44 protein-coding genes (1 of these 44 running past the window's edge) are annotated in these 57,671 nt (G+C 50.3%); 7 read left to right on the forward strand and 37 right to left on the reverse strand.

Annotation, left to right across the window (positions count from 1 at the left end; genetic code table 11):
• Window positions 1-818 precede the first annotated feature (818 nt).
• The 6 genes from AC506A_RS28950 to AC506A_RS28975 all read right to left on the reverse strand — a co-directional run bounded on the left by AC506A_RS28950 (window position 819) and on the right by AC506A_RS28975 (window position 10,510).
• Entirely contained in the window at window positions 819-2,807 is a 1,989-nt protein-coding gene (locus AC506A_RS28950; protein WP_495464486.1) for a methyl-accepting chemotaxis protein, read from the reverse strand.
• Window positions 2,808-2,994: 187 nt separating this feature from the next.
• Window positions 2,995-4,581, reverse strand: coding sequence for a DUF3502 domain-containing protein (locus AC506A_RS28955; RefSeq protein WP_495464487.1), 1,587 nt, complete (start codon window positions 4,579-4,581; stop codon window positions 2,995-2,997).
• A gap of 93 nt (window positions 4,582-4,674) precedes the next feature.
• Window positions 4,675-5,565, reverse strand: coding sequence for a carbohydrate ABC transporter permease (locus tag AC506A_RS28960; RefSeq protein ID WP_495464488.1), 891 nt, complete (start codon window positions 5,563-5,565; stop codon window positions 4,675-4,677).
• A 15-nt stretch (window positions 5,566-5,580) separates the two neighbouring features.
• Complete coding sequence (locus AC506A_RS28965; protein ID WP_495464489.1) at window positions 5,581-6,516, reverse strand: ABC transporter permease; 936 nt, start codon at window positions 6,514-6,516, stop codon at window positions 5,581-5,583.
• Window positions 6,517-7,006: 490 nt separating this feature from the next.
• Window positions 7,007-9,358 carry an AraC family transcriptional regulator gene (locus AC506A_RS28970; protein ID WP_495464490.1) on the reverse strand — a complete coding sequence of 784 codons (2,352 nt, stop codon included), beginning with the start codon at window positions 9,356-9,358 and terminating at the stop codon, window positions 7,007-7,009.
• Window positions 9,359-9,376: 18 nt separating this feature from the next.
• Window positions 9,377-10,510: a GntR family transcriptional regulator gene (locus tag AC506A_RS28975; protein WP_495464491.1), complete on the reverse strand. Its 1,134-nt coding sequence runs from the start codon at window positions 10,508-10,510 to the stop codon at window positions 9,377-9,379.
• 67 nt (window positions 10,511-10,577) lie between these two features.
• Here AC506A_RS28975 and AC506A_RS28980 point away from each other — a divergent pair, with 67 nt between their 5' ends.
• Window positions 10,578-10,757, forward strand: a complete 180-nt coding sequence (locus AC506A_RS28980) for an EAL domain-containing protein (protein WP_495464492.1) — start codon at window positions 10,578-10,580, stop codon at window positions 10,755-10,757.
• A 129-nt stretch (window positions 10,758-10,886) separates the two neighbouring features.
• On the opposite strand, the gene AC506A_RS28985 is transcribed toward AC506A_RS28980, so the two are convergent.
• The 10 genes from AC506A_RS28985 to AC506A_RS29030 form a co-directional block, all read right to left on the reverse strand.
• Window positions 10,887-11,198, reverse strand: a complete 312-nt coding sequence (locus AC506A_RS28985; RefSeq protein ID WP_495464493.1) for a hypothetical protein — start codon at window positions 11,196-11,198, stop codon at window positions 10,887-10,889.
• Window positions 11,195-11,515: a hypothetical protein gene (locus tag AC506A_RS28990; RefSeq protein WP_495464494.1), complete on the reverse strand. Its 321-nt coding sequence runs from the start codon at window positions 11,513-11,515 to the stop codon at window positions 11,195-11,197. The genes AC506A_RS28985 and AC506A_RS28990 overlap by 4 nt, the downstream gene beginning before the upstream one ends.
• Window positions 11,515-11,874, reverse strand: coding sequence for an alpha-helical endospore appendage domain-containing protein (locus AC506A_RS28995; RefSeq protein WP_495464495.1), 360 nt, complete (start codon window positions 11,872-11,874; stop codon window positions 11,515-11,517). The genes AC506A_RS28990 and AC506A_RS28995 overlap by 1 nt, the downstream gene beginning before the upstream one ends.
• A 25-nt stretch (window positions 11,875-11,899) precedes the next feature.
• On the reverse strand, window positions 11,900-12,187 hold the full coding sequence (locus tag AC506A_RS29000) for a nucleoside-diphosphate sugar epimerase (RefSeq protein ID WP_495464496.1): 288 nt from the start codon (window positions 12,185-12,187) through the stop codon (window positions 11,900-11,902).
• A gap of 100 nt (window positions 12,188-12,287) precedes the next feature.
• Entirely contained in the window at window positions 12,288-13,646 is a 1,359-nt protein-coding gene (locus AC506A_RS29005; RefSeq protein ID WP_495464497.1) for a glycosyltransferase family 2 protein, read from the reverse strand.
• A gap of 21 nt (window positions 13,647-13,667) precedes the next feature.
• On the reverse strand, window positions 13,668-14,873 hold the full coding sequence (locus AC506A_RS29010; protein WP_495464498.1) for a GT-D fold domain-containing protein: 1,206 nt from the start codon (window positions 14,871-14,873) through the stop codon (window positions 13,668-13,670).
• Entirely contained in the window at window positions 14,870-15,595 is a 726-nt protein-coding gene (locus tag AC506A_RS29015) for a sugar phosphate nucleotidyltransferase (RefSeq protein WP_495464499.1), read from the reverse strand. The genes AC506A_RS29010 and AC506A_RS29015 overlap by 4 nt, the downstream gene beginning before the upstream one ends.
• Before the next feature lie 20 nt (window positions 15,596-15,615).
• Entirely contained in the window at window positions 15,616-16,368 is a 753-nt protein-coding gene (locus AC506A_RS29020) for a glycosyltransferase family 2 protein (protein ID WP_495464500.1), read from the reverse strand.
• Complete coding sequence (locus tag AC506A_RS29025) at window positions 16,365-17,462, reverse strand: hypothetical protein (RefSeq protein WP_495464501.1); 1,098 nt, start codon at window positions 17,460-17,462, stop codon at window positions 16,365-16,367. The genes AC506A_RS29020 and AC506A_RS29025 overlap by 4 nt, the downstream gene beginning before the upstream one ends.
• Before the next feature lie 4 nt (window positions 17,463-17,466).
• Window positions 17,467-18,714 carry a glycosyltransferase family 2 protein gene (locus AC506A_RS29030; protein WP_495464502.1) on the reverse strand — a complete coding sequence of 416 codons (1,248 nt, stop codon included), beginning with the start codon at window positions 18,712-18,714 and terminating at the stop codon, window positions 17,467-17,469.
• A gap of 170 nt (window positions 18,715-18,884) precedes the next feature.
• On the opposite strand from AC506A_RS29030, the gene AC506A_RS29035 reads away from it, so the two are divergent.
• Entirely contained in the window at window positions 18,885-19,352 is a 468-nt protein-coding gene (locus AC506A_RS29035) for a DL-endopeptidase inhibitor IseA family protein (protein ID WP_495464503.1), read from the forward strand.
• Window positions 19,353-19,962: 610 nt separating this feature from the next.
• On the opposite strand, the gene AC506A_RS29040 is transcribed toward AC506A_RS29035, so the two are convergent.
• The 11 genes from AC506A_RS29040 to AC506A_RS29090 form a co-directional block, all read right to left on the reverse strand.
• Entirely contained in the window at window positions 19,963-21,138 is a 1,176-nt protein-coding gene (locus AC506A_RS29040; protein ID WP_495464504.1) for a trans-sulfuration enzyme family protein, read from the reverse strand.
• A complete protein-coding gene (locus tag AC506A_RS29045) occupies window positions 21,135-21,962 on the reverse strand; it encodes a carbohydrate ABC transporter permease (RefSeq protein WP_495464505.1) in 828 nt (275 codons plus the stop codon). The genes AC506A_RS29040 and AC506A_RS29045 overlap by 4 nt, the downstream gene beginning before the upstream one ends.
• Window positions 21,962-22,843 carry a carbohydrate ABC transporter permease gene (locus tag AC506A_RS29050; RefSeq protein WP_495464506.1) on the reverse strand — a complete coding sequence of 294 codons (882 nt, stop codon included), beginning with the start codon at window positions 22,841-22,843 and terminating at the stop codon, window positions 21,962-21,964. Before AC506A_RS29050 ends, AC506A_RS29045 begins: the two co-directional genes overlap by 1 nt.
• A gap of 62 nt (window positions 22,844-22,905) precedes the next feature.
• Window positions 22,906-24,243: an ABC transporter substrate-binding protein gene (locus AC506A_RS29055; protein WP_495464507.1), complete on the reverse strand. Its 1,338-nt coding sequence runs from the start codon at window positions 24,241-24,243 to the stop codon at window positions 22,906-22,908.
• A gap of 110 nt (window positions 24,244-24,353) precedes the next feature.
• On the reverse strand, window positions 24,354-25,034 hold the full coding sequence (locus AC506A_RS29060; RefSeq protein ID WP_495464508.1) for a FadR/GntR family transcriptional regulator: 681 nt from the start codon (window positions 25,032-25,034) through the stop codon (window positions 24,354-24,356).
• A gap of 145 nt (window positions 25,035-25,179) precedes the next feature.
• Window positions 25,180-31,203, reverse strand: a complete 6,024-nt coding sequence (locus tag AC506A_RS29065; protein ID WP_495464509.1) for a WIAG-tail domain — start codon at window positions 31,201-31,203, stop codon at window positions 25,180-25,182.
• A 196-nt stretch (window positions 31,204-31,399) separates the two neighbouring features.
• The gene (locus AC506A_RS29070) at window positions 31,400-37,513 is read right to left on the reverse strand and encodes a hypothetical protein (RefSeq protein ID WP_495464510.1); all 6,114 of its coding nucleotides are present in this window, start codon (window positions 37,511-37,513) and stop codon (window positions 31,400-31,402) included.
• Between the two features lie 6 nt (window positions 37,514-37,519).
• Entirely contained in the window at window positions 37,520-38,443 is a 924-nt protein-coding gene (locus AC506A_RS29075; RefSeq protein WP_495464511.1) for a copper amine oxidase N-terminal domain-containing protein, read from the reverse strand.
• 56 nt (window positions 38,444-38,499) lie between these two features.
• Window positions 38,500-38,646 carry a hypothetical protein gene (locus AC506A_RS29080; protein ID WP_495464512.1) on the reverse strand — a complete coding sequence of 49 codons (147 nt, stop codon included), beginning with the start codon at window positions 38,644-38,646 and terminating at the stop codon, window positions 38,500-38,502.
• 346 nt (window positions 38,647-38,992) lie between these two features.
• Entirely contained in the window at window positions 38,993-40,189 is a 1,197-nt protein-coding gene (locus tag AC506A_RS29085; RefSeq protein WP_495464513.1) for a glycosyltransferase family 4 protein, read from the reverse strand.
• Window positions 40,190-40,297: 108 nt separating this feature from the next.
• Window positions 40,298-40,588 carry a transposase gene (locus AC506A_RS29090; protein WP_495464514.1) on the reverse strand — a complete coding sequence of 97 codons (291 nt, stop codon included), beginning with the start codon at window positions 40,586-40,588 and terminating at the stop codon, window positions 40,298-40,300.
• 155 nt (window positions 40,589-40,743) lie between these two features.
• On the opposite strand from AC506A_RS29090, the gene asd reads away from it, so the two are divergent.
• Entirely contained in the window at window positions 40,744-41,529 is a 786-nt protein-coding gene (gene asd, locus AC506A_RS29095) for an archaetidylserine decarboxylase (RefSeq protein ID WP_495464515.1), read from the forward strand.
• Between the two features lie 40 nt (window positions 41,530-41,569).
• Here asd and pdxR read toward each other — a convergent pair whose 3' ends face one another.
• On the reverse strand, window positions 41,570-43,060 hold the full coding sequence (gene pdxR / locus AC506A_RS29100; protein WP_495464516.1) for a MocR-like pyridoxine biosynthesis transcription factor PdxR: 1,491 nt from the start codon (window positions 43,058-43,060) through the stop codon (window positions 41,570-41,572).
• A gap of 158 nt (window positions 43,061-43,218) precedes the next feature.
• On the opposite strand from pdxR, the gene AC506A_RS29105 reads away from it, so the two are divergent.
• Window positions 43,219-43,854, forward strand: coding sequence for a pyridoxamine 5'-phosphate oxidase family protein (locus AC506A_RS29105; RefSeq protein ID WP_495464517.1), 636 nt, complete (start codon window positions 43,219-43,221; stop codon window positions 43,852-43,854).
• Window positions 43,855-43,887: 33 nt separating this feature from the next.
• On the opposite strand, the gene AC506A_RS29110 is transcribed toward AC506A_RS29105, so the two are convergent.
• Window positions 43,888-44,673 (reverse strand): helix-turn-helix domain-containing protein, encoded by a 786-nt coding sequence (locus AC506A_RS29110; protein ID WP_495464560.1) that lies wholly within the window; start codon window positions 44,671-44,673, stop codon window positions 43,888-43,890.
• A 225-nt stretch (window positions 44,674-44,898) separates the two neighbouring features.
• On the opposite strand from AC506A_RS29110, the gene AC506A_RS29115 reads away from it, so the two are divergent.
• Window positions 44,899-46,203, forward strand: a complete 1,305-nt coding sequence (locus AC506A_RS29115; protein ID WP_495464518.1) for an aminotransferase class I/II-fold pyridoxal phosphate-dependent enzyme — start codon at window positions 44,899-44,901, stop codon at window positions 46,201-46,203.
• Window positions 46,204-46,300: 97 nt separating this feature from the next.
• Here the strand turns inward: AC506A_RS29115 and glgD are convergent, their stop codons facing one another.
• The 7 genes from glgD to AC506A_RS29150 all read right to left on the reverse strand — a co-directional run bounded on the left by glgD (window position 46,301) and on the right by AC506A_RS29150 (window position 54,838).
• Entirely contained in the window at window positions 46,301-47,371 is a 1,071-nt protein-coding gene (gene glgD, locus AC506A_RS29120; protein WP_495464519.1) for a glucose-1-phosphate adenylyltransferase subunit GlgD, read from the reverse strand.
• Complete coding sequence (locus AC506A_RS29125; protein ID WP_495464520.1) at window positions 47,347-48,513, reverse strand: glucose-1-phosphate adenylyltransferase; 1,167 nt, start codon at window positions 48,511-48,513, stop codon at window positions 47,347-47,349. The genes glgD and AC506A_RS29125 overlap by 25 nt, the downstream gene beginning before the upstream one ends.
• A 592-nt stretch (window positions 48,514-49,105) precedes the next feature.
• A complete protein-coding gene (locus AC506A_RS29130; protein WP_495464521.1) occupies window positions 49,106-50,386 on the reverse strand; it encodes an ArsB/NhaD family transporter in 1,281 nt (426 codons plus the stop codon).
• 121 nt (window positions 50,387-50,507) lie between these two features.
• A complete protein-coding gene (locus AC506A_RS29135; RefSeq protein WP_495464522.1) occupies window positions 50,508-51,752 on the reverse strand; it encodes an ABC transporter permease in 1,245 nt (414 codons plus the stop codon).
• Complete coding sequence (locus AC506A_RS29140; protein WP_495464561.1) at window positions 51,736-52,512, reverse strand: ABC transporter ATP-binding protein; 777 nt, start codon at window positions 52,510-52,512, stop codon at window positions 51,736-51,738. Before AC506A_RS29140 ends, AC506A_RS29135 begins: the two co-directional genes overlap by 17 nt.
• A gap of 116 nt (window positions 52,513-52,628) precedes the next feature.
• Window positions 52,629-53,846: an S-layer homology domain-containing protein gene (locus AC506A_RS29145; protein ID WP_495464523.1), complete on the reverse strand. Its 1,218-nt coding sequence runs from the start codon at window positions 53,844-53,846 to the stop codon at window positions 52,629-52,631.
• A 152-nt stretch (window positions 53,847-53,998) separates the two neighbouring features.
• Window positions 53,999-54,838 (reverse strand): phytanoyl-CoA dioxygenase family protein, encoded by an 840-nt coding sequence (locus AC506A_RS29150; protein ID WP_495464524.1) that lies wholly within the window; start codon window positions 54,836-54,838, stop codon window positions 53,999-54,001.
• Window positions 54,839-54,966: 128 nt separating this feature from the next.
• On the opposite strand from AC506A_RS29150, the gene AC506A_RS29155 reads away from it, so the two are divergent.
• A complete protein-coding gene (locus tag AC506A_RS29155) occupies window positions 54,967-55,803 on the forward strand; it encodes a helix-turn-helix domain-containing protein (RefSeq protein ID WP_495464525.1) in 837 nt (278 codons plus the stop codon).
• Window positions 55,804-55,935: 132 nt separating this feature from the next.
• Complete coding sequence (gene desA / locus AC506A_RS29160) at window positions 55,936-56,934, forward strand: Delta(5) desaturase DesA (protein ID WP_495464526.1); 999 nt, start codon at window positions 55,936-55,938, stop codon at window positions 56,932-56,934.
• 108 nt (window positions 56,935-57,042) lie between these two features.
• On the opposite strand, the gene AC506A_RS29165 is transcribed toward desA, so the two are convergent.
• A protein-coding gene (locus AC506A_RS29165) for a DEAD/DEAH box helicase (protein ID WP_495464527.1) crosses the window boundary here: on the reverse strand, window positions 57,043-57,671 show its end. The gene runs 859 nt beyond the window's last position; the window shows 629 of its 1,488 coding nt (coding positions 860-1,488); its start codon lies off the right edge, out of view — the gene reads right to left on this strand; it ends in the stop codon at window positions 57,043-57,045.

The raw sequence follows: 57,671 nt of genomic DNA on the forward strand, positions 1-57,671 counted from the left end.
AGCGGATATATCGCTCTCGAAGTCACTCAATCGCCGAAATACAAGTAAACTCGCCCTTTCTGGGTGCTGTTAGCGGATATACCGCTATCAGCAGCAAATCGTGGTCGATTAACCGCACTTAAGCGGATATATCGCTCTCGAAGTCACTCAATCGCCGAAATACAAGTAAACTCGCCCTTTCTGGGTGCTGTTAGCGGATATACCGCTATCAGCAGCAAATCGTGGTCGATTAACCGCACTTAAGCGGATATATCGCTCTCGAAGTCACTCAATCGCCGAAATACAAGTAAACTCGCCCTTTCTGGGTGCTGTTAGCGGATATACCGCTATCAGCAGCAAATCGTGGTCGATTAGCCGCACTTTAGCGGATATATCGCTCTCGAAGTCGCTCAATCGCCGACGCGGGAGGAACGGGTCGTTTGATTGCTGAGAGTCGTTTTTCGGAACTCTCAGCTTCTTTTCGGCGTGGTTTTGGCGCTGAGAGTTCAGTTCTCGCACTCTCAGCATCCGACGCGAGGGGATTTGGGTTAGTTTGATTGCTGAGAGTCGTTATTTGGAACTCTCAGCTTCTTTTCGGCGTGGTTTTGGCGCTGAGAGTTCAGTTCTCGCACTCTCAGCATCCGACGCGGGGGGATTGGGGTTAGTTTGATTGCTGAGAGTTGTTTTTTGGAACTCTCAGCTTCTTTTCGGCGTGGTTTTGGCGCTGAGAGTTCAGTTTCCGCACTCTCTCAGCATCCGACGTGAGGGGAATATACTCGTCATCTCTAAAAACAAAAAAGCCAAGAAAGTCCTCCCGGGACTTTCTTGGCTTTTTCAACCTATACCGTAAACCGCGCCGCCGACTGGGACAATTGCTGCGACAGCCCGGAGAGGCTTTGCGAGCTGCTTGCCGTTTGCTCGGAGCTGGCCGAAGCTTCCTCGCTGACTGCCGCGATGTTCTCGATGGCCTCCAGCACTTCTCTTGTTTGCCGAGACTGCTCCTCGCTGGCAGCAGCTATATCGGTAACTTGCGCCGTAACCTCGCTCACCTTCTGCGTAATATGGACCAGTGACTCACCGGTTTGTTTGGCAAACAGGACCGAATCGAGCGCCGCTTGCGAGCTTTCCGCCGTGAAGGTTTGCATTTCCCCTATAATGCCGGTAATCTGTTTCGCCGCCTCGCTGCTTCGCTCGGCCAGCTTACGTACCTCTTCGGCTACAACGGAGAAGCCTTTACCGTTCTCCCCTGCTCTAGCTGCTTCAATTGCGGCATTCAAGGCGAGCAGGTTGGTTTGCTGCGCAATCTCATCGATCACACCGATAATCTCACCGATCTTCGACGACGCTGCCTGCAGCGTGTCCATCTTGTCGCTGAGCACATCCATGCTCTGGATCGAGCGCTGCACGATCCGATCGCTCTCCTCCGCTACATTTCGCGTATCGCCGCACAGCGTAGCTGCACCTTCCGCACTGATAGCAACCGTATCGATCGCTACGGAAAGCTCCTGCATCAACTCGTTAATCGATTGTGCTGATTTGGCCTGCTCATTGCTGCCTCGGGCGATCTCATCCGTGCTTTTCGTAATATCGACGGAAGCAATGGACACGGAATTCGCTGATTCCTTCATATGAGCAATGACACTGCGCAGGCTTGATACCATATCATTAAACGAGCGAGAGAACTGGCCAACCTCATCCCTCGACGTAAATTCGCTGTTCACGGTCAAATCGCCCCGTGCCACCTTCTCAGAAATATCCGCCAATTGCCGAAGCGAGCTTCTCGTGGAAATACAGAATCCGATGGTTAGATACGTCGCAAGCAGCAAGAGCAACGAAATAAAGAGTGTGCTTTGCAGACGTTCCGAGGTGAATCCATCCACCCGCTTATGCAGCAAGTCTTCCAGAACACTCGATGATGTCTCATACAAGGAGAATGCTGCCGATATCGCTGAAGCGCTGAGGTCGTCCTTACTGCCGGCACCTGCCGGTACCTGTTCCGCCTCCATAAACCGTTCATTCATCAGCTCCACGAATTTATTGAAAGAGGCTGCCGATTCCGTTGCAACGCGGCTCATTGCCTCCCTTAAGCTTGGATTGTATGCGTAAATCGTCTGCAGGTTTTTCTCGATCTCCGCCAGATTGCTCTCGATCTGAGTCAAATTGCGATCCAACCGCCGCTTCGTAGTTGGCGATATCTCACCGTCATGAATCGCTCGGTTCGCAATGACAGCGGATGAGCTGATCAAATCGGTCATATACGGAAGCTTTACTAAGCTAATGTCCATGATATAGTACGAATCCAAATCCGGATCCAAAACCAAATTCGAATTATCCCCTACGAGTGTAATTAAATCCAAATGATCCTGTACCAGCACATCATATTTCTTATACTTATCATCCACTACACCTGCTTTAGGCAAGGTGCTCTTGAAATCCTGCCAGTCCGACTGAAGCTTCTTCCAACCAGCCTCCGTACCAAGCTTAGTCCCATATTTGTCTTCGAGGGTTTGCTGTTGCTTCATGGCCATAGTCATCAAATTCTGACTCTCCGCAATCGCAGCCTCACTGCCGATTTCACCCAATTGAAGTGAAGTCGTCTGCTCTCGCAAATCGAGTGCAATCCGCAGCATATTCTTCATCCCTGCATTATACTGATTTCCGATTAATTCCTTCTTGCCGAATTCAATGCCGACTTTCTTCTCCGAAATGTAGAAGTACATCAATAACGCGACAGGGATGATGAGAACGACGCCAATAATGATAAACTTCTGGGCGTAGTTCAAACGATTCATCAGTTTAATAGCAGGATTAAAGATAGTAGTAATCATGGTGTTCCTCCTTATTAATCGTAGTCATCCAAGCAAGCACTTCAAGATTACGATACATTTTCGACAAAATCTAGCAATTCCCTCTTTAATTCGACGCTATATTACGTAAATTTTCCATAAAAAAAAAGAGCCGTCGATTGCTTTCCCAATTCGGAAAGAACCGCCGACCCCATCTTATGTCCACCTATTATTTCGTTGCTTTCCAGGCATCGATCTGTGATTGCATTTCCGCGATAATTTTATCGAGACCTGCCTTCTTCAACTTCTCATTCATCTTCGTAAGCGTCGTATCCGGATCAGCGATTCCTGTTACAAGTCCGGCATAGAACTCATCCACGACAGAAGCGGTCTGCGCAAGCTCACTCTTCACATTGCTCGGGTCGAAGGAGAAACCAAGCAGCTTGGAAGGAATCGCCGCCGCATTCTTGTCTGGACCTGCAGGGAACCACTTCGGCTGTGTCGGGCTTGTGCGGAAGGAGTTGAACATATTGCCATACTCCCAGCCGGAATCCATCCAGTAGCCGGTGTTGTCGATCTTCTGAATCAGATCGTCCCCGACCTTCGTGTAATGTGTGCCTTCGATACCGAAGCTCATCAGATTGAACAGCTGCGGATCGGAGTAGAGCAGGTTGTAGAACATCATCGCTCTGGCCGGATCTTTGGACGTACGGGAGATCGCTGTCATTGTCGCAATGATGGAACCGGTGCTCATATAAGGCTTGGAGAATTCTACTGCTGCCACGTTCGCTGCATCCCCGCCGCCGAATTTTGCAGCTTGGTTAGCTGCTGTATCCGGATTGATAACGGTAAAGGTCGAGGTCACATATTTGCCTGCCAATTCATCGGAGTTCGTATCTTTGAGTGTGGACGCATCCTTGCGGATAATGCCTTTCTCAAACCATTCATGCATGAGCTTCAAGAAGCTTGTGAATTCAGGTGTTTCATAGAGATTAACAACCTTTGTGCTGTCATCGTTGATATAGACGACACCTGGATTTTTCTGCGAGAAATATTCAATGCCAAGCGCACTGCCGTAGTTGCCCATGACATCGGTATCGCCTTTCAAACTGAATGGGAATTTGTCCGGCTCGCCGGCTTTGACCTTCTCGAAGAACGGTGTCAAATCCTGAAGCGTCTTGAATTGATCTGCTGCGAAGCCATACTTATCCAGGAACGTCTTGTTAATCAGAACGCCTGGTGTTCTTGCCAGTACTTGAGTATTAATAATGGCATAAAGCTTGCCCTTCACTTTTGCCGCATCCCACGCTGCTTCCGGCACCTGTTTCAGAATGTCCGGTCCGTACTGCGGGAGCAGATCCGTGATATCGAGGAACGCGCCTTTATTCACATTTTGCAAATAATCGTTTGTCCAGTTGGAGGTGAAGATCAGATCCGCTTTCTCACCGGAAGCGGCAATCGCCTGCATCTTCTGATCGTAGGTGCCCCAGTCGACGAGCTGAATGTTCAACGTCGCATTGATTTTCTCCTTCGTAATCTTGCTCATCTCATCCTGCACGAGCTTGGCATCCGGGAAAACGCTTTGAGGCAAATACCATGTAATTTCGTAGGGATCGAGCTTGGAAACATCCGTTGCAGCTGTGTTTGCTGCCGAATTGTTTGCCGCAGCCGTGTTATCTGCCTTGGTATTACCGGTATTCGACGACGAGTTGGCATTATTCTCTGTGTTACTTTTGCCGCAGCCGCTAAGCAGCATGCTAATGGAAAGAACCGCTGTCAGTGTAGCCGTAACGAACTTGAACCCTCTTCTTCTCATTGAAATAACCCTCCTGTGATTACTATTTATTATCATCCGAGAACGGACCGATAATCCAGTACAACTTTTCAAGCCGAGCCTCATTCATTAGCCTTAACCCTTGACCGCACCAACCGTTAATCCTTTGACCAAATATTTCTGGAAGAACGGGAAGGCGAACAGCATCGGCCCCGCAGCCAGAATTGCAATCGCCATACGGGATGACTCCGTCGGAATCGCGCTCAGATCAACGCTGATGCCGGCCTGCACATTCTTAGTCAGAAACTCGATATTGGTCATGATGCGGTTCAGGAAGAACTGCAGCGGTATCAGCTTCTCGTTCTGAATGTAGAGCATGGCCAGCCACCAATCATTCCAGAACGCCAGTGCATAGAACAACCCGATCGTGGCCAAAGCCGGCTTCGAAAGCGGCAGTATGATTCGCACGAAAATACCGAATTCCGTAGCGCCATCGATCTTCGCAGATTCGATAATTTCAAACGGCAGCCCCTGCATAAAGCCCTTCATCAGCATTGCGAACCATGCGCTGACGCCATACGGCAGGATCAAGGCCCAAATCGTATCCTGCAGATGAAGCACATTCGTCATAATCATGTAGGACGGCACAAGTCCCGCATTAAAGAGAAGCGTGAAAAATACGAAGAATGTGGTTGCCTTGCTGTATCTGTAATCCTTACGCGTCATGACATAAGCAATCGAAGACGTAAGGAGCAGAGCGATCGCGGTTCCAACCACCGTGACGACAATCGTAATGAAATACGATTGCAGCAGCAGCTTCGGATTCTGAAGCAAATAAGAGTAGGCGGTAAACGTGAACCGCTTCGGAATGAGCTGGTAACCGTACCTGGCGATGTCGGCGTCATAGGAGAGCGATACCGATACCACGTACAGCAATGGAAAAATAATCAGAATCGACAGCAGGGTCAGAACCAGAATGATCAGTACATTGTTGCCGCCCAGCCTGCCCGCTCTAGCTGCGTGCATTTGCGCTCACCTCCATTAGAACAACGCGTTGTCCTTGCTGTATTTTCGAACGAGCAGATTCGTTGTCAGCACTAAGATGAGTCCGACAACAGCTTGGTACAAGCTTGCTGCTGAGGCCATTCCGAGATCCCCGACGACGCGCAGCGACCGATACACGTACGTGTCCATCACGTCGGTAGTCGAGTAGAGCATTCCTGCATCTCTCGGTATGAAGTAGAACAAGCCGAAGTCAGAGTAGAAAATACGTCCGATGTTCAACATGGTCAGCATCGTGATAAGCGGCGTGATAAGTGGAATCGAGATGTTGCGAATCTGTTGAAAACGGGAAGCCCCGTCAATAGAAGCGGCTTCATAATAACTCGAATCAATCGCGATCAGGCCGGTGAAGAAAATAATGGCGGTGTAACCGACGTTCTTCCACAAATAAGTCAGCGTCAGAATGAGCGGCCAATAGGACGGATTGCCATACCAATCGACCGCAGATCCGTGAAATTGCTCCAGTACTTTATTGATGACGCCGTAGGTCGGATTCAGCAGAATATAGGTGACAAACCCGACGACAACCCACGAGAGAAAGTAAGGGAAGAACAGGATCGTTTGAAAAATCTTCACGAGCCTTCTGCTCATTTCCGCCATCAGCAGCCCTACAATAATAGAGCAGAACGTTCCGACGATGATGAATACCCCATTCAACAGGAGCGTGTTTCGCGTGATCCGCATCGCATCCTGGGAGTTGAAGAAGAACTTAAAGTTGTTCAAGCCCGACCAGGCGCTGCCCCAAATGCCGTCGGCATAATTGATGTCTTTAAACGCGATCACGATGCCAAAGAGCGGCAGGTAATAGAAAATAAAGACGACGATGATCGCAGGCAGGCTAATCAGTAATAAGCTTCTGCCTTTCGCGAAATGCTTCCATTCCTTCTTAATTGCCGAAGTGATTCCTCTGCTCATGTGCTCCTCCTTTGTGCGGTTTTGCGATTTCGTTGTTTACGATTCTGAGCATACGGCGCTTTGGGTCCTCGGCGAAACTGCTCATTTTTGCAGCGTTAGAAAAGCACTGTACGATACTAAAATGAACCGGAAATCCACTGTACAAAATCAAAAAAAGGCCGCCGATACAGGGATCGGCGGCACTTTTTGCATCTCAACATTCCACAACGGAGGTACATTGGTTGGGTTGATCGCTGAGAGTCGGATTTCCCTACTCTCGGCAGCATTTCAGCGTGGTGTGGGGACTGAGAGACGGATTTTCCGACTCTCAGCATCCCCAGACGGGGTAAAATGGTTGGGTTGGTTACTGAGAGTTGGATTTCCCTACTCTCAGCGACATTTCAATGTGGATTTGGAATTGAGAGACGGATTTTCCGACTCTCAGCATCCCACAAGGGGTATTGGTTGGATGATTCGCGGCCGGCTTTGTTATGGTGTGAGGATTCTCGAGCTATCCTTTCCCTCGCCCGGCGATATACTCCCGTGGCGTCATGCCGAACTTCGTTTTGAACAATTTATAGAAGTAGCTTTCATTCTCGATGCCGACTCTGCGCATAATTTCTTGAATGCTCAGCTTCGAGTTCTCCATCCACTCCACCGCTTTCGTCAGCCGAATCTGATTGATGTACTCCGGTATCGACATGCCGAAATGCTCCTTGGATATTTTACTTAGCTTATAAGCCGAGAGCCGCATCATGCCCGATATATCAGTCGCAGACAGCGAAGAGTCAAAATAATTCGAATCGATAAATGCCTTAATCGTATCTGCCGCCACCTGATTGCCCTCCTCGGCAGCCGATTTCCGCTCGCTCGTCATCGTCTGAACCGCTTCGAGCAGCTGCTCCTCGAATTGCTCCGCCGTCTCCTCCTCATACAGCTCCCTATTCAGCAGCTTCGCATGAATATGGATTGGTTCCTTGAGCGTCCTGTTCATCTCATATACAGCTTTCTTCAAGTGGTGCACCACCTGCATGCTGACCAGCATAATGTCGCTGTACTCCAGCTTGCGGATCTGACGGAACAGCTCGCGGAATTTCTCTTCCGTTCGCACAGGATCGCCCTTCTTGACGACCTCGATGAACTTGCCCGTAAGCTCCATCACCTGCTCCATGTCGATACTGCCCGACTGTTCATCAATTTCCGCCTGCGTAATGACCGCCATATGACCCTGCACATACCGATAGGAGCTGTTCGTCAAGGTGTGGCTGTATGCTGCCGCGATGGCCATATAGTCTTCGATCGGCTCACTGATGGCAACAGAGAAGGAGAGCTTGTAATGCTCTTTAATGTAATGCTGGGCTTCTTCGAGCAGCACCTTGACCTCTGCCGCCTGCGCAATGGAATCGATATTGAGAAGAATCGTGAACGAATCATCCTTCATATCCACCGTTTGATGAGCAAATGACCGGCTGATCACCTCCGTCGTAATATTCGCAATCGCAAATCGCAGAAGCTCCCGTTCGACCAAACTTTTCGTCATAAACAGCTTGTAGTTGTCAATGCGCAGCACGCAGATTAGAAACGGCTTCTCCTGTGACAGTGCAGGATGGAGCGAGTGCAGCGCCTCCCCGAATGCCGTGCCGCTCATACTGAAGCTGTCGACAAGCAATCGCTTGAGAAAATAGAGCTTCATAATGCCGGTGTTGTTGTTTTTCTCCAGATGATACTCGTATAACTGCTCCCTCGACTTCTGATACACCTCGGTTAAGTATGAGAATTCATCCTTAGCCCCCGGAGTGACGGATCCGCCCCGGGACGTCTGTTCCATCAATCTTCTGACCGGCTTGTAGATCCCTCTTGAAACAGACAGGGTCAGCAGCAGCGCACCGGCAAAGATCGCCAATGTAATAAGCAGAATGGTATCCAGCAGCTGCTTCAAGTTCGCGTATGCCTCTTTGTAAGGCTTCGCATCTAGCAGTGTCCAGCCGGTCTTCTCAAGTCGTATATAGGAAATGATATATTTCTCGCCGCCAATGCTCTGATTAAAGAAGCCTGACGGCTGCTCAGACTGTGCTTCCAAACTGCCCGCCTTATCCTTATATGCCTGTCTAATCGTATTGGCGAATCCCGAGCTCTGAACCGGAACCGGATTCGCCGGATCGGTCTCAATCAGCGCGTTGTCACTGTCTAAGATATACAGTTCGCTCCGCGCGCCGGCTTCTATCCGGTTAATAGCACGAATGTTATCGACGAGCCAGTCCAGCTTAATGTTTAAAATAATTGCGCCATCCATCCGGTTATCGCGATCCGTTGTCTCATACATCACATAGCTTAATACCGTATTCGCCGCTCCACCTATGCCGCGCTCAGCGACTTCCGCACTGCTGCGCACGATTGCCCGAAGCACCGGAATGTTCGTGTAGCTTTGCAGCACCTTATCGAGCTCTGCATCCTTATGATACAAGTCACCGTACGTCGAGTAATACAATTTCTTATGATTGTTATAGATGTAGATGGATTGAATGAACGGATTGTTTGCCACAATCGTCGCGTTTAGTTTATTGATCACATTCAAATGCTCATACGTTTCCTCATCGTTCAAATACATAAGCGCCTTCACGTCATTGCTGCCATACGTAGAGAGCGTAATATTGCGAATCATCGTATCGAGATAATCGATATTGTATTTCATCTGCGAGAGTACCTTCTGGCTGTTCTCGTATTCGCTCTTGAATACTTTCTTCTCTACATTCACATAGACAAGCGTGGAGAACGATACGACGATAAGCAGAATAATACTAGTAATCCATAAGAATATGCGCAGCAAATATTTCTTCTCTTGAAACAGACGAATGAGGCTCATAAGCAAGTACCACCCTTGTTATTCAATCTTCGCATCCGAAACCGAGCTGCCGTAATGAATGTCCGCTTTGCATAGATGTCCGGCAACCGCGATCGGCTGCTTGCCTTCTGCCGCATGCAATAACTGCAGGGCAGCATTTCGTCCCATATCATAGAACGGCTGATTCGCACCTGTGATATCCAGTCGGAGCCTCCCGTTTAGTCCCCGCGCATCATACGTAACAAGGGACATGTCGTCCGGGACGCGCCTTCCGAGCCGTTCCAGCGCGGTGAGCACAGCCTCGGCAATTTGGTCATTCGCTGCAAAAACAGCCGTATATCTCACCTTATCCAGCGCGTTCGCAAGCCGAGAAACAAAGGATTCGAACTCGCTCTCAAAGTTCTCGAACCGGGTCGGGATGCACAAATCATATTCAGGCTCGAAAGGAATGCCCGCTTCAATATACGCTTGTCTCATGCCTAGCAGTCGTTCATAGAACGTGCTGAGATCCGAATTGCGTACGAACGCAATCCGCCGATGTCCCTTGGCAAGCAGCAATTTCGTAAGCGAATAGGCGCCCGAAGCGTTATCGCTCGTCACAAAGGGGATGTCGATGTCCCATATGCGTCTGTCCAAGAATAGGACCGGAATGCCGCTTAAAGCTAACCTTTCATAAAGCTGGCGACTGTGCGGCTCATCCTGCCCGCCGTGAATCGGACTCAGTATTATCCCTTCAACTTGTCTTGCAATCGCGCTCTCAACGAACGACTTCAGCTTATCAAGGCTGCGGTTATCGCTGCTGCTCATCAGCTGATAACCCTTCAGCTGCAGCACATCCTCGATTCCGCGCAGGGCGGCTCCCCAGAGCGGGTTATCGATACCGATAACAGATGCAGCGATTAATCTGCTCCCGCTCCCGCTATTCATCGCCTGCGACACGGAACTCAGCCCGCCGTCCGCGAGATAAGTACCTCGGCGGTTGTCTCTTGTGAGGAGCCCTTCCAAGCACAGCTCCTTTACCGCCTTCTCAATCGTGTTCACGCTGGATTGATAGAATTCAGCCAAGTTGCGGCTGGATGGCAGACGTGAAGTGCCTTGCCACTCGCCTATATGAATGCGCTTACGAATATCTTCTTTAATGCGGTGATACGGGTAGGTAGACAGCCTATTCACCTTCATCTCTACTAGATTAGCTTGACTATATGATATGTGTATCATCTGTGTCAATTCAGAGATTCCAATGGATATAAACTATGTAAAGACGCATCCGAAGTTCGGCGCTGTTTCCCCGGCAGAATTTATTCCGCTTGCAGAAGAAACAGGGCTTATTGTTCCGATTGGCGAGCGGGTGATACGGCAGGTGTGCGATCAAATCCATACATGGAAGCAAGCAGGCTTGTCCCCGCGCAAGGCTATCTGATCAGCTTTCCCATTCCTGCACAAGAAGTGGAGCAGCTGCTTCCTCTAGCCTATGAGCTAAGCAATTCGTAGGGGAGTACAAGCCCGTTCCTATGTTGGCCCGAACTCCCTCCAAGCTGCTTAATCGGTATTAGGTTTGCTGCTCATATGCAAGCTGATGGCCATCCTCGAAGCCTTTGGCAAAGCCGAGATTATAGCCCTGATTATAGGCGTTATCGAAAGCTCGATTATAGCCGGGGCTGCTTAGTCCCCGCTTCCTTCCACGCTTTTGCTTACGTACGGAAGATTTGCCGGTGCCTGGCTTTGTACGCCTGCGCTTCGTTGTAGAGGCTGCCTGCTTCTTCTCGCTTCCTGCTGCCTTACTTGAAGACTTGTTCGGTGTGACTTTAGGTGAAATCGGTAACCTGCTGCTCTTCTTCCCGCTTATCCCCGCTGCAATCACTTTCCGGTTCCTCCTTTACCTTCCCGTATTGGACGCGAACCCACCTGTACGGCTGCACTCAACCATGGCTTGGCAGAGCGGCCGTCTCTGCATCGTCTTTGGCTTTGACTGCTCTCCATGGCGCTTACCATTGTCGTAAGCGTCAGCTGCATCGCCTCGAGCCGCTTCATATTGCGCTGTATGGCTACTGCCAGACCGGATGCCCGCTCGGCTTCATCTGCGACGCTGTTCAAAATCCGAGCGACGGCCTGCTGGCTGCGGGAGAGTGACGCAAGCAGCTCGATTCGTACCTCCCGCTCCTTCAAGCTCCATTTCATTAGCGCTTATCTCCCATATCGAACGGTCCGTTCAGCATATTATCCATGCCGTTCATCGGCCCCGCCCCCATCCCCATTCCCATATCATCCACCTGGCGCAGTGCTGCCTTCAGCACGTTCGTCATCCCATGATTAAGCTTCGCGAGTCCGTCTATAACGTCGACAAGCTGCTCGTGAACCATCATAGCCGACTTCCATTGGTCCTGATGCTCTGTAAATGCATCCGGTGTGATATGATTGCACAGCCAAGAGCGAACCTTCTCCGCTTCGACGGCCTTCGCCTCCAGAATCATCGCCACATTCCACTGCAGCTTAGCGGAGGCATCCAGCATTCTGATATAGGCGGTTTCACGACTCATAACCAGCACGCTTCCTTTCCCCCGCTTATTCTTCGTCCTCGATATCCATCTCTTTCATAACCGTCGAAATCGTCAATGCAAGCGACTCCTGCAGCTCAGCAATGCTGTGTAAATAGGCCACTACACTCTTAGTCATAACCTGAGAATTGTCCATCAGCTCACTGACTCCGCCGAAATTTGGGTGCGTATCCGGCAGTGCATGCACAATTTGTGCCATCCGGACTGCGACATGACGCTTCGCCTCCAAGACGCGCGCCAGCTGCTCATGGGAATGTGACATATGCTCAATCATTTCCGTTACGATATGCTGCAAGGCGCAGTCCCTCCTTTACCTGTCGCAATGTCAGGAATCGGTCTCTTTGTTAACATATGCGCCGCTCTCTCCGCTTGGCACAGCCAAGACCGCCAAGGAACTACAACTGGTCGGCAACCTGAACGGGAGCAATAATCGGCAGTCCTTCCGGCAGCATGCCGAGCTGCTCCTCCGTCACCAATCCTGCCGGCTTCCACTGCAAGCACCATGCCTCCACTGTTTTCGCGCTGGCCACTCTGCGCCGAACGCCATTCTCGACCAGATAGAAGCTGCCGTCCGCTCCTGCGGCAGTAACGCCTTGCATCGTTGGCGTGCCATCGATGCTTCTTCCGAGCCAGCCTGCTTCTACAGCTTCGGCTGCAATACTCTCCCCAATCGGCCAGCGCCGCAAATCCACTTGCGAGAGCCGAACAATGGGCAGGGCAACTTGGCCCACAATTGGACGACGCATCCCGCCTTCCACCCAGTAGAGCGCCCCTGATACGCCGCGAACGACGACATGCTGCGGAAAGAAGGTCGTCTCCCCCTGCGTTCTATCTACCGAAATATTCATCCCTTGAACTTGATGGACAAGATCATGGGGGTTGCCCCACTTCTCTACGTACACCTGCAAATTATGGTCGTTGACCTCAGCAATCTTTTCTCCGAGCGCCTTCATGCTTACGCTGCCGAAATGATGAATGAAGGAATCGCGCGCAATGACGAGCGCATACCCTTGTAAGCGAACGCGGATATTGTAATCATCATCCTCATAGTTTCCAATCCGATAGCCTTCGTCCAGGTACCCGGTTCGATCCCACAGCTCGCGGCGAAACAGCAGGCAAAAGCCCGTTAATCGGTCCGTTCGCTGCCACCTCGCAGGGTTTGAAATATTATATAATCTTGCGAATGGAGCAATGCCTTTCACCGTCTTGTATGGCACCTCAATGCGCTGCTCTCCGCTGATGTAATTCGTCACAGGGCCAACCATGCCGATTGCGGGATCACTGTTTAAGCAAGCCAACATATTGTCGAGCCACCGTTCCGTCACGATCGTGTCGTTGTTGAGCAGCATCAAATAGGAACCCTTCGCCATCATCATGCCGATATTGATTGCGCCGGCGAAGCCGCGATTCGTCTCCAGCACACGAAACCGCACTCGGTTGCCGAGCCCGCGTAAGTAAGCCGCCGTACCGTCCGTAGACGCATTGTCGACGATAATGATTTCATAGGCGCTGCCGGTGTACTGCTCAATGCTGGCAATACATTTCTTCAAGAAATCGACTTTATTGTAGCTTGGAATAATAATGCTGGTGCCTTCAAAATAAGTACCGAAGCCAAAATACCCCGTGCGGACGCCTTCCTGATAACCGGTTGCCATTCCGATTGGAAACCGGCTGGATTGCTTCGTCTTGCGGGCCGCAGGGATACTCGTCGCCGCCTTCTTCCGCTTGCGATGCGCATGCGCTTGCCTTCTCATCCGCTCTGCCCTCTCCTATCCTTAATGCGTAAGCGCAACCTGACCCTTCACAATAGCATCTGCCATATGGCCAAAATCAAGCGCTGTCTTGCCCCGCTCGTGCGCGATCCGGGTGCAAATCATAACGGCCGCAATACCCGCGGAAACGAGCGCCAAATCAAATTCAATATTTCTCATCTCATAGATAACGCGTTCCACATCACGTACTCCCCGTACCGGGCTGATGAGACCCGACACGATAAATCCCCGTTCCGTGAGCATATGAGCCAGTGCCGGAGCTGCATTGCCGATGACAAGCAGCTGCTTGCCGGCGAGCAGGTGAGCGAGCAGACCGGTTTGTGCGAGCCCGTAATTGACCGTCGAGTTGGTCATCCGAAGTGCCGCGGGATCAAGATGATGGGCGCGAAACACAGGATGCAGCAGCGGGTGAAAATGCTTCCTGCGCGCCAGCGGCACACCGACGATATGCGCGTTACGTATCGCGTGCACGAGTTGATCCCGCGCCAGCAGATCAGGCGGATTCACCCCGGCATAAGGAAGAAAGGTGCCTTCTCGCTGAATCGTATCGATGTCGTAGACGACTTCCTGCGCCAGCGTCAGCAGCTCCCCGTCACCAAGTCTGACGACCGCACAAGGCCTGCGCTCATGAATGGCCTGTTCCATCTCGGCAAACACCTCATGAACGTCCATTAGCGGCAGGCATCTCGAACGCAAATGCTCAGCGCCGATAGCAATGACGTCTTGGAGCCTTACCTCCGGGAGCAGCAAATTCATCGGCAGTGCTTGCTCCAGCAGCAGCTCTCCGCCTTCGTACTTGCCAAGCTCATAGCCGGCCGTAAATGCATTGTCGTGGTATGGACCATGTTCCATACCGGGCTGCACCGCCGTACTATCACGCTGTCCCCGGCGACGGCCCCGCTTCTTGACCAAGGACGACTTCCGCCCTCTTGTCCTTTTCTTGGATCCACTCGGCCTTGATTTCGTCGACCGTCCGGCATGTGCAGCTATGCCTCCGCCTCCCGTTGTCGCTCCAGCCACTCGCTTCTTCATGCTCTTCTGCGGCGCACTGCCTCCCGACGTCTTAACCGCAGCCGGAGTGTGAGCCGGCTGTTGCTGCGGCGCAGGTGCCGGCACACTCCGTTTGCCTGCAACCTGCCCCTGCTGGCTGCCGCTTGTCAGCATCACGTTACTGTGGACTCCCGCCACCTTACGTGTCGTCACCTTCATGGCCCATCATCCCCGCTAAACTTTATCGAAGCCTCAAGAAGCGATTGAAACGTACCGGCATCTGTCCACCAACCGGTAATATACCGGTGCGCGAGCTTCCCCATTTTGGCATAAACATTATTCACATCGGTAATTTCCAGTTCCCCTCGCAGCGATGGCGTCTGTGCCGCAATGAATGGAAAGACTGCGCCGTCAAACATATAGATTCCGGTTACGCAGCTGTCGGTTAAGGGCTTCTGCGGCTTCTCATCGATGTGAATGATTCGTCCACTCTCATCGAAGACCGGTACCCCGTAGCGCTGCGGATCAGGCACCTGCTTAAGCAGCACCATCGCACCGTCAGCCTGCTGCATGAACGCTTCCAGATGAGGTGCCAGCGATTCCTCGAACAAATTGTCACCCAGCAGTACGATAAATTTGGCATCCTCGCCAACGAAAGACCTCGCGAGCTCCAATGCCTGCGCAATCCCGCCGGCTTCTTCTTGGATGCGGTAAGTAAGTGACACCCCATACTCTGCTCCGCTTCCGAGGAAAGAAGTAAACATGCCAGCAGAGGCACGGCTTGTAATAAGCAAAATATCTGTAATTCCCGCTTCTTGCAGACTATTAATGCTGTAGCATATCATCGGGAGCTTCCCGACCGGCAGCAAATGTTTGTTCAAGAGCTTCGTCAGCGGCAAAAGGCGCGTTCCCGTACCACCGGCCAAGATAACAGCTTTCAAATAAATAACCTCCTTTGCGCTCAATACATGAACTTCGCAGGGTCTACCTTCCACTTGGAGATAAAATGCTGCCGATTGCGCTCGACGAGCTGCTGCAACTCCTGCGGATTGCTGCGTTTGAAGCTGGCGCTGCCGCGATGATGAACGAAGACATCCCTGCACATGAGCAGATTGTACCCGTGCATGCGAGCCCGGAAGCAATAATCGTCGTCCTCGTAGTGACCTGGTGTGAACCTCTCGTCAAGCTCACCGATCCGTTCATAGAGCGACCGTTTGAACAGCATGCAGAATCCGACCAGCCGCATAATCGGCTCACTGCGCTTCGCTTCCTTCACGAGCGTTTCCGCAGCTTGACCGTGGAACTCATCCATCGAGTTGAAGGGATACTCCACCTGCTGCCTGCCGCTGATGTAATTCGTTACGGGACCAACCATGCCGATATCTGCGCGGGCTGTCAGCGCCCTAATCAATGCAGGCAGCCAGCCGGCTGAGACGGTCACATCGTTGTTGAGCAGCATCAGATATTCGCCGCGCGATGCGCGCAATCCACGGTTGCAGGCAAAGGGGAACCCGGTATTTCGGGCCAGTGACAGACAGGTAATCCCTTCGCGAATACACCATTTGCATGTGCCGTCAACGGAGCCATTGTCGACGACAATTAATTCATAGGGCGTCTCTGTCGAATCGGTATAACGGCGTATGGCTTCGATGGCATCCTGAAGGAGCGATAGGCCGTTGTAGCTCGGAATAATAATGCTCGTCATGCCTTTCATGTTGCTGTTCCTCCCGCAGCGGCGCGCCGCCGAACCTGATCTGGAAATGCCAGTCTTGGACCTTTCGATTGCATGGCGTACTGAAGTGCTTCAATGTGGTCGCCGACGGAAAGCTCATTGGAGACCACCGTGGCCGGTCCGCTTATGGCGGCCGATTTGTTCTTGCGCCCCTTAGTCAGCGAACAGCTTCGGAATAGGAGCTTGTGCTGGATAGCAGCCATGTGAGCCATTGGCGGGACTGCCAGCGCCGGTACGCCGACGGTTTCCATTCCGTGCCGAGACCAGATATGGGGCAGCAGCTCAATCGAGTTTGCCAGCAGTTCAGAGCGGCCGAGCGACCAATTCATGAACGCTCTAACCCGTGCTGCTTCGTCCCAGCTCTTGAAAATCCCCAGCAGCGGCGTTTGATCCGCCATGACGATATCTGCGCCGGTCTCTGCAATCGAGAGCATAAGTGCCAGCTGCTCTGCTGCGATTATCGATTGTCCGTCGGCAAACAGGACAATATCGGACCTTGTCATTCTCGCTCCGATCGCACGCCCGACATCTGCGCCGAGCGACTCTCCGATTTGCATGATCGTAATCTCCGGGACCGCCCGAAGCTCAGCAAAATCGCCTTCGCTGCCACCCTCCAGCACGACGATTATTTCCTGCAGCGGCAGTCGGAGCAGTTGCTTAATCGCGGACGGATTCATGCCCGGGACGGAGAGTACGACAGCTGCTGCTGATTTACCCATTGCTACCGGCTGCCACATGCCCCGCGGCAAATCCAGGGCAGAGGCGAAACCGTCGGCATACGCTCTGCCTTCAGAGAGCAGCTTGACGCGCAGCGCATCCGTGTGGTTTCTGCCTGTGCAGCGCATCGTCCAGTGCTGATTCATTCGCAGCTTCGTTTCCGTGGTGCCGGCCGGCGTGATGTGCCCATTCTTGCGGAGGAGCGCAGCATCTGTATAGCCGGCATGATAAGCATTTCTCAGCTTGCCGGTATAGCTGCCGGCAGTGCGCCCTTGGCCTGCTCGCGCCGCACGCGAGCGATGCGTGCGGGTAGTAGTAGTCGCTCTTTTGCCTGAGCGGCCTGACTTCCTGGATTGCATACGTTCACCTCGCCAAATAACGTTTTCGCTCCATATCCGTATAACCTCCGCGTGCATCCGTCTGCTTCGCCAGCCAATCAATCGCTTCCAAGTGATCGCCTACGATGAGCAGCTCAAGCGGATTCGTCCGTTCTCTCTGCTTGCGGGGCAAGTTGAGCTTCCCCACATTAATGCGTTTTACTGCTTGCACCATTAGTCCCTGCTGCACCGCTTTGGCATGCGCCAGCGGCGGAATGGCGAGCGCTTCGGCACCGATTCGTGACAAAGCCTCTCGGCTTATGGCATGGGGGATCGCGGTCATCGAAGTACCTTTCAAATCAGGACGCCTGAGGATCGAATTCAGCGCATGTTTCGCGAGGACGACACTGTGAACCGATGATTTGTTCGTTGGGCCGGAATAATCGTTCAGCGCCACATCCACGCCGCCATGCAGTACCGACTGAACGAAGGCTTTCAGTGCCGAAGCCGGGATGATCATATCGCCGTCGAGAAACAACAGCACCTGTCCGCTGGCGGCAGCTGCCCCGACACTTCGTCCGACGTCATGGCCAAGCGGCTCCGCGAACGGGATGACCCTGGCTCCTTTTCGCTTCGCGATGGCTGCCGAACCGTCAGTCGATCCATTGATGACGACGATCACTTCCACGCTGGGATGTACTTTCTTCGCTTGTTGAATCACTTTGCCAATCGTCCGACGTTCATTCATGACCGGGATGATGACCGAAACGACCGGGTTCGCCGGTGCCGCAGATACCGTCAGGATAGGCTGCGGATACGACTGCTGCTGTGGCACTGACACATACACTGGCAGTGGCTGTGTCTGTGGCTGTGGCTCAGCTATCGGGAATGCCTGCTGCTTGACGCCTTCAACTCGCAGTTGCTGCTTCGGCTGGGCGGCTTTGGAGGATGTCTTTCTGGGCTTTGCCGACGCTACTTTAGCTGGCGCTTGGGACGCATGTTGAACGATCGACGGCGGTTTGATCACCGTTTTATTCGGTACGGCTTTCCTCACACTTGCCTTCTTGCTCGCTCGCGGAACAGGTCTTGCTTTGATGGCTGCTTTTCTTGTCCGGGAAGCCGCGGGTTGTCTGGAGGGAGATGTTGCTGCAATTGGAGGTGGGGCGGAGGTCTCGCTCCACACTGTGCGAGTCGCGCTGCCCCCGGCTGCCTTCGATAACCCGGCATAGACTCTATCATTTAGGAGCGGCTGCTTCCGAATCTGCTGGACGACTCTTCCGCTGCTAGGCTTCATGAACTCGTTCACCTCCATATCCGTCTTTTTACCAGTTAGTTTATGGACGATAGAGTGCAAGAGGAACGGCTGTTGTACGTTAAGGCAGGAGCCGCGCTGATTTTAAGCGTATTTCGCGTCACTGAATCTACCTAATTACATATGCTGTTCACATAGAGGAGGTGATGCCAATGGTAGAAAGCTTACAGCTTCGACAAGCACTCCGCGTCTTCCTAAACAAGGCCGAAGCGGCATGGTTTGACGTGTACGGTTCCAGCTTTGATAGAAAAGAGATTAAAGTTGGCGGCACAGAATATATCCAACTGCCCCTGCGCTACAGCACCAGGGCCAAAATTTACGCCTATTTTCGCAAGTATTGGGGGATAGCCTTCAGCCGCGTTCAGCTGCGCAGCTTAAAGTCCATCGTGTACAACGGGAGGGTTTATGTCATTTTGGGCGATCCCGGTCCGATCCCAGACTTCGTCGAATCCGTGCGCATTCTGAGCATTACGAACACCAGAATCCGCGTCCGCGCCGTGTTATCCGGCGACCCGGACGGCAATGTGCCCATTTACTACACCATCGCCCGTACTTCATCCGGGTACAAGATCATCAGCCGCTCCGGCAAAAAGTACGATTACCGGTTCACATTCGACTAGCAGTAATCTGGCGCTGGGTAGCCGCACAACAAAAGGGACTATCCAACAGTCATCGATTGATGACGGGATAGCCCTTTTTGCTGTGAATCATCCGATAGACAGACGTTCATCCGCCTGCTCATGGCGAACCATCTGCTCATGGCGAACCGGACTTCAGGTCCGAGACAGCTTTACTGTTTCCATTTTGTTCTAACGAATCGTGGAGGTCTTATTTATGCGAAAACAGCCGCTTTTCAAATCTAACGAATCGTAGGAGCCTTATTTAGGATAAAACGATCCGGAAATGGCAGTTTTACACGAAATAGGGTCTGTAGGATTCGTTAGATTTTTTTAACCCGTTATTGGGTTCAAATAAGACCTCTACGATTCGTTAGCGTTTGGTTGGCGAGACTCGAGGGCCGGGTTAGTTCGTTAGCGGTTGGCGAGGCGCGTGAGTCGTGATGGTTGGTTGGCGGTTGGCGGTTGGCGAGGTGCGTGAGCCGGATGGTTAGTTAGTGGTTGGCGAGGAACATGGGCTGGTGCGGTTGGTGGTTGTGGTGTCAAAGCGGCGAAAAAGGGCTGAGCATCGGAAACTCCGATTCTCAGCCCTTATTTGCAGCGTTGCCAACGCCTATAGGGAGTTCCAAGCGAGATCAATATCCGCCATCAGATCCTTCGGATCTTCCATCCCCACGTACAGCCTAACTAGCGTAGATGACTGTCCGTCACTTCCCGGCGGAAGCGAATTAACGGTTACGAGGCTTTCGAAACCACCCCAGCTGACCGCGATCTTGAAGTATTGCAGCTTCGTAGCCCAAGCTCTCATCTTCGCAAGCGGCTCGTCCGTCACGAAGGAGAATAAGCTGCTGTAGCCCTTCATCTGGCTTTTGCCCAGCTCATATTGCGGATGCGAAGACAAGCCTGGATGATTGACGCGGCTGACATACGTTTTGCGGCTCATAAACTCCGCCAGCAGCAATCCGCTCTCTTCGTGCCTTTTCATACGCAGCGGAAGTGTGCGCATCCCCTTGGAAACGAGCGCTGCCGTCTGCGGCGTCATGAGGCCGCCAAGCAGCATGTATTCTGCATATCCGACTTGATCAATCAGCTCATGCGAGCCGAGTATGACGCCGCCGACGCAGTCACTATGACCGCTAATATATTTCGTGATGGAATGGACAACCAGATCGACTCCGAGATCTAGCGGACTCTGGAAGCAAGGCGTTGCCCACGTATTATCAATGATTGTCCGTGCACCAATAAGCTTAGCGTAAGCAGCGCATTCCCTCAGGTTTTGCAGCTCGAACAGTCCTGAAGTTGGGCTTTCCAGATAGAGTAGTTTCGTATTCGGACGAACCGCTGCTCTGAAGCTGTCAATGGAGGTCCCATCCACAAACGTCGTTTCCACGCCGAATTTCACCATGTAACTGCCTAGGAACTCTCTAGTCGGGCCGTAAGCTTGATCCACACAAATGACGTGATCACCTTGCTGCACCGATGACAAGATTGCCGATGAAATGGCAGCCATGCCGGATGCGAAACATTTGGCTTTATCCGCGCCTTCGAGTTCCGCAAGCTTTTGCTCAAGATAGGTTACCGTCGGATTGTTGCCACGCGAGTAAATATGATTGTCGAGCAGCGCTTGAAAGGCCGTATCGAATTCTTCGTACGTTTGGAAAGCAAACAAGCTGTTCTGATAAATCGGCATATGGATCGCGCCATGGTGCCTCGAATCGAGCTCATCGTAAGAAACTTGTGTAAATTGTTTTTCCCTCTCAGTAACTACATCGTGCTCAGTTTTACTCATCCTTTTTCTGCTCCTTGTGTCAATCCTTCAACGATGAATCGCTGTGCAAAGGCGAAAATCAAAATCGTTGGAATGATTGACAATACTACTCCTGCTGACATTGAGCCCCAATCGACGTCAAATTTAAGTATAAATGAGTTCATGGCTACCGGAATCGTCTTGAGTGAATCGTTATCGATAAACAAAGCGGCCAGGAACAACTCGTTCCAATTCTGTACAAAGGCGAAAATAAATGTAGATGCAATACCTGGCAGCATAACGGGAATAATAATCCGTATCAATGCCGACCAACGCGAGCAGCCATCAATCATAGCCGCTTCTTCAAGACTTCCGGGAATACGTTGGAAGAAGCCGCGCAGCATAATGGTCGAGAACGGGATTAGCCCGACCGTATACATCAAGACAAGCGCAATCCGGTGGTTGAGCAGGTTCATTTGGCTCATCATGAGATATAGCGGCGCAAGCGCGATAAATCCGGGCAGCATTTGTGTAATGAAGAACGCTAGCATGATTTGACGATGACCTCTGAAGGTAAAACGAGCAAGTACATATGCACTCAAGACCGCAATAACCAATACAACCATTGCAGCCGAGATCGCGATCAGAAAGCTGTTGCCGATGTAGATGTGAAACTTGGATATTTTAAAAATATTAATGAAGTTATCAAGCGTAATTGTAGTCGGCCAATATTTAATCGGATAAGAGAAAATATCCTTCTGCGGTTTCAGTGACGTAATGACGATCCAATAAAGCGGGAAAACCATAGCGATTAAGTACAGAGATAAATAACCAATTCGAAACAGGCTCAGAAGGCGTTGCTTCATTAGAAATCACCTACTTTCTCAGCCTTTGTGACTGCCAGGAAGAAAATTGTGTAAAGCAGGAGAATGATAATCATAATAATACCGATTGCCGATGCGGCACCGTAGTCTCCGCCATACAGGATTTTGTCCAGCATAAGCGAGGACAGAATGTGAGTAGTTCCGGCAGGACCACCGTTAGTCAAGCCGTAAATGATCGTCGGATCATTGAATATCCAAATCGCACGCAGAAGCGTTGTCGCGATAATAGTCGGCATAATGTATGGCAATGTTACGTTCAGGAACTTCCGCATACCGGTCGCGCCGTCCATGTCTGCAGCCTCGTAGAGCTCGCCTGGAACGGATTGCAGGGCAGCTAGCAGCATGATTGCGAAGAAGGCTACTCCGTACCATACGTTGGCGACAATAACGGAAACCATCGCCCATTTTGGATCGGATAGAAAACCAATGCGTTCATGAATAAGGCCTAACTTAAGGAGCAAATCGTTGATAACACCGATTTGAGAATTGAACATCCATTTCCAAATCAACCCGATCAGAAAGCCGGATAATGCCCATGAGTAGAAGGCGAAGCCTTGATAAATTCCTCTACCTCTGAATTGCTTCTTCATCGCCAAAGCTAGAAGGAGTCCAAATGTAAATTGCAAAATCAGGGAACAGAACACCCAGTAGGCGCTGTTCTTCATGGCCATCAGAAATTTAGGATCTTTGAAAGCCGCTTTAAAGTTCGACAGACCGACAAAATGCACATTACGCAAATCAAACAGCTTATAATCCTGGAAAGCCATCAAGATTCCTTTAATAAACGGATAATACGTAAACACTAACACGAGACACAAAGCGGGAAGCAGCCCCGATAGGATAAACATGCGTTGATTTTTCATAAGACACCGCCTTGCTCTTTGAATTTAGTAAGGGCGGCTTGCCGCCGCCCTCCTGATAATCATTATTTTGTCAGTTTTGCCTTTTCGTCTACCCAGTACTTATCCCACTTCTTCAGCGTATCATCTAGATTCGCCTGACCAAGCAGAAGCGCTTGCGTAGTTTCCATTGCAACTTGTCCCCATTGTGCATTACCTGCGTACTGGAATGCTGGTTTGAAGTTTACGAAAGTATCTGGTTGGTTGGACATGTCGAGCAATGTTTTGTAAGGACCTGTTTTGAAGAACTCATCTTCAGAAGCGCTGGAATGAACCGGAATAAGTCCAAAGTCTTTCGAGAATTGCGTGTTCTCAGCCGGGCTCGACAAGAATTCGATCAGCTTCCAAGCTGCTTCTTTATGCTCGGAATTAGCTGCGATACCCCAGCCTGCTCCACCTGCTGCGAACAATGCTTTGCCTGTTGGGCCCGTTTGCAGTGGTGCTGTTGCCCATGTGCCTTCTTCCATTTTCTCAGCAAGCGATTGAATAACGTCCGGATCTTGAAGCAGCATGCCTGTTACGCCGGAAGTAAACGCTTGTACTTGTTCTTGGAAGCCCCAGTTAACGGAATCCGGTGGCGATATTTCCTTGTAAAGCTTCACGTAAAGTTCCATAGCTGCTTTCGCTTCAGGCGTCGAGTAGATCGTTGCGCCGTCCGTTGTAAACATGGAGTCTTCAACATTTACTTTCGCACCGTTAAAAGCTTGAATCATAGCATCCGTTGTACCTGTCGAACCTGAACCACCGCGGAACGAGAAACCGAAACGGTTCTTCGCTGGATCTGTCAGCTTCTTGCCTGTTTCGTAGAGCTCATCCCACGTTTTCGGCGGAGTTAAGCCCATTTCTTTGAACCAATCGGCACGATAGAACAATTGTCTTTCGTACAGACCGTTAGGTATGAAGTACAATTTATCGCCAACGGAACCAACGGATTTGGATACCGCTGTCAAGGTCCCGAAATCGGCCCATTTATCTGTGTATGTGTTTAGCGGCTCAACAAAGCCGTTGTTCACCATTTCAGCAACGTTAAGGTCACGAACCTCAAGGATGTCGATATCTTCTTTAGCACCCAGCATCGTTCTGATCTTGTTGTCTGCTTGGTCGAATGGCGGGGAAATGAATTCGACTTCAATGTTCGGATTCGCAGCTTCAAACTTGTCAATCGAAGCTTGAATCAGTTTCGTTCTGTTCGGACTTGTTAAACTTTCGATCATGCGTAGCTTTACCTTCTCGTCACCTGTGTTTGCACTTGAGTTTGAGTTACTAGCCGTGCCGTCATTCGAATTGTTACCGCATCCTGCCAAAAGGCCAACTGATACAACACCACAAAGCAGTGTAGTTAGAAGCTTGTTGCGACTTGTCATTGATGTCATCCCCCTATTTAATATCATGTATCACACAGGCATACTGTCATCCTGTCTGATAGGTTGATTATAGTGAAAGCGCTTAATCGTTGTCAAGGAAAAAATTGCGCTTACTTGGCGCTTTTTATTTTCTCCTCAATGCAGTCCATCAACTTACCGAACTCTTCCATTGCTGTCTTCGTATCATGCGCTGCAATGCCTCTGAACATTGTAATATGATAGGGATACGTCTCATCAAAGAGCTGTTTGTCTCCTAGCGGATCGTTGAAAAACTTCTCATATAAGCCGGAAATCGAATCTAGCACGGTCTCTAGCACTGGATTTTTGGCAGCTTTAATAATATGACGATGAAAGGCTAAATCGACCTGCGAAGTGTCTTTATTGCCCTCTTTCAAAATGCGGTATTCTTCCAAGCACTCTTCTACTTCGGCAATTTGCTTGCTAGTGATCCGTTTGGATGCCAGCGCAACAGACTGTCCTTCCAGCGCTCTACGCACTTCAAGAATGGAAAGAAGGAAATTCTTCTCCCGTTCAATCTTCACTTTTCCGGTAAAACGGTACGTGTTGACGTCTTTCACAAAAATGCCTTTGCCATTGTGAACCTGAATAAAATCCATCGCTTCCAAATAGCGAAGCGCTTCGCGCAGCGAGGAGCGACCGACACCGAACATTTGCGTCATTTCTTCTACAGAGGGTAGCTTGTCGCCTTCAGAGAGTTCCTTTTCTTCTATGAAGTTCTGAATTTCTTGCGATACTTGTTCATGTACTAGTATTTTTTGTATTTTCTTCATCGCTCGTTGTTCGCCCTTTCACCTAGCTACCTATCTGATAGGTACATCGTACGCGAGAAAAGAGAGCGCTGTCAACTGGAATATACTTTAATGCAAAATAGCCGGAGCTCCCCTAAGGGAAGCTCCGACTATCCGTTCTACTTGTTTATTGGCCGATTCCGATCCAGTTCACCAGACCGATTGGCTCTGGGCTGATTCGTGTACGCACGATCGTCAGTTGCACCGCTGCGGCTGTTTTTGTCTTGATGACAGCATAGCAGGAGGGCTGATCGGTCGTCGCAACAAACACATACGAATTGTTGCTGAAAGGCTGATCGAAACCGATGGTAATGTCGAGCTGCTCGCCTTGGCCTTGGAAGTTATACGGCGCAAGCCCGAACTGCTGGATGACTGCTGATTGCCGTTTGACCGTCGTAACCGGCGTGAAGTCCAGCTTATCGCTGCTTATGCTGCCATCTTGCAGCTGAGTGCCTTCCACCGCTGCAACCACGGATTCCTGTGGTGGAAATGCATCCTCAGCGAAGTGAGCGGCTGTAATGCTGCCGAGGGCGATTTTGACCCCTGTGACAGAGCCATCCTCTAGCTTGCTGGACTGAACGGAACCGTCCGCAAGTTTCTCGGTAGTTACCGATGCTTCCGCAAGTTTGTTGGATTGCACAGAACCATCCGCAAGTTTCTCGGTTGTTACCGATGCTTCCGCAAGTTTGCTGGATTGCACAGAACCATCTGCAAGTTTCTCGGTTGTTACCGATGCTTCCGCAAGTTTGCTGGATTGCACAGAACCATCTGCCAGCTTAGCCGTGTTTACAGCGCCAAGAGCAATGTGGCAATCCTCGATGCAGCCATCGGACAATGTTTGCTGCGTCGGCGCAAACAATCCCGGTGCCAGCTTATCGGCCGTAATTGCCCCGTCAGCGAGCGCTTCTGTGTTTACTGCGCCAACTGCCAGCTTCTCCGTGGTCACCGAACCGTTGCATAAAGCAACATTTTCGATGGAGCCAGGGATGAGATGCGAGGTGGTAATAGAGCGCGCTGCGATCTTGCTCAGCGTAACCGAACCGGCTTGCAGCTGGTTCTCGCCGACTGCGCCGTTTGCCAGCTTCGTGCCGCTGACAGCTCCGTCACTGAGTGCCTCGCTGCCAACCGAACCAGCTGCATAATGCGCAGAACCAATTGCTTTATGCGCAATAATGCTCGATGTCACTGCCCCGGTTTGCAGATGATTCTCACCTACTACGCCTAGCGCAAGCTTCGTGCTCGTTACTGAGCTGTCGCTGAGCACTTCTGTAACGACCGAACCAAGCGCCAGCTTCTCGCTTGTTACCGCATTGTCGCCGAGCGTTTCCGTTACAACTGCTCCGCTTGCCAATTTCTCGCTTGTCACTGCTGCATCAATGAGCGCTTCGGTGCCAACTGATCCGCTTGTTAGCTTTGCACTTGTTACCGAGCTATCGCTGAGCGCTTCCGTGCCGACCGCGCCGTTAGACAGCTTCACACTTGTTACCGCGTGGTCGCTGAGCGCTTCCGAACCGACGGCTCCGCTTGACAGCTTCTCACTCGTAACGGCGTGGTCGCTAAGCGCTTCCGAACCGACGGCTCCGCTCGACAGTTTCTCGCTTGTTACCGCACTGTTGCTGAGTGCTTCCGTGCCGACCGATCCGAGCGCCAGCTTCTCACTTGTTACCGCTTGGTTACCCAGCGCTTCCGAACCGACGGCTCCGCTCGACAGCTTCCCGCTTGTTACGGCACTGTCGCTGAGTGCTTCTGTGCCCACTGCTCCGCTTGCCAGCTTCGCATTTGTCACAGAGCCATCGATCAGCGCTTCCGTGCCGACTGCTCCGCTTGCCAGCTTTGCACGGGTCACCGAGCTATTGCTCAGCGCTTCCGTTCCAACTGCTCCGCCTGCCAGCTTCGCACTGGTCACCGAGCTGTCGATGAGCGCTTCCGTGCTCACAGATTCGCTTGCCAGCTTCACTTTGGTCACAGCACTATCGCCAAGCGCTTCCGTACCGACTGATCCGAGCGCCAGCTTCTCGCTAGTCACGGAGCTATCGATAAGCGCTTCTGTACCGACAGATTCGTTCGCCAGCTTCGCACTGGTTACCGCGTTATCGCCGAGCGCTGCTGTCCCGACTGACCCGTTAGACAGCTTCGCACTTGTTACTGCGCTGTTGCCGAGCGCTTCTGCGCCTACGGCTCCTTTTGCCAGCTTCGCGCCTGTTACCGCGTTATCGCTCAGTGCTTCCGTGCCGACCGCGCCGTTAGACAGCTTCGTGCTCGTTACTGCATTGTCGCCAAGCGCTTCTGCGCCGACCGCTCCGCTTGCCAGCTTCTCACCTGTCACCGAACTGTCACACAGCGCTTCTGTGCCGACTGATCCGTGCGCGAGTTTCGCACTTGTCACCGCTCCGTCACCCAGCGCTTGCGCACCTACCGCACCGTTCGCCAGCTTCTCACTCGTCACCGAGCTGTCAATAAGCGTTTCCGTGCCTACGGCTCCATGCGCCAGCTTCGCGCCTGTTACTGCTCCGTCGCCTAACACTTTCGTCACTACTGCACCATTCGCCAGCTTCGCGCTTGTGACCGAGCTATCGCCGAGTACTTCTGTGCCAACCGCACCGCTAGAGAGCTTCGCACTTGTCACCGCGTTATCGCCGAGTGCATCCGTGCCAACCGCTCCACTCGAAAGCTTCGCGCTTGTTACTACTCCATCGCCGAGCGCTTTCGCTCCTACGGCTCCGAGTGCCAGCTTCTCACTCGTCACAACGCTGTTGCCAAGTGCTCCTGTGCTGACCGCTCCAGACGCGAGCTTAACGCTTGTTACTGCGCCATCACTCAGTGCTTTCGGCCCTACCGCGCCTTTCGCCAGCTTCTCGCTCGTTACCGCGCTGTCGTTTAGCGCTTCCGTACCAACCGCGCCGCTCGCCAGATGCGAGCTTTCGACCGATCCTTTGCTTAGCGCTTCCGAACCTACTGCACCGGCTGCCAGCTTTGAGCTAACGACTGCACCTTCGCTCAGCGCTTCACTTCCTACTGCGCCTGCCGTCAGATGCACACTTGCGATTGATTTTGGCGCAATTTTACTAAGCGTTACCGCGCCTGACTGCAGGTGCCCTTCGCCAACTGCCGCTGTGCCGATCGCCTCGGCTCCAACCGCTCCGCTTGCGATCTTCGTGCCGCTTACGGCTCCGTCGCTAAGTGTATCGCTGCTGATTGTGCCTCGTTTAATTTTAATGCCATGGATGATGCCATCCGGCGCTTTATCAAACGTGTAAAACTCCGATGCCAGATGCGCTTGGGAGATCGACCCTTTGCGGATGTGATATCCCTGTATCGCCTCAGCCTTCAAGTGTTTGCCTGCGATGGTCTCGAGTTGAATGTGATCGCCATGCACCGACAAGGATGACAGCTTTGAGCTGGTTACCGCTTCGTCGCACAGTTGATCCGTGCCAACCGAATCCTCTGACAAATGAAGCTGCAGGACGCTGTCGATCTTCAGATGCGTGCTGCCCACTGAAGATTCCGCGAGATGGTTGGAATCAATCGCCGATGCAGCCACATGCTGGCCATGAATCGCAGAAGGCTCGATGGCGCGGGAGCTGACTGCTTCATTTTGCAAATGATAGCCTGCTACACTGCCTTCACTCAGCTTCGCTGCTGTTACGGAGTCGTTGCTCAGATGAACGTCGCGAACGCTGTCCGGTGCCAGATGCGCACCGTATACGGATTGCTCCGCCAAGTGCTTGCTGCTGACCGACTCGCTGCCCAGATGGCCGCTGGTTACCGCTCCGAGTGCAAGCTTATCGCCCGTTACCGAACCTTGACCGAGTGCATCGCTGCCGACTATCCCTGGCGACAAATGACGTTCGGTGATAATGCCTTTAGCCAGATGCTCCGCATCGATTGCACCCTTAGCCAAATGTTTGCGTGTAACGGAGCCAAAGGCGAGCTGCTCACCAGTAACCGAACCGTTCACAAGCTTAGCCGTCGTGACGCTGCTGTCAGCCAGCTTGCTTGATGTTACCGCGCAATCCGTCAGCTTATCGGTTGAGACGCTTTCCGGTGAGAGCTTGAGGGAATTCACGATATGGTCCGCCAAGTGATGGGAGTGAACCGAGCCCGCTGCCAAATGACGCTCCGAAACAGATCCGGTTGCCAGCTTGATGGATTTCACCGCACCATCTTGAAGCGCGTTTGTTTCAATTGCACCTTCGCTGATGTGATACGCTTCAATCAGACCTGGCTGCAGATGCAGCGAGGAGACCGCTTCCGGTGAAATCGCTTCTTCCGTAACCGTTCCCGGCGAGAGATGGAAGGCACGAACCGCTTCCGGTGCGATTTTGTCAAACGTAATGGACTCATCCGCCAGATGCTTCGTCAGAATAGACAGCTCTGCCAGCTTAGGACTGCTTACGCTGCCATCAATGAGCTTCTGCTCGCTGACCGATGCGTCTTGCAGCTGCACTTGACCAACGGCAGCAGCGGCAATGTGAACCTGCTTTACCGAATGCGCCGCAAGCTTCTTATCCGTTACTGCACCATTAGTCAGATGTGCTGTAGCTATACTGTCATCAATCAACTGTTTGGAGCCGACCGAGTTTTCAGTGAGATGCCGCTCTTCGACGGTGTCGGATAACACTTTGTCGCCGCTGATGCTGAGTCTGCTTAGATGCTTGCCGTGCACCGCATCATCCGTCAACTTGCTTGCCGTAATGCTTTGATCTGCGATCTTAGATGCTGTTACCGCATGATCGACGAGTTTAATTGTTGAAATGGATAGATCTGCTATCTTGGGTGATGTAATCGAATAGTCCTGCACATGCTCCGTGCCGATTTCGGTAGACGCGATATGCTGCGACTTGACCGCGCCATCTTGCAGCTCTTTGGAGCTGACTGCTCCTTGTGCAATGGATTCGGACGTGACGGAACCATTCTTAAGCTCTCTGGTGCCAACTGCGCCTTCGACCAAATGCGCTGCAGTAATTTCACCAAGCGCCAAATGTTTTCCTAGCAGAACGCCTGGGGCAACATGCTCCGCAAGCAGCAAGCCTGGCTGAAGATGGGTGGAATCTATCGCGCCAATGCTGATTTTCTCACCCGTGATCGAGCCGTCGCGCAGCTTCGAACGGGTAATGGAGCCTTCCGCAAGCTTGGAGGTTGAGATCGCTTCGTTTGCAATATTTTCGGTGCGGATCGCCGCACTTTTGATTTTGCTGGATGTGATAGTCTGATCTTCGAGCAGCTCCGATGTAATAATGAGCGGCTTCAAATGCTTTGCTTCTATGGACCCTTCCGCGAGCTTATCTGCGCTGATTGTCCGGTCAGCCAGCTTCTCCGACGTAATGCTGTTGTCACGCAGCTTATCGCCTGTTACGGAGCGGTCGCGAATTTTGGTGCCTGAGATGGCATTCTTCGTCAAATGGTCGCTCGTAATGGACTCCGAGGCGATTTTGGACGAGATGATGGCACCGTTGGCAATCTTGATACTTTCCACCGCGAAATCAGCAATCGTGTTCGTAATGACCGCACTCTGCTTAATCCGGTTAGAGTCAACAGCACCGAACGCCAACTTCTCCGCTGTCACGGCATTGTCAGCAATGTCATCGGTGTGTATGAAAGGAAGCGGGGAATCCGGCATACGCTTCTCGGCCACAAGCGCCTCTTTACGTATGAGCTCTTGCTTCAACAGCTCTTCCATCTGCTCGATATACAGTCTCTCTTCTTCTTCCGTTTCGCGGGCAAGCCTCTCTGCCTCTTCTGTCTCGCGGGCCAGCCGCTCAACCTCTTCTGACAATGCTTGCAGTTTTTCTTTCGTCTGTGTATGTGGAATCAGTGCGACCGGCTCTTCCGAGACAGCCACAATCAGCTCCTGCTGTGGCACTTGAAGTTGAAGCTCCACAGCTTCCGAAACTTCCTGCGCGGTGGTAATGGTAACTTCAACCTCTTGCTTTGGCTGCAGTTCCGGCTCCTGCTGCAGCGTATCCGCTTCTGGGGATTCCAGCACAGGTGCTGCTGCATTCACTTGAACCATTTTCTCTTCCGTTTTCACCGATGTCGGCTTTTTCTTCTTCAATTCCTCGAGCCATTTCAACTCCGACGCGTTCGGATTATCCACATAAAATAACGGCTTCCGCCCTTTGGGGCCTTTTCCTTTGCTGCTCTTCGCCATAGCCCTCTCCTTCTTCCACCTCAAATGTCATAGGTATCATATGCATTCACCCATGGGCTGGTCACATGGTCGAAGGTCAAATTATTTGTAAACCTTGAAGAATCCCTTGAAAACGTTCGGATAATTGTGTTGCTTTGCATGCGAAATAAAACGAAAAAAGCTGCTTCCAGGAAGGAGCAGCTTCGTCCAAAATCATTTATTGCACGCGATGAACACCTATGGTTTGCTGCACATCGCCAGCGATCGTTATCGTCACATTCGTCGTCTTGACTGTTCCATTATTGTAGAAGGCTTTGAATATGAACGTCAGCGGCCCATCATCCAGATCCTCGAAGCTCTCCTCCCACATGTCACCTGTCCACGATGTCTTTGCTGTGTTAGTCGAACTAAGGTCAACCGTGATTCCGTTCATCATAACCTTCACTTGATCGGCAAGCGTCGCGGTTCCGGTCTCGGTTGTTACGGCTGAGAGAATGAATTTCTCCCCTCCCCAATACACCGAATAGGCACGGGGACTATTCTCATCGCCACTGGCTTCGCGATTGCTCGCCTTGCGACGCTCCTCCCACAGCTCTGTATGTTTCACTTGCGCGCTAATCGACAGCGGCAGCACGGTGATGGTTTTACGGACGGCAGCCGAAGCCACTTTTCCATCTGATCCCGTAAGTTCAACAATATAGTTTCCAGCCAATGCGTCCTGAAGGCTCGGACCTACAGTAGAGTAAGGGTAATCGCTTGAGAAATTGTGCACCTGACTTCTTCCGGCAGGATCCGTTATGGAATACTGCAGATCTACATGATCATGATCCGGATCTGTGATCGCATGAGACAGGGAAATCGTGTCGCCTTCATAGACAGGTTTGGGCAACCAGTCAAAATCTGCTGAAGGCGGCTGGTTGGTCTCGATATAAAAATACTTAGGCGCACTATATACGCTCCAGTCATACCCGTCGAATACGCGGACAACCACATACATGTTCACCTTCTCCGGTAAATCTGTATCTGGAGTCCAGTATAGGAGCGCACCGCTCTGAACACCGGAATCTTTCTCTAATAGGCCGCCGTAACGATATATTTTGAGCTGATACTTGGTTTGCGGGTCGTCATCCGGATCGCCATAATTCCACTTCAAGGTTGGACGAAGAACGGTTAGCTTAGTAGGATTGGTTTGATCCGAACTGCTAGGAATGTACATATTCGCAACCGGCATCCGATTCATAACTTGAACTGTTTTACTTATTTGAGCCTCTTGTCCGAGAGAATCTGTGACCACCTGCCGGATATTAAATGTGCCCATGGTGTTAAATGTTTTGGCCCATGTCGTCCTAACCGTACTCTGGAAGCTTTCAACTCCCATGCTTTGACTTAGGATGTAATACTGATGAGGAAGATTCTCACGGGCGCCATCTTCTTTGTCGCTTGCTGTGGAGTTAATTGTGATAGGAACACCGCGATAGGTAGTTACTGGTGTAGTGGTGAAGCCAGGTATCGGCGGGTCATTTGCTCCTGCGAGTTTTGTAATCGTGATCGTGACCACGTAATAGGTACTCCACGCTTGATACTCGTCCCTCACGCTCATACCTACTTCATATTTCCCCAGCTCCTGTGGTGCAACGAGTTTCTGGTTGACCATCGTTCCACTTGGCGTTATGTAGTAAAAACTCTTTTCCAAGACACCTTTGGTCACTTTATAGTCAATACCTGTATCCTCTGTAGAGTAGGTTGTTGCGCTTAAATATCGATCTGGATCGCGGCTGGCATCCGTCCACTTTATTGTCCCATCTGAATTGATGGATAGTGCAAAGTTTGCTATTGGTCTGCGATGGACAACGACTTGGGTGCTGTACGTGTTTGATTCCTCACGATAATCGTCAAATGTCAGATTCGGAAATAAATAAGCAGTATTCGGATCATCAAGCGTTGTATAGCTCACATCATAAAGACCAACTTTATCGAACGGTGATTGAGGTGTAGTATACGTACTTCCTGACAAGTTCGAAAGGCCTGACTTACCGTCACCTGCATCTAAGAACTTCTCAGCTACTTTGTTATACGTCCACTTCGTTTTATCATCGATTAATGGGTCATTCTCCGTATCGAAATTGGTCAGGGAGTAGAATACGTTATCTCCTACCAAGGCCGTATTGAGCATCAATGACTTGTTAATGGTGATTTCCGTAAGCTCCATGTCCTTAAATTCTGTTAATTCAGTGTTACCATATGGACCAAACATACCCTCAGTAAAAGTGCTATCTTCTACATCGATTAGTGGAGTGCCGTTCACATAAACTTTTATGTTATCGGCTAATGCTTTAATTGTAAATGAACTGTATGTCCCCGATCGCATGATGAAGGCAGCTTGCGATAAAACGGTTCTTGTTCCATCTTCGATTTTCACCAAACGCACGGTATCATTAGAAGCTTCAACCCGATACATATTATCTTTATCTACCATCCTGAATGACATACCAGATGATAGATCGGTGTCTTGAAATTTGAAATTGTATTTCATCTTAAATCCTAATGAAAAATCATCCTGTTTTGGCAGCGTATCACTATAGAACTGGCCGTATGAGTCATAGTGTCTATCTAGTATTGTTGGGGATGAGAGTAGGTAATGACTTCTCAACCCTGCTTCAACGTCTAGTTGTCCATCCTTTAGTGTTGTTAAAGAATAGATATACGCTCCCATAGTGGCAAGCAACGTTAACTGACCAGATTCAAAATCAATTTGATACACCTGGTTATCGTAAGTACCATACAAATACCCATTGGGGGTAAATATTAAATGGTACAAACTTGCCGGTGTTGTTGCTGTCCATGCAAGTGAAAGGTCGCTGAATTTATAAGCGCGAATATTGCCTGAATTTTGCACGATTATATAGTCTTTGTATGATCCGATAACGTAGTCGGATGCAGTTAAAGCTTTAGAAAGAAGCAGGCTGCCATCGCTTGCCTTTCTAGTTACTAAATTATGCGTTCCGTTATAGCGGACGATATAGCCAATCTTGCTGCCATCTGAACTATTCGCTAGCTCCCCTCCAGTACTATAACCATATGAACGGGAATGCCCGCCGAACTGAGAATCAGTCATAGAACGATCCTTAATGGTATAGATGACATTACCTGTCTTTCCATCAAGTTTCGTTAGTCCAAGCTCATAGTAGGTTACACTACTCGTGGTATCTGAAGAAGGATATTTCGACCACTTTTCGAAAGACTCGTAGTAAACATTTCCATTTGCGTCATATCCCAATTCAATTATTGGAACGTAATCATGCGATTTTCCCGAAGGGACAGAAAACACCCCAGTTGGAATATCTTGCGTAAAGTTCGTTGTAGATGTTGATTGATAGGAAGACGAAAAAGGGAAATTTTCAGAAGCATCTTGATTGTTATATCCCGCATCAGGGAAATTTCTAGTCGTATATATTTTTTTGTAATCAAGGTTAAATTTAACAGGTTTACGAGCTAACAAATAATGGGTTCCAACAATGAAATAATCTTTCCCCACAGCAGCCCAGCCAACACCAGGAGGGTTACTCTTCTTGATTTCTGACTCCTGTCCTAGAGCTAATTGTGTAAATGTATAAAGGTAATCATACTCATCATCCATAATATAGACTAATTCTGAACTTTGATCGATAGCAGCTACATATAGTCGTTCATAGGTCCTTAGAAGAGTTGAACCCTTATATATCTGAACATCTTGACCCCAATTCCAGCTGTTTTTAACTACAACCATCTTGTAATCATCAAATAAGACTGTGCTATCACTTTGATCGGTCATTAGACTAACCGTTATGCCAGATTTTGCTGGCCCTTTCCAAAGGTTAACCCCATATGAAACAACACTAGACAGTGAGTTCTCTTCACTATCCCAGATCCAGCGCTTCACTGGATTTGTGTTCTTCCACGTTGAAGATACTAGATCGCTTGGCCTCATTTTGTACGTCAACCCGTACATAGGCGGGGAAGAATTTTCTCCCTTCATCTCGAAAGATACAAAAGGTGCATCATTAATAACATCAATGATGATGGATTCACATGCGCTTTTTCCCCAGTCCTCTGTTCCGCAAGCTTCAATTTGACGTTTTCCAACTGTTAAATACTTAAGATCTATCTTCCCAGTTCCCAAGTTTATTGCTAGAGGGGTTTCTTCAACAAAATTACCATCATTGTCTTTATCGTAGCGCTCTTTAATTTGTTTGGACACGATCGTATCGCCGTCGATACTGAAGATATCAATAGCATAATTGCCAGTGACGTTTCGAAGCAGCTTCACAGGGCCGGTGATCGTCACATCTGGAGGCAAGTCAGGCTTTACTGTCAACGTATGTTGAGCAGCCGTAAGGGATTTTAGTCCAATCGCATCGTACACGTTAAGGGTAATGACTTCAGTGCCGGGCGTATTATAGAGTATCTTTTTATTCGTCCATTCATCTCTTGAGTGGTCGATCGAACGGCCAGCGACGGGACTATAACTATGTGAGGAACCAAATGCACTCGGCAGCGGCCGTCCCTCGACAACCTCGAAAGGTCCGTCGATGATCGGTACTGGATTTGGCGGCACGACTTGTATTGTTGTACACGCTGTCACCGCGGCGCCTTGCGCATCTCGCATCTGAGCGCATACACGGTGCGAGCCACGCGCGTCCATCGTCAAACTGTGCTGACCGTCATTATACTCAATGCTCTTCGAAGGAATCGACTGCACGAATGCATCTCCTGCCGCATAATCAAAGCCCAAGAACGTCATAAGGTCACCATCTGGATCAAATGGGGTAGGTATGGATGGATCATCAATATAAATGAGATCGAGCACCGTTCCCTCTAAAACTTGAGTCAGTGGTTTGGTCGGGGCGTACGGATAAACAAATCCGATTTGAAAAGTTGGCGGATCATTAGGGCCGCTATCCTTCGGTTTTTCATAGAAGAAAGTTACATACGCTTCTGGCAATGCAGTGGTTAAATTCACACTGGCACTTGATCCAGGCGTTACAGTACTCGAATATGCGACATAGGAGAGATTCTTACCTTGAAGGATTCCGTATTGAGCAGAATTGGCTGAGACCACTTGAGAGTGCGGTAAAGCCGGAATAGGAATCAGTTCGTCGCTCTGCTGCACGTAGGGTTCAGACGAACTGTTACGAACCATGTGTCGAACGTGGATCTTACCGGCACTTACAACATCGTAGAAGTAATTGAGATAAATGGTATCACCATCACCAAGGTACGGTTTAATTGAATAGTCTCCACTTGTAAAGGGAGGAGCTGTACCGGGTGTTGATCCGGTCTTTTTCTTATAGCCCACATAATTAAATCCAGTTTCTGTTGGATGCTCGGGTTCGTAATTCTTATTCTTGGTAAGAGTATCTGTATGATCATTGAAAACGGCGCCTAGGTTTTGGCCGTCAGTAGAATAGTGTTTGATGATAACTTCTCCATCGGACTTCGCTTTCTGATCGTAGTAATAGTTCACTCTGTAAGTATCAAATAATCCATTATATGTAATAGATGGCGTACCACTATAAAATATGCCGTCAGCGGGATCAGAAAAATCGGTTGATTTTTTATACTTCCCTGCGTAGACATAATCAGGATGAGTAGAAGGAGCTGGAGGATAGGAAGAGCCGATAACCATTTTCCCACTTTTCTTCGGGATGATGGAATCTAGTGGATGCCCATCAGTGGTCCAACTACGTACTTCATATTGTCCATCGAGTTCAAATTCAAGTAGAACCGGAAAGTAATAACGTCTACCTTCAACGAGGGGGGCGCAACTTCCGCAAGCGCCAGTTTCATTTCTGATGAGGTATAATTCATCTGAATCAAGTATTCCTTTAATAGATAGTTTAAATGAAACAGTGCTTGTTCCTGTTCCTGATGGAGTGGATCTATTAACGGTTGATATGTTTTTGCTAATATATATCTCCTTGTCATTGTATGATTCGAGAGGATCTACCCTTGATTTATCATAATATTGCATATCCGTAGCTGGATTGAATTTATATACCTTCACATCTCGTATAGATCGGTCTTTAAATGTAAATGAATAATCCCAATCCATGTTCGGGCTAGCTCCGGGTGATTCCGTTGTCCAATTCCCAGCGTTGTCTGTCCATATATCATAATACATCATTGCAACTCCGTACCATTTCTTCTTAGCTGCATCATATGTCGGCTGTATACTGGCACTACCGTCCGCAACAGCGGCATTAGCATCTCTAGGTATTAAAGGGAATATAAGGCCGACTAGTAGTGAACATAATAAGGCGTATGAAATAGTTCGAATTATTCTGCTATTCATGCTGAATTATTTCCTCCAAGGGTTTTGTATAAGGATAGTCATATAGTCTTCTGGAATACATATATATTCTACAGAACTAAGATCGTTTTCTATTCTTGGTTCGCTATAAAGGAAGTTTAGGCCGTTAATTTTGTTGGCGGATTTTTCTCTCAGGAATTTGGACTCCGAAATAGTTACTGGCTTGACACCTTTCTTTAAGAAGAGGAACCTCTTTCCAAATGATACAGAGTAAGTACTAGAAAATCTGAAATACTTTTTGGATTGGATATTCGTTTTAGAGAGGTCTGCTCGATAGTATATTGCTCCTTCGATATTTAATGGAAAATCATCTACAGTGATGATTCTTAGCGGGACGTATTTTTCTGTGTAGTCTTTGATTTTATACTCCGCTCCAATAAAGTAGTCCTTGTAATCCTCTGATTTTTCCGCTTCGATAACATCCTCGATCTTCGGAATCTTCTTGTTCCCGATCCACACCATCTGATCAAACCCATCCCAATCAACCAATTCTCCAAAACCCTCGGAAACAACTCTGATAGGTACATAGGTTCTTCCATTTGCCACGTACGATGGTTTAACATTAGTCATTTGTTTGCCATTCACCGTTACGCTAGCAGATCCAATTCGCAGCTTAATAACGGCTCCTTTTCGTGCGATCGTGACATCCTTCCCGGATAGATTAATCGTTGCAGACAATCCATCTGATACAACGCGCAGCGGAACAAATACCGTATTATCCTTGATTTCTGGTTTCGTATTAGCGAGATCGAGTTTGCGAGCATTGTAAAGGATCTGAATGGGAAGAGCCGACTCGACAACATATTCATAAGCGGTACCCGAGGCACTAGCCGTTGTAAGAGAAAGTTGGGATGAGAAGAGAAGACCGACAGATAGACAAGCAAGGCTAATTTTCTTTAATAGGTTCTTCATTTCGTAAACCTCCAAAGTTGTAGTTTATTGGTACATTTCAGCTAATCCAAACTCCACTACTCTTCCCCAACTTTAACTCCCAGTCTTGAACCTCCCGGTACATTCGCGCCAGCACTTTCATTACTAGCCTGGACAATCCCCATCACACCTAAAGAGATCACCATCAACATAATTAGAACCACCAGTGAATAAAACATCTTCATTCCAAACACTCCTCTAAGTTGTATTTGACTACTAGGCTGCTATTTATAGGAACTAACATATTCTACCACTTTTCACTGTATTTCTACGAGCGAAATTTATCATTTTCTTCCATATTAACCAACTAATCCGCACAAAAAAAGCACCTACTCGCAAGCTGAATAATCAGCCGCAAGCAGGTGCTTCCTGCAAGTCGTCCCATAATCTCATACATTATTCTATCGATTAAGTCGTAACTTCGTGAATCATTTCGTACTACCTATAATACTGGGGAGTCCGACAATTTTCAACCTTAATTTTACATTTATTATCTTGTGCACGAATCTTTCAACGTTCTTATCTTCCACTCTAATCTCTCTCCGCACTTACCTCTGCATCAGTTTCCATCTGAGCATCTCGAAACAGCTCCAACCATCGCTCCGCCGAGTGCTGCCATGTAAAATACTGCTCCACCCGCTCCCGGCTCTTCCGCCCCATCCGCATACGCAGCTGATCATCCCGCAGAAGCTCCAGCAAACGTTCCCGCATCTCAACCACCACATCGTCCGGATTGACCAAATAACCGGTTTCGCCGTCCTCGATGATTTCCTTCATTCCGCCGGCCCGTGTCGCGACGACAGGTAATCCGCAGGACATCGCCTCCACATTCACAAGACCGAACGCCTCCCGCTTCCCGGATGGCACCACAGCGACATCGGCTGCTAGGAACCAGTTCGGCACCTCGGAATAAGGTGCATAAGGCACGAATTGCACATGGCCTTTCAGCTTCCGGCCAAGCTGCCGAAGCTGCCGCACATAAGCAGTCGTTCGCTTGGATCCGTAGAACGCGCCGCCTACAATAACCAGAAGTGCATTGGGATGCTGCTGAACAAGCTTCGGCATGAGCATCAGCAGATGGTGAACCCCTTTGATGGCAAGAAGCCTGCCCATAAACAAGATCACACTTCTGCCCGTCCAGCCGCGTTCATTCCGCAGCTGAGCCCTTCGATAAGCACCGGACATCGAATACTGCGACTGAAACCGCTCCGTGTCGACGCCGGGATATACGACATGCAGCTTATCTGCGCACTCCGGCACACGGGCAGCAACGTCCTCTTTCAAGTACTCACTGTTCACGATGATCCGATCAGCAGCTCGAAAACTCCGAGTCAGGAGCGCACTGCTAATGGCCTGTTTGCGGATAAAAGTCGAGGAATGCAGATTCAGCCAAATTTTGCTCTTAGGCCGTAGTTTCCTTAGTTTCAAGGCATAATGAGGCCTATTCTCGATTTGCAGCAAATCCGGCTGGTGGGTCAAGATGGATTGCCCGACTCTTTTTAAATACAGACGTTTATTGTGAGCCGGGTATCGAACCACAGACGCACCGCCAAGCATCGTCCTATTCTCAAGCGACCGGCTTGATCTGCCATAGATATAAGCTTCCACACGAGGAACAAGCAGCGGCACAAGCTTCTCTACTACACGCTCCACGGAGCTGCTGCTCTGAGAAGGCAGCACATACGTACCCGGTGTCACAAATGCGATTTTGGCTCTAGCTCTGGACATGAACGAAGCCCGCCTCTCTTTCAACAGCTTGCTTCTCCTATCATACGTACAAGGTTCGCTCGCTGACTCCGACAGAGGCCCCATTACATCGATTCCGCTGCATCCAACTTAATGGCGCCTGCTCCATACCTGCTGTAGAAGCATACATAAGCCATATGGTCCCAAATAAGCACCGCTAACGAGAAAAACAGGACTCAGCAGCACCTCGTGCACCTGTGTCATAAATACGGTATCGTCAAGCAGCGTTCTCGCCACGCTGTTCGCCGCAATACTGAAGAATCCGAGATAGGCGAGAACCGCCAGCCCATCAATGATTTTGCGAATACCATCGTACTTGATCCGAAGCACAGCTAGCATAAATCCGCCTACAATCGCCCCAATGAGTACTAACCCTGTCAATTGAACCACCTCATATGACAGTATTTGCATACATTATCCGTCCCTAAACGTGCTTCCAGTGAACTCTATTGATAAATGAGTCGCGATATGTCAAACTAGTCGGAGACCACCACGATAAACCCCCGTTTAATCCAGAGAGGACGTGAACTACCGGCATGACCAAATGGCTGCTCCGATCCATGACTGAGCTTAGCTCGCGCAAATGGATTTCGCGAATAACCGGTCGATTTGCCCAGTCGCCTGCTAGCCGGCGCTTTATTCCAAGATTCGCCCGTATGTATGGGATCGCTATAGAGGAAGCCGAGAAACAGCTGCATGACTATACGACGTTGAATGAGTTTTTCACTAGGCGCTTGAAGCCCGGCGCACGCTTGATTGATACAGACCCTTCCGCGCTCGTCAGCCCGGTTGATGCTCTTGTTACAGGCTGCGGTCCGATAGAGCAAGGCACGATTCTGAATGTCAAAGGCCAGGATTACACCATCGAAGAGCTTCTCAACCGCTCTCCTCGTATGGAGAATTACAAGAATGGCTACTATATGGTGCTGTACCTCAGCCCAACCGATTATCACCGCATACATACGCCAATTGCTGGCACCATTGTGGAACGCGAGCATGTGCTCGGCAAAGTATATCCCGTCAATGATTTCGGCCTCCGGCATATGCGCCGCGTGCTGAGCCGCAATGAAAGGCTTATCACCTATATGCGTCATGCCAGCGCAGAGACCGCGATCGTCAAGGTTGGCGCAATGAACGTCAGCAGCATCAAATATGTGCTGCCCCTGCAGGATAGAATGGACAAAGGCGCCGATCTCGCCTACTTCGAGTTCGGTTCCACCGTCGTACTCTTAACCGAGGATGACAGCTTCTCTCCGCGTTCGGATCTGAAGACAGGACTTAAAGTACGCATGGGCGAGAAGCTCGGCACACTTGCCACTTAACAAACAAAGCGCCAGGACCAGGTCCTGGCGCTTTTTATATTCACTGCTCCCCGAACAAGGACATAGCCATCGCTTCAATCCGCTCTGCTCCTGCCGCAATCTGTTCCTCCGGCAAATGCGAGAAGCCGAACAGCGCCGTATTGCATGGCATTTCGCCCTCCCATAACGAATCACCTACAGACCAATGAACGCCAGCCGCTTCACATGCATCCCGCAGACGGACATAGTTGGCCTCATCGCCCTTCCACTCGGCATACACATGAAGTCCCGCATCCGCAGGCACGAACCTGAACCACCTCGTCAGACGCCGCTCGAATTGTTCCCGGAACGCAAGCAGCCGTCGACCGATGACCCGCTTCATCCGCCGTAAGTGACGGGAATAACAGCCGCTCATGATAAAATGGGCAAGCGCGCGCTGCTCCACAAGCGCGGAAGGATGCGGCTCCAGCAGCGCTTTCGCAAGGCGAAACGGCTCTGCCAAGGACGCAGGCAGCACCACATAACCAAGGCGCAAATCCACGAACATCGTCTTCGAGAAGGTCCCCATATAGACGACTCGATCATCACGATCAAGTGCCTTCAGCGGCTCTACCGGCCTGCCTCCCCAGCGCAGCTCACTATCGTAATCATCCTCAATAATAACTGCGCCTTGCCTCCCCGCCCATTTGAGCAGCTCTGCCCTTCGTTTCGCTGACAATACCGCGCCTGTAGGATATTGACGTGTCGGCGTCACGAGAAGCAGCTTGGATGGCCAGTCTTGCGGCACAATGCCATCATCGTCAACAGAAGCTGCAAGAATCGAGCCCCCAGCGGCAGCAACAGCTCTGCGAAAGCCGGTAAAGCTCGGATTTTCCACCACCACGGGCAACTCCGGTCGTACGAGCAGCATGGACAATAGCGCAATCGCATGCATGGAGCCGTTCGTAATCCATATATGCGAAGCATCTGCGCGTATCCCTCGCTCGCGGCGCAGGTCCTTCGCAATGGCTTCCCGCAGCGGAAGGTAACCTTCTACCTCACTGCTGATAGCGGGGAAAGCCCCCATCATCTCGCGAACCTCGGCGTGCAGCGCTGCTTTCCAGTCTTCCACCGGAAATTGCGACGAATCTACCTGCCCCAGCCGAAAGCTGATTTCCCTAGCGCCACCTGCCATTACGGGGTGATTCTCAACGGTCGCAAACAGCTTCCTAGATGTAGTAAGCTGCTCAGCCCAAGCAGACAAAGTAATACGCGCACTTGCCCCTTTCCCCGCCTCTTTATCCTGCTCCACACCAGAAGAAGTCGAGACGAAAGTGCCACTCCCGCCTTCAGCCCACGCATACCCTTCCGCAATCAGCATGTCATAGGCTTGGTTCACGGAGCCTCGCGACACGCCGTACAGTTCGGCAAGCTTCCGACTTGAAGGAAGCCGCGTCCCTCCCGCCAGCGTTCCGCCCACGATCCCTTCCCGCAGTGCATGAAACAACGCCTCTGTCTTGCGTCCAAGTTCCTCGTAGTACCGTTCAAAAGGAATGCGAAAATCCATATCCATAAAGAGTACTTGCCCCCATCTATATCCGCTTCCGTTAATTGGTCTATTAAATTTAGACTAAATTGGATCTTTTTAATTGTCAATAATCGCAGTATGCTCTTACCTATTAAGTCCGACGCGCGGGCAATTTCAAGAACGAATAGGGAGGCCGATTAACGATGCGCAGGAAAGAATTTGCGATGAACGAAGAAGAGAACCACGAGGAAATCGAAAGCTTTCTCCAGGAGATGAGCTTCGGGTTTCTGGGAACCGTCTCCGCTAGCGGGGAGCCAAACATGACTCCGCTGAATTTTGTCTATGTCAACGGGAGCATTTATTTTCACGGAAGCAGAATCGGAGAGAAGATGACGGACTTAAAGGCCAACGAACGTGTCAGCTTCATGGTTGCAAAGGAGTATGCGATTATACCTTCGTATTTCTCCGATCCGCTGATGGCTTGTCCGGCAACGGCCTACTTCAAATCAGTCCGCGTGGATGGCTGCGCAACCGTTGTCGATGATCCGAATGAGAAAGCAGCAGCGCTCGAAGCGTTAATGCGCAAACTCCAGCCGGAGGGCGGCTACAAAACAATCGATGCAAGCGACCCCGACTACATCCCGCGTCTGAAAGGCGTTGCTGTTGTAAGGATCAATGCTGACCGCGTGACAGGGAAGTTCAAATTCGGTCAGAACCTGAAGACAACTGAGAGAACAACGATTACCGACCAGCTGGCTAAGCGCGATCTTCCGATGGATGCGGAGACGATTGCCCTGATGCAACGCTACTGCCCGCATGCGAAAGCCATTGGCGACTGAAATCGCTTTTGCATCTTAATAGAAAAAAAGAGCCTATCGGATTTCCGATGGGCTCTTCCCTGTATACTGCTTGAACTGCCTGCTGAAGAAAAAGATATCGCGGTACCCGAGCGCATCGGCGACTTCCGTCACATTCATGCCCGCATGCATAAGCAAATGCTGCGCACGGTCGATTCGCGTACGGATCATGTAATTCTGTACCGATGAACCGATTAGTTCCTTGAATTTAATTGAAAAATATCTAGGCGACAGCTGCGCCCGCTGCGCCAAATCTTCCACCCGATGCGCAATCCCGGGGTTTTGCCGAATATAGTTGGCCACCTCATGAATGGCTTCAGTCAATTGGTTGCTGACCTTCCGTTCAACAGGACCTTCCAGATCCTCGCGCAGCAAGTAAATCATAAGCTGCTTTAAGATTAGCTGCGCCTCTTCCTCCGCAGCGAATGTTTTCACGAGAAACAGCCGAACGTAACGGGACAGCAGATGCTCGAAATCTACCGTCTCCTGGAGGACCCGATAAGATTGCGGCACGATGCTGACAGTCTCTGAGACGTCAAAATGGATATAAGTCAGCACGAGCGGCTTTTGCGGGTTATGCGTCGCACTCGTAAAGTCCCCTGGCTTAAATAGAAAGCAGCTCCCTTTACTGACGGGGAATGGGACGCCATTTAATTTGACTTCTCCGCTCCCGCTCCATACGTAGAACAAATCGTAATTCGCCAGCGGTTTCTCGCGCTTTTGCCACTTCCACCCCGGCTCGCAGACGATTTTGGCTAATGCGGGTTTTAATTGAAAAGATGTCGGCGCACAGTGCAGCATCTCAGCTTCCTCCGTTTGCAAAAACAATGTCGTTGTCATCATACAATACTGCGATTCCTTTGCCAATATGGACACCTCGCAAGACGGACAGTCCGCTCTAAATATTTGTTACAAAAATGTGGTTGTAACATGGCCTTCCACTCCCAAACAGTGATATAATATCTCCTAAACGGTTTCCAATGGAAACCAAATGAGAATGAAACGCCGGAAGGATGAATGAAGTCGATGAACTCACTTGCGCAAGCATTGAACGCGACGATTGAGCGAGAGAATGGTCATGTATTCGCCATGTTGTCAACACTCGGTAAAGCTATTTATTTCCCGAAGGAAGGCATTTTGAGCCAGTCTGCCGAAGCGAAAGCGAAGGCGAAGAAATACAATGCAACGATTGGTATCGCCATTGAGAACGGCCAGCCCATGCATTTAAAGGTTATTCAAGACACGCTATCCGCCTATAATCCGAAGGATCTCTATGAATATGCACCACCGGCCGGTAAGCCGGAGCTGCGCGCTGCATGGCGCAGCAAGATGCTGAAGGAGAACCCTTCGCTAGCCAATAAAAACTACGGCAATCCTGTCGTTACGAACGCTTTGACGCATGGCCTCAGCATTGTAGCCGATCTCTTCGCAGATGCAGGGGATGCCGTCATTATACCGAACAAGAACTGGGAAAATTACGAGCTGACCTTCGGCATACGCCGCGGTGCCGAGATCGTCCAATATCCGCTTTACAACAACGAGAACCGCTTCAACAGTGACGGACTTCGCGAAGCTATGCTTGCTCAGAAAAGTAAAGGCAAAGCGATCGTCGTTCTCAACTTCCCGAACAATCCGACTGGTTACACGCCAGGCGCGCAAGAAGGCGCTGAAATCGTTGCTGCGATCCACGATGCGGCAGAAGCCGGCATCAACGTTGTAGTCGTTACCGACGATGCGTACTTCGGTCTGTTCTTCGAAGGCTCCATGCACGAATCGCTGTTCGGTCAATTATCTGATCTTCACCCTCGCGTGCTGCCAATCAAGGTCGACGGGGCTACGAAAGAAGAATATGTATGGGGCTTCCGTGTAGGCTTCATCACTTATGCAGGTGCTTCCGACGCCGTATTGGCTGCGCTTGAGCAGAAAACGCTCGGCATCATCCGCGCGACAATCTCGAGCGGTCCGCATCCATCCCAAACCTTCGTGCTTCATGCCTTGCAATCGAAGGACTTCGAACCACAGAAGGAAGAGAAGTACGCCATTATGAAAGGTCGCGCCAACCGCGTGAAGGAGCTGCTCGACAGCGGCCGCTATAGCGATGTATGGTCCTACTATCCGTTCAATTCCGGCTACTTCATGTGTCTGAAGCTGAATAACGTAGAAGCCGAAACTGTCCGCAAGCGTCTGCTCGACGCTTACGAAATCGGTACGATCGCTCTTGGTGAAACTGACCTTCGTGTAGCGTTCTCCTGTATTGAAGAAGAGAATCTAGAAGAACTGTTCGATACGATCTATAAAGCCGTTCAAGATGTCGCGGTTGCCAGCAAATAACTAGAAGCTCCTGCTTAGCTTTCAAGAAAAGGGCAGTGAGAGAAGGTCATGATAACGACCTTTCCTCACTGCCCTTTTTATATATTGCCCCAGCCCTTTAAGCATACCGCTGTGCTGACTTCATACGTACGTCTTTATCCAGAATCACATGATCCACGAATTCTCCCTCGTCAACGATGCTGTTAGACATCACTATGCTGCCCTGGACGACCGCGCCTTTACGCACATGAACCCCTTCAAACAAGATACTGTTCACCACGGTTCCTTCAATAATGCAGCCGTTAGCGATAATGGAATTGCTTGCCCTTGAGCCTTCGATATACCGTGCAGGCGGCTCGTCATTAAGCTTCGTTAAGATGTTCCCCTGCTGGGCAAACAATCCTACACGAATACTGTAACGCAGCAGCTGCATACTGTTCTCATAATAACTGGCTAGCGTATTGACCACACCTACACAACCTTCATGCACGTAGCTCTGAATATGCAGGTGATCGACCCCGCCCATGATGGCATCCTCCACGAGATGATCCTGCCCTTGCGCCAAAGAGGTATCGACCAAATCAAGCAGCAGCTCCTTGCGCATGATATACATTTCCATGGAGATCAGACCATTGTCCGCCTCATCGGCCATCTTCTCGATAGAGGTGACGCGGCCGACTGTATCCGTCATAACCTTACGTGCCTTACCGCCGAGCAGGTCACTCGATTGCTTACATATAATCGTAATATCTGCCCCGCTTGCCTGATGTGCAGCGAATGTGGGCTTAAAGTCCACGTTACAAATCATATAACCGCGTGTAATCACCACATACTCGCAGGAATTATGCATGAAGTAATCTCGATTTTGATAAAAGTGATACAGGTCGCCTCGTTTCGCTTCATGAGCATGATCCATAATGAATGGCGGAATAATGGATAACCCGTTCTCCCGCTGCTGCAGATCCCAGTGTTTACCCGAGTCAAGATGATCCATCAAGGAGCGATATTTCGTATGTGCGAATATGCCAACCTTCGTAATGCCGGAGTTTGCCATACTCGATAATGCAAAATCGATCAGCCGATATTGGCCGCCGAAAGGAACAGACGCTAAGCAACGACTCGCCGTAAGAGACCCCATTTCATCAGGGGCATCGATGAGATTAATTATGCCGAGAATATTTGCTTGCACAGCTGCTCTACCTCCGTTATGGAATGATGATTCACTACCGTAACCTCACTGAATTCCGGGCTGCCAATCGTTGCACCATCCGGGATAATAGTTCCCTCTGCGATGATTGCCTTGTAGATGCTTACTCCCTTGCCAATTCTCACACCAGGCATGATGACCGAATCCTGTATTCGACTGTCAGGTCCAACTTGAACGTCACAGAAGAGTACGGAACCAACTACGGTCCCTTCCACAATGCAGCCTTCCGTAACCAGCGAATTCGATATCCTTGCCCCAGCACCGGCAAAATGTGCCGGTCGATTCGGTTGAACCGAATAAATCGGCCAATGATAATCGTTCAGATTAAGTGAAGGCGTCTTCGCTAGCAAATCCATATTCGCTTCCCATAAGCTCTCGAGTGTGCCGACATCCTTCCAATACCCGTCGAATGTATAGGCATCCAGCTTCATCCCATCATCGAGCATGGCCGGAATAACGTCTTTACCAAAATCATTACCCGAAAGTTCGTTAGCTTCATCACGAATCAAATACTGCTTCAGTGCCGACCACGAGAATATATAAACGCCCATCGATGCAAGGTTACTCGTCGGTACTTTGGGCTTCTCAACGAAGGAAGTAATTTCCCCTGAATCATTGACATGCATAATGCCAAAACGACTTGCTTCTTTCAAGTCTACTTGGAGACAAGCGATGGTCACGTCTGCACCGCGCGCCTCATGCTGCTCAAGCATCCGATTGTAATCCATTTTATAGATATGATCGCCGGAGATGACAAGCACATATTCGGGCTCGAACTGCTCGATAAAACCGATGTTTTGATAGATCGCATTCGCGGTGCCTTTATACCATTTACCGCCTTTTTGTTTCATATAAGGAGGAAGAATAGACATGCCGCCATCACGTCTATCAAGCCCCCAAGGGCTCCCGTTGCCCAAATAACTATTCAGTACCAGAGGCTGATATTGCGTCAGCACACCAACCGTATCAATGCCCGAATGTACACAGTTGCTTAACGTGAAGTCAATGATTCTATACTTCCCTCCGAAATGAACTGCAGGCTTTGCCAACTCCTGTGTAAGTACACCTAATCGTTTTCCTTCGCCTCCAGCAAGAAGCATAGCCACCATTCTTTTTTTGCTCATCAACAACATCTTCTCCTTAATATATCCTTATTTACATATACAATTTCCCAAATATTTCAAAATAGAAAATTGCATTAATATCCGGCTTTAAATAATTAAACTAGGACTAATTGGTTAGTTGCTAGGTTTGAGAATTGCCCTCAATTCGTTATTCAGTATACCTTCACGGCATAAACTTTGAATCCTACTTCCAGCATATTCGTGCCCTACGATTCGACAGTGCCGCTTCGCATGGATGTCGAACAGCTCTCATTGCCATTCTTGTTATGGATAAAATAATCTATGTACGATTGAATTATTTATTCTTTTCTCTCCATTTTTTCACAGAACGTCCATAAAAATTGTTGTTTCTATTTTACCCTGAAAAAAATGGTCATTTTCTATGAAAACCCTCCAGGCATGTACGGTGTCGAAAAGAATTTGCATTCTCTCCCTCCGAATTTGCTTGAACGTCTGGATGAAGCGCTGCCACAAATGCTAGTCTCCTTTTAACGACGCTTTCTCGGCGATTTGTCGTAAATTTTCATAGAAAAAGAAGCAACCTTAGTCCTATTGATAACGGAATAAGATTGCTTCCTCGTTGTAAGCTCGGCTAAAGCAAATATCTAACGTAGATGTACGCACTGGATAAGACGATTGATAAGAGCATTAGGGGGAACGCAACTTTGAAATAGGCGAGAAATCGAATAGGATGGCCTTCCTTGGCAGACAGGCCTGCTGCGATTAGATTGGCACTCGCGCCAATTAAGGTTCCATTTCCCCCCAGGCATGCGCCCAGCGCGAGACTCCACCATAGGGGCTCCAAATTGTCTACCCCCATTGCCCCCATTTCTTGAATCATCGGAATCATCGTAGCCACGAACGGAATGTTGTCCAAGAAAGCAGAGGCAATCGCGCTTAGCCACAAAATAAGCATAGCGCTAGCTGCGACATTGCCGTCCGTTAACGCAATCGCCTTCGCTGCAAGCTCAGCAATGACTCCGGTCTCGACCAAACCTGATACGAGCACGAAGAGACCGACAAAGAAGAAAATCGTGGTCCATTCCACTTTGCGGATCGCCTCCTCCATGCGATGCTCGCCTGTTAGAAGCAGCAGTACAAACGCTCCGGCGAGGGCAACAGTCGCCGACTCCAGATGCAGCACCTGATGCAGGAAGAAGAAAACAATCGTAGCAGCAAGGACGCTTAAGCTTTGCAGCAACAGCTTGCGATTCGCGATGAAGCTCGCTGCTTCAAGCGTCATCAATCGCTGTTTGCGTTCGTCCGTCGTCTGCAGCTGCTTGCGGTACAAGACAATAAATAGCGGCACATAAAGGGCCATAACAAGTGCAGCAATCGGAGCCAGGTTCTCGATAAAGGCGATAAACGTCAGCTCTTTCACAGCGCTCCCGATCATAATGTTCGGCGGGTCGCCAATTAACGTCGCTGTCCCGCCTACATTCGAGGAAATGATCTGCGTCACTATAAACGGCATAGGCGCAACTCGCAGCTGCTTTGTGATGCTAAATGTGACCGGCACCATCAATAGAATGGTGGTCACATTATCCAGAAACGCCGATCCGACCGCCGTAATAAGGGATAGGTAGATCAGAATGCGCACCGGTTCCCCTTTCGCAAATTGAGCTGCCCTCACCGCTAAGAACGTAAATACCCCGGTTTCAGCCGTTACCGACACAATGATCATCATGCCGACCAGCAGCCCCAGTGTGTTGAAGTCAATATGATGCAGCGCGGTAGATTGATTGACAATACCAAACAGGACTACCGCGATCCCACCTAACATGGCTGTAATCGTGCGATGAATTTTCTCTGAAATAATAAGTGCGTACGCCATTAAGAAGATTATAATTGCCCAAATCGCTTGTTGTTCCATATCTTCCTCCTCTGTCCCTTGATGAACTGTAAAATTTTACTAGAAGAAAACAGCAAAAAGGAGCCTGTCAGTGACAGGCTCCTCCGGTAAATCGACGTCTTCAGTTATTGGTTATTATACACTAATCCTCATCCGGATCAAACACCAACTTGCGCTTCACTCTTCCCGGCCGTAACGCCAGGACATAGAGCAGCGATAATACAAGTGAGGCAACCGCCTGAAGCGCGTACCCCTGGGATGGCAGCAGCAGCACTTGCGGCAGCCAGATAATTAAGGCGCATAGAAGAGCAGCTAAACGATCGACGCGCACTACAGCATCATGGCGAGTCTGATCAGGCAGCGGATAGACATGCCGCCAGACCGAATGTCGATGCGCCTGTGTGAGCGCGCTGAGCTGAACCCCGCTCAGCCACACGAACAGGATGCAGACACCTGCTGAACCCCAGCCTGACCACAAGCCCGAATAAGCTGACAAACAGCCTGTTAACACGCCAAGTCCTGTTAAACGCAGCAATATGCCGCCAAGCTCCGTACGAATCAATGTAAATGAATACAGATAAACAAATGCATGTTCCCTGCGGTACTTAATCCGTCTTGCCATCCAAGCCGCATAGGGTCGCGACTTGACGGATGCCGATTCTGTCGGTACATCCGTGAACGCCCCGAAGAAAACATCATATCTGCGCCGAGTGCGCTTCTCTTCCTCAATAAGCAGCAGCCAAGGAATTGGATAACGCGGCATACGCAAGTAAAGAAGTCCGAAGAGACAACCTACGACAGCGATATAAATCGCCATCTTCCATAGCTCGGTATGAAGCAGCGCCGCAATTCCTACCGCAGTTGCGGACCAGCGCAGCAGCCGAATACTGCGCCGGGTTCCTGCGTGGACAAGCTGGCGCTCGCGCCAGGCTGCACCCATATGCAGCAGTTTCAGCAGCAGCGCTGCAACTACGATTACGATAGCGCTTGTCCGGCCGTGTGCCGCAATGTAAAGCGGAATAAAGATGCCGCACATCAACAGAACTGCCGCCATGAGGCCCATCCCATTATAGCGAAAAGATCGTCGCAGATAGGACGGCAGCTGCGCTTCACGCGGCACCAGAAACACAACATCCGCCTCGCGCAGCCATGTCCGCAAGGGACTCCAGCAAATGAACGGGGTCAACGCTGCTACGCCTACAAGCGTAATCGGGAAGGATGCGGGCATATTCCGCAGCAGCATCCCATAGCCGGCTAACCCAGCCAGCACCAGCATGATCGTTACACCCGGCAGTCCACTCTGCACAATATAGCGGAAATAAGGCAGCGCTGATCGCCAGAATGTGCCTGAGCGCGTGCGCCATAACGAATCAACCGATCGCTCCATTAGACCCTCCACCTGCCACGAGCCGGTAGAAGGCTTCTTCCAGCGAACCGGATCTGCTCTCACGCGGCATCCCGGCTGCCTCGCATACATCCTGCAGCGTGCCTTGCGCAACAACAGCGCCTTGATGAAGCACAATAAACCGGCTGCAATACGATTCTACCGTCGATAAAATATGGGAGCTCATAAACACCGATGAGCCCTCCTTCGTTACCTCGACCAGTTTATCAAGCAAGGAACGGATGCCGAGCGGATCAAGGCCAAGGAACGGCTCATCAATGACATACAGCGCAGGTCTTGCAAGAAGCGCATTCATAATCATGACCTTTTGCCGCATGCCTTTGGACAAGTGGGCCGCGAAGGCACTTTTCTTCGGCGTCATATAGAACTCATCCAACAAGCTCTCCGTTCGCTGCTTATACAAAGTTTCATCCACATTGTAGGCCATGCCCGTCAATGCCAAATGCTCCTCAACCGTCAGCTCATCGAAGAGCAGCGGCGATTCCGGCACATAAGCCAGCGAGCTGCGATACGCCTCCGAATTCTCTGCCAGCGTATGACCGCTAATGCGTATCTCCCCGCTGTGCGGCTGCATCAGCCCGAGAATATGCTTGATCGCCGTACTTTTGCCTGCGCCGTTCAGCCCAATGAGTCCAACCATTTCACCTGCTCCGACTTCGAATGACAAATTGTGGAGCACCGGCCGCCGGGGGCTGTATCCGCCTGTTAACCCTTTTACTTCTAAGACTGGCTTCATCGCGATCACCTCTACATTCTCACCCTGATACTACCAAATTTTCGGCTAAATGAAAAATCGTAAGCAAAAAGGCCCCATGCCTGCAGCAATGCAGGACATGAGGCCTTCTAAGTGCTCGTATATTATACGACTTTGATGGAATAAACGAGGTTATTAAGGACAGTTAGTTCAACCGCATGACCGGCTACTAGCAATGCTGCGTTGCCAACAATGGCTACGTCAGGAGCCGTGTTAAACACATACGCTTGTGTAGTACCGTTCTCTGTACGTGTGATCGAAATCGTTGCGATTTTACCTTGTGCATTCAAGGAATAGGAGTTGAACAGGCCAACTTGAGTTGTAACAGCAGGCTGCTCAGCAGCAAGCTTCGTTACTTCGATGAATACAACTTTGTTTTGGTACGTACGAACAAGAACTTCGTCGCCTGCTTTCAATGCCGATACAGCAACCTTCACGTTATTACGGAAGATGAAGACGTTCGGGTCAAGCGCAAGTGCCACTTCGGTGTTGTTCGGTTTCACAACTACGATCGCGTTACCCGATGCATCTGCTTTCAGCTTGCCTGTAATAGCTTGTGCGTCTTGATCCGGAAGCTGCTCATCCGTACGGTCAAGCAGAGCCGCAAGCTCAGCGCGTGTTACTTGTTGGTTCGGACGGAACGAGTTGTCCTCGTAGCCTGTGATTAAGCCTTTCTCAATCGCTACTTGAACATATCCAACCGATCCTGCAGGGATTTTATCCGCATCGCGGAACGTCAGCTCCGAGTTCACTTTCGCTTTTGCTTCCGCTTCCAGGCCCAGTGCTTTCACAAGCAAAGTTGCCGCGAACAACCGAGTTGCCGGCTTGTCCGGTTGAATCGCATCGTCATTCTCGCTGAACAAGTCTTTCTCAAGCGCTACAGCCACGTAACCGACTGCCCATGGGTATTTTTTCGCAAGCACGTCTGCGTCTTTGAAGTTCAGCTTCGTGCTCATTTCAGCTTGAGATTCCGCTTGCTCTTTCAGACCCATCAAACGAACAGCCGCTACGATGGATTCGATGCGCGTAATCTTCTGCTGAGGCTTGAACGTGCCGTCATCATAGCCGTTGAACACGCCTTTAGATGCCAAACGGATAATGTACTCAAGCGCCCATTTCAGCTCTTTCTCATCCTTGAACTGAAGGTTAATGCCGTGTTTATCATTATCTTTCTTATTATCGTTCTTGCCGTTGCTTTGGTGATTGCCTTTATCGTCATGTCCTTTGTCGTTACCGTGAGCAAAAGCGCTGCCTGCGCCACCTGCCAGGGTTAGTAACGCCACTGATGTAATTGCCGCCTTTTTCAAAATGGCTTTTTTCATGATGCTGCCACTCTCCTCGCGAATGCGGTCCGTGCCGCTTTTTTACTTTCGCTCATATCGTTCGGGGAGTGGCAGGACATTTAAGGGGGTCATGGTCAAAATAAAGTTCGTCCGTTCGTCAAAAACTGAGGTTTGACGCGGAAAAAACGATCTTATTTTTCCTCGGAAGCCGAGTACGCAAGCGGGAAATATTGATTGTCGTACAGGTCGCCTTCCTTCGGACGAGGGCCTAGCAGACGAATGTTATCAACGTTTTGGTTCTTCTTATAAGCCGTTCCTTGCGGGATATAATGCGCAACGATGCTAAGGCGCGGGTCATTGGAATAATTTTGGCGCGAACCGTGGATCGTATACGAATGGTGAAAGCTGACTTGGCCTGCTTTCAGAATAAGCGGCTCTTCACGCCATGGCTTCTCATCGACTTCCATTTGTTTCTTCACTGCCTCTAGCTCCGTGTTGAAGAAGCCGTCGGAGTTCAGCAGTCCCCATTTGTGCGAGCCTGGGATGACTTGCATGCAGCCGTTGGAGAGATCCGTATCCTGCAGCGCAATCCACGCCGTTACCAAATTGGTTGTATTCGTACATTGCCAGTACACATAATCCTGATGCCAGCCAACATTGCCTACAGAAGTTTCTTGGCCTTTTCCAGTACCCGGCTTGTAGATCGCTTGGTCATACCAGACGCGAACTTCGTTAGTATTCATCAGGTTTGCTGCCAATTTGCCGAGTTTACGAGCGGTTACCGTTTTGTACACCTCATCGTTGATCCACCAAGCATTGTCGACTTTGCGCAAACGAGTTGGATTGTCGCTTGGGAACCATTCCGTAAGCGGGAAAGCATCTCCGTCGAAATCTTGATTCCAGATACGGTCATGCGCTTTGCGCAGCGCTTCTACCTCTTCGGCATCAAAGACAATCGGACTAATCCAATAGCCGTTTTCTTCATAAAATAGTTGATCTTTCTTAGCTTGCTCTGCCGTGATTGGATTCATAGTTTTCGCCGTCCCCTTAATCGATCAATTTGTATATCCATACCTAGAATATACAGTCAGCAACACGTTATGTATTGTATGTCTACTTCTCCATTTGTATAATTGTAAGATGAATTGGAGGGGGTAGCATGAATGCTGACAACCAGCCTCGCATCGGTGTAGAGGCGCTGATCAAGTTGGTTGATCAGAACTGGAACCGTATTCGTATCCATTCCTGCGGGTTCTGGGAGAACTTAGGCTGGGATGGTCCGGGCAGATGGTTCGAGCTCAATTACTTAGCCGGCGGAAGCCAGCTTGTCATTCAAGACGGTCAGCCCGTCCAGTTGAATCAAAGTGACCTACTTGCTGTACAAGACACACTTCGCAACAGCTCCTGCGCAGGCGGGCAATTTCGGCTTTATTATATCGGCTTCTACTCAGATAAAGCGGAGATCAATACGGCGTTCCGCGAGCTGTTTGCCAGACTCAAGCTGGATACGCGGCCTATGGCGCTTCAAGGCTTACAGCAGGATTATCAGGCGATTATGGCTGATCTGAATGTAGGACGGCAGGATTCGGTCCTTGTGAAGCAGCATTTTCTCCATCTGCTCGTGCGCATTTATCACGGTGTGGTGCAGACGTCGCAGAGCGCACATCACAAGCTCATTCATGCGGTCATGAACGATTTGCATGAACAGTGGCACGCAGGTGAACGGATGCCGCTTAGCGAAATTGCAGCGCGTTATTCGCTGAATGAGCGCTATCTCAATCAGCTGTTCAAGCAAGAGACCGGCGTCACGATCGGCATCTACATGAATGCGATCCGCCTCGAGCAAGCCAAACGGCTCCTCGAAACGACGTCGATGCCGATCACGGCCATCGCTCACGCTGCCGGATTCTACGACGGCGCGCATTTCAGCCGTACGTTCAAGGGCAAGGAAGGCGTTTCGCCGCAAGAATATCGGGCGATGCAGCGGCATGTTTGAATGGGCCGTCCCCGCCCCGAGTCGTGGTGAATAATGGACCTGCGGCGGATTCCCCGCGTCACGTTACGTAATAAGATTAGTGCCAGGAACGCTATTTACCACCGTTCACCGCAACCTAGGAGGCAGCAATTCATGAACCACGTCAAAATTTCTCAATTGAAACAATCGATCACACCTTATGAGAAACCTCATGCTAAATCGAGCCTTATTCAGCTTGCCAATACAATTGGCCCGCTTCTCCTCCTCTGGTACGCCGCCTATGCGAGCCTATCTTTATCCTACTGGGTCGCTCTTCCGCTGACATTCGTCGCTGCCGGATTTTTAGTCCGGACATTTATTATTTTTCACGACTGCTGCCATCAATCTTTCTTTAAAAACCGTAAAGCCAACGATATTCTCGGCACCATCTTAGGCGTAATGACTCTGTTTCCTTATCAGCAATGGAAGCAAAGCCACTCCATTCATCATGCCACGAGCGGAAACTTGGATAAGCGCGGAACCGGCGATATGTGGGTACTTACCGTAAATGAATACAAATCTGCTCCACTACGAAAAAAAATAGCCTACCGCGCTTACAGGCATCCATTCGTAACGTTTGTAATCGGACCGATCTTCATTTTCCTCTTTACATACAGGCTCAACCGCAAAGGCGCCAAACGCAAAGAACGCCTGAACACGTATTTAACTAATGCTGCCGTAATTGCTTTATATGCGCTATTGATGTGGGCGGTTGGTTGGCAAGCATTCGTCATGATTCAAGGTCCCGTATTTTTCGTATCAGGCTTGCTCGGCGTATGGCTGTTCTATGTTCAGCATCAATTCGAGCATTCCTATTACGAGAACGACGAGGAGTGGGACTTCGTCCAGGCTGCCGTCGAAGGAAGCTCCTATTACAAGCTGCCGAAGCTGTTACAATGGATGACGGGCAACATCGGATTCCATCACGTCCACCATCTAAGTCCGAAAGTGCCGAACTATCACCTGGAGAAAGCCCATCAAGCCTCTCCTTCCCTGCAAAAGGCAACAACGATTACGATCGGAACGAGTTTGAAGTCGCTTCGTTTCCACTTGTGGGACGAAAACAGTAAATCGTTTGTTAGCTTCCGCGATCTGCAGCGCATGACCGGCTAAGGGGGTTCCATTACTATAAATTCGTTCTTTAGCTGATATTGCGCACACAACAAAGGCCGCCTCAAAAGCAGCATCATGCTGCTTTCGAGGCGGCCTTTCCTTTAGTGATTACTGCTCGCCGTCTCGCTTCGCTTTCAGCCACTTCGGCGCGCCTTTGTTCTTACGTTCGCGCTCTTGATCGCGCTTCGACTTCGTCGGCTTCACCGGCTGCTTCGCTGCTGTTTTCGCTGCTGCCTGCGGTCGGCCTGCCGGTGCGCCGGAGCCGCTTGGCTCCGAGCTGCCTCGAACGCTCGCCGCAGCCGGCCGCGAATCCGCAGCCGTCGACGGGCGCGCCGGACGGGCGCCGAAGGCTTTGCCCACACCTGCAGCTGCACCAGCGCCTCTTTCTCCACGCTCACCCGCTCCGCCTTGCCCGCCACGAGAAGCATCGCGACCATAAGAATCGCGACTGCCCTGCTCCTCACCGGGATTCCACAGCTTCCCGTGAGACATCGTTTTCTCCTGCAGCTCAATACCAAGCTGCTTACGGAATTTATCCATGATGAACAGCTGATTACGCGTCACGATGGAGATGACCGTGCCCGGCTTGCCCATCCGACCTGTACGGCCGGAGCGATGGACATAATGATCCGCATCCAGAGCAGGATCAAGGTGTACGACCAGCGGCAAATCCACAATATCGAGTCCGCGAGCCGCAACATCCGTCGCTACCAGCAGTTGGAGTCGGCCTTCGCGGA

Source organism: Paenibacillus sp. N22P23 (genome assembly GCF_059383735.1).

Excerpts from the sequence above, each read along its gene's own strand:
- AC506A_RS29155 (WP_495464525.1), top strand. The coding sequence starts at position 54,967 with ATGAATGCTGACAACCAGCCTCGCATCGGTGTAGAGGCGCTGATCAAG.
- AC506A_RS28995 (WP_495464495.1), bottom strand. The coding sequence starts at position 11,874 with ATGAGTCGTGAAACCGCCTATATCAGAATGCTGGATGCCTCCGCTAAG.
- AC506A_RS28950 (WP_495464486.1), bottom strand. The coding sequence starts at position 2,807 with ATGATTACTACTATCTTTAATCCTGCTATTAAACTGATGAATCGTTTG.
- AC506A_RS29020 (WP_495464500.1), bottom strand. The coding sequence starts at position 16,368 with ATGAAAGGCATGACGAGCATTATTATTCCGAGCTACAACGGCCTATCG.
- AC506A_RS29035 (WP_495464503.1), top strand. The coding sequence starts at position 18,885 with ATGGTAGAAAGCTTACAGCTTCGACAAGCACTCCGCGTCTTCCTAAAC.
- AC506A_RS29080 (WP_495464512.1), bottom strand. The coding sequence starts at position 38,646 with ATGAAGATGTTTTATTCACTGGTGGTTCTAATTATGTTGATGGTGATC.
- AC506A_RS29005 (WP_495464497.1), bottom strand. The coding sequence starts at position 13,646 with ATGAGAAGGCAAGCGCATGCGCATCGCAAGCGGAAGAAGGCGGCGACG.
- AC506A_RS29145 (WP_495464523.1), bottom strand. The coding sequence starts at position 53,846 with ATGAAAAAAGCCATTTTGAAAAAGGCGGCAATTACATCAGTGGCGTTA.
- AC506A_RS29075 (WP_495464511.1), bottom strand. The coding sequence starts at position 38,443 with ATGAAGAACCTATTAAAGAAAATTAGCCTTGCTTGTCTATCTGTCGGT.
- AC506A_RS29045 (WP_495464505.1), bottom strand. The coding sequence starts at position 21,962 with ATGAAGCAACGCCTTCTGAGCCTGTTTCGAATTGGTTATTTATCTCTG.
- AC506A_RS29135 (WP_495464522.1), bottom strand. The coding sequence starts at position 51,752 with ATGGAGCGATCGGTTGATTCGTTATGGCGCACGCGCTCAGGCACATTC.
- AC506A_RS29125 (WP_495464520.1), bottom strand. The coding sequence starts at position 48,513 with ATGAGCAAAAAAAGAATGGTGGCTATGCTTCTTGCTGGAGGCGAAGGA.
- AC506A_RS29105 (WP_495464517.1), top strand. The coding sequence starts at position 43,219 with ATGCGCAGGAAAGAATTTGCGATGAACGAAGAAGAGAACCACGAGGAA.
- AC506A_RS29065 (WP_495464509.1), bottom strand. The coding sequence starts at position 31,203 with ATGGCGAAGAGCAGCAAAGGAAAAGGCCCCAAAGGGCGGAAGCCGTTA.
- AC506A_RS29110 (WP_495464560.1), bottom strand. The coding sequence starts at position 44,673 with ATGCTGCACTGTGCGCCGACATCTTTTCAATTAAAACCCGCATTAGCC.
- AC506A_RS29030 (WP_495464502.1), bottom strand. The coding sequence starts at position 18,714 with ATGAAGCCTAGCAGCGGAAGAGTCGTCCAGCAGATTCGGAAGCAGCCG.
- AC506A_RS29025 (WP_495464501.1), bottom strand. The coding sequence starts at position 17,462 with ATGCAATCCAGGAAGTCAGGCCGCTCAGGCAAAAGAGCGACTACTACT.
- AC506A_RS29010 (WP_495464498.1), bottom strand. The coding sequence starts at position 14,873 with ATGAAGGTGACGACACGTAAGGTGGCGGGAGTCCACAGTAACGTGATG.
- asd (WP_495464515.1), top strand. The coding sequence starts at position 40,744 with ATGACCAAATGGCTGCTCCGATCCATGACTGAGCTTAGCTCGCGCAAA.
- AC506A_RS29040 (WP_495464504.1), bottom strand. The coding sequence starts at position 21,138 with ATGAGTAAAACTGAGCACGATGTAGTTACTGAGAGGGAAAAACAATTT.
- AC506A_RS28980 (WP_495464492.1), top strand. The coding sequence starts at position 10,578 with ATGGATATAAACTATGTAAAGACGCATCCGAAGTTCGGCGCTGTTTCC.
- AC506A_RS28955 (WP_495464487.1), bottom strand. The coding sequence starts at position 4,581 with ATGAGAAGAAGAGGGTTCAAGTTCGTTACGGCTACACTGACAGCGGTT.
- AC506A_RS29070 (WP_495464510.1), bottom strand. The coding sequence starts at position 37,513 with ATGAATAGCAGAATAATTCGAACTATTTCATACGCCTTATTATGTTCA.
- AC506A_RS28965 (WP_495464489.1), bottom strand. The coding sequence starts at position 6,516 with ATGAGCAGAGGAATCACTTCGGCAATTAAGAAGGAATGGAAGCATTTC.
- desA (WP_495464526.1), top strand. The coding sequence starts at position 55,936 with ATGAACCACGTCAAAATTTCTCAATTGAAACAATCGATCACACCTTAT.
- AC506A_RS29055 (WP_495464507.1), bottom strand. The coding sequence starts at position 24,243 with ATGACAAGTCGCAACAAGCTTCTAACTACACTGCTTTGTGGTGTTGTA.
- AC506A_RS29050 (WP_495464506.1), bottom strand. The coding sequence starts at position 22,843 with ATGAAAAATCAACGCATGTTTATCCTATCGGGGCTGCTTCCCGCTTTG.
- AC506A_RS28990 (WP_495464494.1), bottom strand. The coding sequence starts at position 11,515 with ATGAAATGGAGCTTGAAGGAGCGGGAGGTACGAATCGAGCTGCTTGCG.
- AC506A_RS28960 (WP_495464488.1), bottom strand. The coding sequence starts at position 5,565 with ATGCACGCAGCTAGAGCGGGCAGGCTGGGCGGCAACAATGTACTGATC.
- AC506A_RS29060 (WP_495464508.1), bottom strand. The coding sequence starts at position 25,034 with ATGAAGAAAATACAAAAAATACTAGTACATGAACAAGTATCGCAAGAA.
- AC506A_RS28970 (WP_495464490.1), bottom strand. The coding sequence starts at position 9,358 with ATGAGCCTCATTCGTCTGTTTCAAGAGAAGAAATATTTGCTGCGCATA.
- AC506A_RS29115 (WP_495464518.1), top strand. The coding sequence starts at position 44,899 with ATGAACTCACTTGCGCAAGCATTGAACGCGACGATTGAGCGAGAGAAT.
- AC506A_RS29150 (WP_495464524.1), bottom strand. The coding sequence starts at position 54,838 with ATGAATCCAATCACGGCAGAGCAAGCTAAGAAAGATCAACTATTTTAT.
- AC506A_RS29130 (WP_495464521.1), bottom strand. The coding sequence starts at position 50,386 with ATGGAACAACAAGCGATTTGGGCAATTATAATCTTCTTAATGGCGTAC.
- pdxR (WP_495464516.1), bottom strand. The coding sequence starts at position 43,060 with ATGGATATGGATTTTCGCATTCCTTTTGAACGGTACTACGAGGAACTT.
- AC506A_RS29085 (WP_495464513.1), bottom strand. The coding sequence starts at position 40,189 with ATGTCCAGAGCTAGAGCCAAAATCGCATTTGTGACACCGGGTACGTAT.